The sequence below is a fragment of the Paenibacillus sp. O199 genome (assembly GCF_001636635.1).
Classification (GTDB): Bacteria; Bacillota; Bacilli; order Paenibacillales; family Paenibacillaceae; genus Paenibacillus; species Paenibacillus marchantiae.
On the sequence record NZ_LGRP01000008.1, the window covers coordinates 207,062 to 258,745 of the forward strand.

Sequence of the window (51,684 nt, forward strand, 5' to 3'; positions counted from 1 at the left end):
GAGAATCAACGAGTGAACCCTCTCTCAGCCAGTTGGAGAATGGCAGCACCTACCTGACCTTTAACCTGAACAAAGCAGGGATTCAGCAGAATATTTTATTTCGTCAGGCCATGGATCTGGGATTGGATCGGGAACGAATGATTAAGGAACTGGGTGGTCTCAGGCAGTGTGCATCGGAGGGGTTTGTACTCAGTGGAGCGCAGCAGGATTACGCAGGGAGTTCTGATCTGGATGAAGCAAAAAAACGGATTCAGGGATCCGAATATGGCGGTCAGCCTCTAAACCTTTACACGTATGAATGGTTGGAGAATGAAAAAACGGCTGTGTGGATTAGCAGACGATGCAAGGAGATGGGGGTACAACTGAATGTGGTGAAGCTCCCGATTGAGCATCTGGCTGACCCCCAAGTGCTGGCACAGGCCGATCTGGTCATGGCTGGAGAAGTACTTGGTGAGCAGGCAGACCTTACCCTGCTGGAGCTGTATCAATCCCGTTTCAGTTTCCTGCGTAATCACCTCAGCCCGGAATTGACCGCATATGTGGATGACAAGTTAACAGTATGCATGAGAGAACCGAGCCCGGACGAGCGAATGAAGCAGCTTTTGGACATTCAGGAAAAGCTCAAAAGTTCATCGAATGTCATCTTTCTGTATCACAGTCTTCAGAGAGCTCAGCATCACCCCATGCTTGAAGGCATTGCCTTAAATGCATGGGGAAAAATTGACTACAAACATATATGGGTGAAGCATGTGGAGGAAGTGTGAAGTCGAGAAATCCAGGATGATTCTATCCTTCGTTCGGTCCTTTCATGCAGAAGGTTATAATGTTCATTTATAAACCACACAACCTCTTTGCTCGAGGATAGTTAAGCAGGAAGTAGATCTCAGATTACTATTCCACCTGAGATCAAGCTTCTCCAGATGCTCCAGCTCCAGGATGGATTCCGGAATCTCCGACATATCGTTATCTCTCAGATCGAGCTCAATCAGGCTGCTAAGTGCACCGATTTCTGAAGGCAAATGGGTTATTCTATTTGTTCTGAGGCTTAGCTTTCTCAATTTTTTCATGTCCTGAATAGAGTGAGGCAATTCATTAATCCGATTGTTGTTACAATCCAATATGCGAAGTTCAGTAAGGTGGCCTATTCCCTGAGGCAGGTGAGTAAGCAGATTACCGTATACGTGAAGTTCTCTCAATTGGCTGAGCTCGGTAAGCGATTCGGGAAGTGATTCCAGTTTGTTATAATATGAACGAAGTTCAATGAGGTTCTTCAGATTGCCTAATTCTGCTGGGAGCTCCCGAAGCTGATTATCTGTAACATTCAGATATCGAAGTGACTTGAGGTTACACAGCTCTGCAGGAAGACTTGTAAATCGATTGTTGCTCAGGTAGAGGAACGTATCCAGCGAGCTTAATTGTCCAATTTCTTTGGGCAACTGTTCGAGACGATTATGTCCAAGATCCAGCATTCTCAAATGAGCAAGGCGGCCGATAAGGCTTGGCAAAGTCTCAATTTCATTTCCTGCATAATTCAAAACTTCAATTTCAGTATGTTGGAACAGCTGATCGGGAATTGTGTTGATTCGGTTGTTATAGAGGCTTAGTTCAAGCAAATTTTCAGCATCCCATACATGTTCCGGTGTCTCGGTTAAACCCAGCCCATCCAGATTAATTCTCATGATAATCTCTCCTCGTTATACAAAATAGTGGACATACTGGTTGTGGGAAATAGGTGGTTTGATTGTGGCATCGTGTGCTGTAACCTACTATAACAGTGCTGGTGAAGAGGTGCTGTATGCCAGCATACGATCATCCGAGGTACAGAAAGGAAGCTTATGGACAACATGACATTATGGCAAGATATTCCGTTGTTTAGAGACTTGTATCCGGAAGAACTTGAAGGAATCCGTCCTTTATTCCGAACGATATCTTACCCCAAAGGCAAGCGGATTTTTGATGAAGGTGAACCGAGCCATCATGCTTATATTGTGTTATCGGGAGTCATCAAAGTGTATAGAACGACACAGGGGAGAGAGCATACAGTCGATTTGCTGGGACAGGGCGATGTCTTTGGAGATATGGAACTTGTCGATCCCATCAAGGAAAGGATGTTATCCGTGGTTTCCCATCGTGACAGTGTGGTCTGTACCATTGACGGTAAGGTATTCAAACAGTTGATTGCCCAATATCCAGGTGTTAAAGACCGTTTGCTACAGCTTCAGATTGATCGTCTGATTCTGGCTAATGAGAAGTTGCATGAGATGAAAATCAATGATGCCAAGACACGATTAATGCTGACGCTGCAAAAACTGTATACCAAATTCGGTGCACTGGAAGAGGAAAGGACCATCATTAATTTGAGACTGACTCATCAGGATCTGGCAGATATGGTTGGAACTCTGAGGGAAACGGTAAGCATATTGTTAAAGGATTTGCAGCAGCAGGATGTCGTCCAAATGCAAAATCAAAAAATAGTTATTATGAACCCTGAAGCGTTGAGGGGCTTCGCCAAGTCGGAATAAACACGATCAGCTATTGGAAATGAACGATATGTAATGTTAAAGGTTGGAGAGGGGCGAGTGATCATGCATAAACTATCTGCAAACGAATTAGTGGATCGGGAACATCACGCTTGGGAGGAACTCAAGGAGCTGTTGGACCATGGACAAAATAAATACACCTATATTCCTGCACAGCGGGAGGTCGGAGAGGATGCGCTCTATCGCCTCCAAGTAAGCACCAAATCCTATTTGGGAGCCGTTGCCTATGAGACCGAGGGAATCCTGTTGGATGATGGCTGGATTACGTTACTTGGATCGGGTGGTGACCGCATCTTTGGGAGTCTGACCAGTTGGAATGGTTTGGGAGACAAGCTGTGTGTACCCGCATTGGAAGGCATGATGATCGTCGCCTACGATGCCGCGGGTGGATTTTTCGGAATGGATATGGGCAAGTATGGCCGTACGGGACATGTATACTATTTTGCCCCTGACACGCTGGAATGGGAATCGACAGAACTGGCTTATTCAGGCTTCATCAACTGGTTGGCTAACGGTGATCTGGAGCAGTACTATCAGACCTTTCGCTGGAAGGGTTGGCAAAACGACATGGGGCAGCTTCAGACAGGACAAGTATTTGCATATTATCCACCGCTTTGGACGGAGGAGGGCGGCGGCGAGAGTAGCAGCAAAGCTCCTGTAGCGGTGGAGGAGGCCTGGAAGGCAGCATTGGCTGGGAAATGATGTGGTACGACAGGGCTGTACGGAGGGAGAGTTTGAATAACTTGAATATCGATAACATTCAGAAGCATTACGGTATTGTGTTTCCCCACGAATATCTGGAGTTTCAGCAGGAGTCTGGCGTTCAAGCATTTGATATGATTGAAAATGGAGAGGTTGTCGATTGGGAAATTCGTTTCTCCGCTCTCGATCATCAGTTCATTGCAAATAACAACAATCTGGTAGATGATGTGAATCCCGATCCACGCCGGATTATTCCGTTTGCTTGGAGTGTCAGCAGCGGCAACAACTATTTATTGGATTACCGAAAGAATTCAGAATCTCCTGCCGTACTGGTTATGGATCATGAAGAGGCGATAGTGCGTGAAGATGCTGAGAGTGAATCAGAGACCCCGGAGGAAGCCCAGCAACTGCTGGAGGAAAATGTACGTGAGATCGCTGCCAACTTCAATGCATTCATAGCTTGTTTAAAAACCAGACCGAGTGATCCAGTTGAGTGATTCACCGTTTGAATAATGGGGTGAACAACAAAAGGCTCGCGCTATGCGCGAGCCTTTTACTCAATTGAATAAATAATGTTGTGATTGAATGATATAGAATACATCCTAGTTTACAACCTATCCAGTCTCAGTCATTGTAGCCGTAGAGTTCGATCGTGCAGCTTTGTTATGCCAGACCACGATGACAAGCGAGATCAGACAGACTAAAAGCAGACACCCATATACATAATGATAGGCTTCCTCTACCGGAACACCCGGAATGCCGTGCAGCATAAGCCCGCAGACAGCTACGGATACCGAACCGCCAAAAAACTGGATCAACTGCAGCAAGCCCATACCGGAACCGATTTGCGCTTTGGGCAGCACCCGAGACGCTTCGTTATTCAGTGAAGCTATGGAGGCGGAGAGTGCCGGGGAGAAGAAGAGATATCCTCCGGTGATGATCAGGGCAGACTGATTCAGTCCCAGCATAAACAGAGCAAGCACTGCGGCAAGCAAAATGTGTCCGATCATCAGAAAACGTATATTGCCATAACGATCGATCCAGCGACCTACAAAACGGGTACAGAATGCCGAGACGATGGCTCCAGGAGCAATCAGCAGACCAATAGCCAGTGACGAGCGTCCAAACAGATCAGCGAGCACTAGCGGCATCAGGAATAGATTCCCCAGATTTACGACCAGAACACAGAAGCCGATGATCAGTAGCCGGGTAAACCCGGGTGTTCGGAATACATGTGGATTCACAAAAGGAAGGCTCGCCCTGCGAATATACACGATGTGCACAACAAGTGAAATGACACCGATGGCCAGCCATAACCAAGACTGCTGAGTAATGGCAACCAGAAGGGTGGTTGCATTAATCACGGTTAATGCAGCACCGATCATATCAAAAGGATTCTCCAGTTTGGCCGTTTCACGCGGGAGAAAATAGAGCAGTACGGGCAGTGCAAGCAGGACAAGCACCGTAATGGCGAAAAGTCCATTCCAGCCCCAGTACTCACTAATGAGTCCGCCGACAATGGGACCAAGCCCAAACGCCATGGCACTTCCTGATGAGATCAGTGCGATGGCAGCTCCGCGTCGTTCCACTGGGATATAACGGCTCGCGATGACAAGTCCAAGCCCGGCCATGACTCCTGCACCCGCAGATTGCAAAATACGTGTCAGCAAAAGGATCGCAAAGCTGTGCGCAAATAATCCCAGCAATGAAGATAAGCCCAGAATAAGCAATCCCACCGTCAACAATTTGCGTACCGGAATACGGTCAGACAATCGACTGTAAATCACCGTCGACAAGGCATAACCAATGGAGTAGCTTGAAATGACCCAGGACCCCAGGTCTGATGTAATCTGAAGATCATGAATAATAACGGGTAAAGAGACGTTAAACATGGTGGTATTCATCACAACGATGAATAGGCAGCAAGTCCAGAGAGGCATTACAATTTTATCTTTCACGTAACCATTCCTGTCTATGAATTCAATAAACCATTTTACGCTCAATCTATGTATATGGCAATAATGTCATACGAATTCATTGGGTGGTTAAACAAAAACGGCGTCCTGACCCAGGACGTCGTTTTTGCACATGAGCATTTTCATCTGATTATTTTTAGGACGTAGTAGCTGGTGTGCCACGATTGCGAATCCACTTGATGACATCCATCAGAATGACCGCTGCGAGAGCAAGTCCCCCTGCGATAAGGAACTCATTCCAGCCAAAGGCTGCCGGGATGGCGAAGATGCTGCGAACCCCTGGAATCAGCGTGATTCCATACAGGCAGAGACAAACCAAGATGGAGCCGAGGACATATTTGTTAGTGGTGAAGCCGACCTGGAAAATCGTCTGTGTGTTGGAGCGCGCTGCAAAAGTTTGCAGACTCCGTGCCAGAATCAGGGTCGTGAAGGCCATTGCCACACTCATTTCCTCCGAGATCCCAAGTCCAATATATTGGGACACGATAACAGCCACCCCGATCAGAACACCACGTGTAATGACAGCCTGCAATGTTCCGCCGGCAAAGATACCTTCGTTGATATCCCGCGGTTTCCGCCGCATGACATCCGGTTCAGCTTTTTCCGTACCCAGTGCAATAGCAGGCAGGGAATCATTTACCAGATTGATGAAGAGCAGCTGGAGGGCCGTAAATGGGTTCACCCAGCCGACTACAAGTGCAAACAAAATGGCGATAATCGCCCCAAGATTTCCTGCAAACAGGTACGCAATGGCTTTTTTGATATTATCGAATACCATACGCCCTACACTGACTGCATTCACGATGGAGACAAAGTTATCATCCGTCAAAATCATGGCTGCCGCGTCTTTCGCGACATCCGTCCCGCTGCCCATCGCTACGCCGATGTCTGCCTGTTTCAGTGCAGGTGCGTCGTTGACGCCATCTCCGGTCATCGCTGCAATCTTGCCTTTGCGTTGCCACGCACGCACGATGCGGATTTTATTTTCAGGAGATACACGTGCATACACCGAGATATGTTCGAGCTGCTGATCGAGTTCTTCATCCGACAGTTTGTCCAGCTCTGCTCCGGTAAGGGCCAGATCATCCGGGCCTGCAAGTCCGATATCAATACCGATCGCTTGGGCTGTTGTTTTGTGGTCGCCAGTGATCATGATCGTGCGAATGCCTGCCTTCTTGGATTCTTCGATGGAACCATATACCGCTTCACGCGGTGGATCAATCATGGCTGTCAGACCAACAAGTGTTAGATCATATTCGTCCTCTACCGTGACCTGATTTTTGTCATCAAACTTTTTGTAGGCGTAGGCTAGCACACGGAAGGCCCGTTTGGAGAAAGCTTCATTCTTTTCTTCAAACTGCGTGCGAATCTCAGATGTCAATGGCTGAACTTCACCGTTCATAAATACATGACTACAGCGACTGAACAGCACATCCGGTCCACCTTTGGTCAGCAAAGCCGTCTGTCCTTCAAATGTGTGCACAGTGCTCATCAATTTCCGATCCGAGTCAAAAGGAAGCTCGGCTTCACGCGGAAACTGGTCACGAATTTCATTGTAATCCTTGTTCACCCGGTTACTGAAGGCGATGAGCGCTACCTCGGTGGGATCACCAAGTTCCTTGCCTTCTTGGTTAATATTCGAATCATTGCAGAGTACTGCAATATGTAACAAACGCCGTTCCTCTGCAGACCACTGTTTGGGATCATCGGGGAATTGATCTTTTGTGCCATGGGGAATGTAATAGTCCACCACGGTCATTTTGTTTTGAGTGAGCGTTCCTGTTTTGTCAGTACAGATAATACTGGCAGAACCCAAGGCTTCCACGGCAGGAAGACGTCTGATGATGGCGTGCTGCTTGGCCATTTTATTCGTTCCCAGAGACAATACAATCGTCACGATGGAGGAAAGAGCTTCTGGAATGGCAGCGACAGCAACGGCAACTGCGAACATTAGGGCATTCACAATGGATGGTCCGATATTTTCCGTTCCTTCAGTTAGCCAGACACGTCCTGCTTCGATGGCGAAAATAAGAATCGACAAGCCTAGGATAAAGAAGCCAAGCTTCTTACTAAAGGATTCCAATTTCCGTTGCAACGGAGTTTCCTTCGCCTCTGCATTTTCAATTAATTCGGCAATCTTGCCGATTTCCGTTTTCAGCGCTGTACCCGTAATGACGAGCGTACCCCGACCATACACCACCAGTGATCCACTGAATGCCATATTGCGACGGTCACCGATCGGAGCTTCTTCTGGGATGGCATCTGTGTGTTTCTCCGCTGCTTCGGATTCTCCTGTCAGCATACCTTCATTGATGCGCAAGCTGCCTGATTCCAAAATACGGCCGTCTGCCGGGACATAATCCCCTGCATCCAGCAAGACAATATCGCCGGGAACAAGTTCCCGCGCGGGAATCGTTTTTTTCTGCCCGTCACGAATGACTTTGGCTTCGGGAGCAGACATTTGCCGGAGTGCATCCAGAGAACTTTCGGCCTTTTTGGTCTGCACAACGCTGATTACCGCATTTAACAGAATGACGAGAAAAATGATTAGCGATTCGATCAGGTGTCCAAGGACGATCTGAACAGCGGCCGCGATCAGCAGCACGATAACCATAGGATCTTTAAAATTTTCAATAAATAGCTTCCAGATGGGGGTTGCAGCTTTTCCCTTTAACTCGTTATAGCCTTCCGTCTGCAGTCTCTTCTCAGCCTCAGAGGTTGTGAGCCCATTAGTGGAACTCTGAACGTCCTGAAGTGTCTCCTCTGCACTATGTCTGTAATATTGCAAATGACCAGCTCCTTGGATCATAGATTTCAGATATTAGATTTCTTTGTGTATATAACCTTGCAGGCGTCTAAGAATCAGTGAAACTTTATCAAATTTATGAACTCCATAGGTAGAATCTCCGCGTCTGGTGAATCTCATTCGTTTGCTATGCGGTGTGTTGGATATACTTTTGCTGTTTATTTTGATTAGGTCATTGTACCTTGCGCAAAAACCATGAAATAAAAGGGGAATTAGTTTTTTTATCCTATTGAAGTTTTTTCATGGAAATGTGTATATAGATAAGGGCATATCATAAAACTCGGGTTTACCGCAGCATAAGGAGAAGGTACATATGAATGACAAGCAAATCGAAGCACTATTGAAACTCGCAGGGGGAAAGGAAAATATTCGTCATGTGCAGCATGACATGGATACCACAACGCTGACATTGCGTGACCGTACTCGAATGGATCTATCAGTATCTGATGTATTGGATCTTGGCGCCGATATTCGTATAACAGGCGATTATTGCTCCATAGCATATGAGGACGAGTCCTCCCAACTAAATAATACGCTACAGGGCATGGGAGTGGGGAAAGCAGAAGGGGACGCACTGCCTGAAACAAGGCGTACCCGTAAAAAATCATTGTTATATTTTATTTCCGATGTGTTCAGGCCTCTGATGCCCGCCATCCTGGGAGCTGCAGTGCTCAAGATTGTTCTAGCCGTCATTACGTTATTTAACGAATCCTCACTGATGGATAGTCAGACATTCCTGATATTTAAATCCATTGGAGATAGTGTATATTATCTGTTGCCAATCCTGGTAGCCATCAGTACAGCCTATCGGTTAAAAAGCAATATTTATGTTGCCGCAGCGATTGGCGGACTAATGTTCTACCCGCAAATGACCGCTTTATTGTCAGGTGAAGAGGATGTTCATTTTATGGGTGTACCCATTGTGTCACAAGCGATCTTTTTTTCAGCTTCAATTTGGGTGATTTTGACGATATATGCGGCGTCCTATCTGGATAAAGTCGTTGAGCAAAAAAGCCCAAGAGTTTTTAAAGGAATTCTTGCTCCATTGTTGACGTTTCTGATTCTAGTTCCACTGGTTCTAATGATACTCGGTCCAATTGGTACTTGGATTGATCAGCATTTACCGGATGTGGTAGATTCACTACTGAATGATGCCCCGATTGTAGCAATTATGCTGCTGGGAGCGGTTTATTCCCTAATGATGATCGCTGGATTACATTACTGGCTTTTACCTATCATAATCAATGAATTGATGGTTAATGGTTTCTCCCTCATTCTCCCTGTCATGTTAGTTGCCTTCGTTGCACAAGCAGGAGCTTCACTCGCTACTGGGCTAAGAAGCAAACAGCGGGAATTCAGGAAGCTGGCTTTCTGGGCAACAGGAACTGCTTTATTAGGTACCCCAGAGCCTGCGATGTATGCGGTCAATATGAGAAAGAGGGCCTCTTTTTATTCGGCATTGCTGGGCGGTGCTGCAGGAGGACTGTATTTCGGGCTGATGTCCGTCAAAGCAGTTGCATTGGGTGGGTCCGGAAGTCTGCTGGAAATTCCGCTATTTATGGAGGAAGGGAGCCTGAATCTGTTACATGCCTGCGTTGGTTTGATTATTTCCTTCTGTGTGTCAGGTGTGCTCACCTATTGGATGATAGGAAAGGAACGGAAACACGTATAAATTAAGAAAAGCCCGTACCTGATGGTGCGGGCTTTCGTGTATTGTAGAGTTAATAATAGGACAGCCACAGAAAGGATAACAAAAATGCTCAACAACATAGAGTGGATGGCTCAATGGAAGTCAACTAAGCCACTGACAGACCAATGGATGACGGCGGGCAAGCTGCATCACTTTCCTAGTCATGCTTTACTACTCATCCTCGATGGGAGAGCGATCTGGAATATTAATGGACATAGGGTTCAGGTATCTTATGGGGAGTTAGTTGCAGTGCAAGAAAACACCGTGATTGAAGTGATTGAGGGTGGCAATCTGGATCTGGCCGGATGGCATGTTCAGTTCGATACATACGCGATGTTCCCAGACCGAGGTGAAGTAGTGAAATATGAATGGCATGTACCGTCAGGGGACACGTATCAAAAAGTAAAATTAACCGGTGGCACACTGGCGAGTCTTAGCCAACATTGGAATGGAGATGGTTCTCCTAATCCCAATGTAATCCGTGTAGGAAATCAGCTTTTGGTGTATGAACTGTTGCAACATGTATACCGGGAGCTGTTAGAAGAGGAACCGACCGTGGAACAAAGCATTCTCCGCACTGTGGATTACATGCAGCAGCATTATGAACAGGTCATCACACGCAAGCAATTGGCTGAGATCGCAGGCATCAGTCCCTGGCATTATTCCCGCAAATTCAGTGAGCGCTTTGGAAAGCCGCCTCTGGATTATCTGGCTCATTACCGGATCTATCGTGCTCAAGAGGAGCTGTTGTTATCAACGGCAACATCTCAGGACATTGCGAAGAAGACCGGATTCGAGGATGCTCATTATTTCAGTCGTCGTTTCAAACAGTTAACGGGTGTGTCCCCGAGAAATTATGCACAAACGCTACCCCAGCGTAAAATCGTATGTCTTTCCCCGCTTTGTGCGGAAGTGTTGATTCACTTGGGGGTTATTCCACATGCGGTTGTAGTAACTCCCTTGCTTTTGCCTGAACATCTACGTGAACTATTTGACATGCATCAGGTGAAGATGATGGAAGTGTCGCAATATGAGCTGGATGTGGAACAGATTCGGCAAGTTCAGCCCGAATGGATTGTGGGAAATTTTTGGACAGAAGAGATCAAGCAAAAGCTGCGCACAATTGCACCCATTATAACCGGTTTAAATAACGATGTGGAGGCTCTGCTCCATCAACTGGCAAGCGTGTTTCATCGAGAAGATACAGCCCATAAACTGCATATGCAGATGAAATTGGAAGTGAACGCAGCACAGCAGCAACTACAGCATCTTGTCCAATCTTCCTCTACCGTGATGGTGCTGAGGGTAGAACCGTTCGGTTATCGATATTTGGGTGGTCATTCTAATGGGGTGTCCCATTTACTGTACGAACAGCTCCGTTTAACTCTGCCACAGCCGCTGCAGTCAGGGGAGGCGTGGTTTAATCCTTGCTCACTCGACTTGTTGGCCAAAGCTAATCCCGATTACCTGTTTGTGGAGAAACGAGTTATGCAGCACTTTAGTGCTCAAGAAAATATGAAGAAGTTAGTGGAGAGCTCTCAATGGAATGACTTGAAGGCTGTAAAAAACAACAGGGTATTTCTCGTGGATACTCGCCTGTGGGTGGATGGCCGTGGAATTATTGGACAGCAAATGATTTTGAATGAAATTGTGAATAGTCTGGTCACCAATGTATGGTAGAGCACAATAATCCAACTAAATACGCACCATCTCCTATGGAAGGATCTCTTCCTATTTGCTAGTATTTGATAATAATTATCATTATCAATATTACATAAGGGGCGAGTAGATCATGTCACGAAGGTTTAAGGGTTTGGGAATGGTGCTGTTGGCACTAAGTTTGGTGCTTTCCGCCTGTTCCGGTTCTTCTGATAAAGAAGTGGAAGCTTCAGCAAAAACGGCAGAGAAAAATGAGACGAAAGTTGTTCGGGATCAGTTTGGAGAGGTGACGATTCCTACGAATCCTCAAAATATGCTTGTACTAGATTCCATCTATGCCGAGTACTTGATCGAGATGGGCGTTACACCGCAGATGGTTATATTTGTTCCGGAGATTGAACCGGACTATCGTGCGTCTTATTTTGAGGAACACGGGGTCCAAATGATTGAAGCGGAACAATATCAATATAATTATGAACAATTGCTGACGTTGTCACCAGATATAATTGTTACCGCAGGCGTAGGTATGGAGCAAGGCGTATATGATGAACTATCCAAGATTGCTCCAACGGTGGCTCTGGATTCCAACAGTGAAATGCAGATTGCCATGCCGAAGTTGGCTGCTGTCTTTGACAAGACAGAGGAATCTGCCAAAGTGCTGGCTGAATTTGATGAGAAGGCGAAGCAGGCACAGGAGAAAATTTCTCAAGCCATCGGCGGCAAAACCGTGCTGGTTCTTCGAGTAGAGCACAATCGTTACCGTTTCATGGGTCCCAAAGGAGGAAGCAGCAGTGTCTTTTTCTATGATACTTTGGGTCTGAACAGCCCTGAAGTCATCAAAGACTCTACCGATTGGTTTAGCCAGTTTTCCCTGGAATTTTTGCCGGAAATGAACCCGGATTATATATTTCTAGAAGACAGGACGCTGAAAGGCTATGATACGAAGCAATCCATGGATAACCTGAAAGAAAGCAAAGTGTGGGCGAGCTTGAACGCCGTGAAAGACAATCATGTCTTTCCGCTGAAAACGAGTGATTTTGTAACAGGTGTGGGCCCTATTGGGTCGGCCAAGTTGTTGGATTATGTCGTTGAAAAGTTGGTGCCCTAGATGAATACTGAAGCAGAGCAGCAATTGGACATTTACGATATAACGATTGTTGGTGGCGGACCGGCAGGAATGTATGCTGCATTTTACAGCGGGATGAGAGCCATGCGTACCAAAATCATTGAAGCCAAAGAGGAATTGGGCGGATTTATGCGCACGTACCCGGAGAAACTGGTCTGGGATGTAGGTGGAGTTGATCCGATTCGTTGTGAGAAATTGATTGATTCCCTGGAAAGACAGGCAAGAACCTTCGATCCAACCATTGTATTCGGCCAGGAAATTGCTCAGATGGAACGACGCGATGATCAAGTATTTGTACTCACCTCAAAGACAGGAGAGCGTCATTACACGCGTACGATTTTGTTATGTGCAGGCAGAGGCATGACGCAGGTTCAGAAGCTGGATATTGAAGGCGCAAATCGGTATGAGCTGACGAATCTACACTATACCATTACGGATCTGTCCAGATTCAAGGATAAACGTGTGCTGATCTCGGGAGGCGGGGATTCCGCAATAGATTGGGCGAATGAAATGGAGGGATTGGCGCGGGAGGTTATTGTGGTGCACAGACGCCAGGAGTTTACGGCACATGAGCTGCCTGTTGCCCAGATGAAAGCTTTTGCCCAAGTCTTGACTCCTTACAGCATCTCGCGCTTATATGGTACAGGAGACAAAATAGGCCGCGTCGAACTTGCCCATGTAGACAATGGGGAGATCATGCCAATTGAAGTGGATGAAGTGGTTGTAAGTCATGGATACGATCGTGATTTCGGTAACCTGGTCCATTGGGGACTGGAACGTGAAGATTACGGTATCTCGGTTGATCCGCGAATGTGCACAAGTCAGCCGGGAATCTTCGGAGCAGGTGATTTCATTACCTATGGAAGCAAAGTCCGTCTGATTGCTGGTGCATTTAATGATGCCGTACTCGCAGTGAATAGTGCCAAGCTCTATCTGGAGCCGACCGCTTCCGATATGGCAGGAGTATCGTCCCATAATGCAAGGTTCTTTGAGAAAAACAAAGCCATTTCTACCCTGTAAATCAGCATGTTAGAACGTGAAGTAACAGTAAGAAGCCCGACCGGTATTGAGAATAATTTCTCGAACATGTGTCGGGCTTTTTTTATTAAAACATCCAATCTCAACTAACCAATAAGTTACCCCTGTGGTTCCTGAAATAATTCAATATATGTCATAAGTTCCTTCACGCCTGCAAATTGCAGGGACAGTTGGCTGTTAAGCTTTTGCAGAGCCAGTTGGAAGGCATTATTAATCTGTGTATAATCCTGCGTGCCGACAGTGTTCAGAAGCTCTTTCATATGTTCAATGTAGTAGACGGATTTTCTTAAACTGCTAATGACCAATATCTTTCTTAATTCGGCTCGGGTATACATTCGATAACCGTTGTTAGGGTCTCTTTCGGAGCAAATCAAGCCTTCTGTTTCCCAATGCCTGATAGCAGAAGTGTTGACCCCGGCTGCTTCGGCAGCTTTTCCAATCGTCACCGCCTCCGTCGTTCCAACCTTTCGATCGTTAGCAAAATCCACCTGTTGCACCATCTTCCATATGTCTTCCATATGTCTTCCATTCGTTGCTTCTCCAGTTGGCTGTTGTACAGCTGTTGGTTTATAAGTCAGAGGGCATCGATTGTATCACCCTGTTTTACTTTTCTCATAACCTCATATGCAACGGGAATCTCATACCCTTTCAATAATAAACGAATGGCGACAAACGCCTGAAGATGAACAGGGGTATAGTACCTGTGATTGCTGGCGGTCCGTGGAACGTCAGGAATCAGGTTCTCCTTTTCATACCGTCGCAGTGTAGTTGTACTTACATCCAGCCTTGTGGCAATCTGCCCAGGTGTATATGTTCGGTTCATGTTTCTTCTCCTCATGCTTCAAGTAAAACCTTCAAGTGCTACACTAACATACAACGCGCCAAAGTCCATATTTTATCAACACTTTATAATGAAAACCGAAAGATTGCATCTATGTTATACACTGAGGATATCAACAGTAAAGGACTGGTTCAATTGCAGAAAATGATTACATTGTTAAATGGCTCGCAGCTTGAAGTGGGTCTGACGGGAGCGCAAGATCGTAGTGTCATAATGCTGCCCATATCCAAAAAGTCCGTAACTGGACAAGAAGCTGAAACCCTAAAGTTATGGGGGGTTGATCCTGAATTGGGTGCAAAGTTTATCGACGGACTTTCCGATGAATTTCAGATCCTGCATTTTGATTATGAAGGCCACTATATGGCACATCCCCATCCGGAACATTTTACGCCCGAATATATCGCTCAGGATTTGTTACGAATTGCGGATCAGATGAATGTGAATCGATTTAGTTATTATGGATACTCCTGGCTGGCTCTCGCCGGGCTGCAGTTAGCCCTGCGGACTGACCGAATGGAAAGTCTCATTATGGGAGGATTCCCGCCATACGAGGGGCCGTATGAGGAAATGAGAGTAGTGACCATCAAGACATATGAGGGAGCATTGAAGCAGTATGAAGAAACGGGAGAAATACACTCAGCAGAAACCCTAATGAAAGCTGAAGAATTGAGTCCGGATCAATTGGATTGGGACAACTTGGAGTTAAAGATCGATCCGGCTCAAACGAAACAATTTGCGACCTTGTATCAAGGTTTAATTGATTTCGATGACCAACGTATTCAAACTCAGTTGAATATCCCCAGATTGGCTTTTGCAGGAGAGAAAGATACGATTGTGTACGGTGAGAAATTTGGGAATGTGACGGTGGATATCGCTGGACGATTGCAAAAGCATAAATCCGTTCTTGAAAACCTCGGCTGGACCGTCGAAATCATCAAGGGAGCGGATATGGATCACACCAAAGCCATGCAGCCCAGCACCGTTCTCCCTATTATCCATCCCTGGTTAAAAAGTCATTTAAGCTCAGGATCGGCAAAAACAAGTTGATATTACTGTGTGATATCGTCTAAAGCTCTTTGTTTGCGCTGCTGATAATCCAGAATGGATTCGTATAACAATTGCTCATTGAAATCCGGCCACATCACATCCGTGAACCAGAGCTCGGAATAAGCGGCTTGCCATAATAGAAAATTGCTTAACCGTTTCTCCCCACTGGTTCGGATCAGCAGATCGGGGGCAGGATTGAGTCCGGTATACAAAAACTTTTCAAAATCCGCCTCGGAGATTTCCGAGGTTTCTTTGTTTTCTTCATTATTTTCTACGATGTACGTTTTGATCGCTTGTACAATATCGTTTTTACCCCCATAATTCATCGCAAAATACACAGCCATCCCGCTGTTCGTTTGGGTTAGTTCCACCACTTTGCGCATCGCTTCCTGTGTTTCTTCTGGGAATTTTGAGATATCACCGATAAAATTAACTTTGATATTATTCTGATTCAGTTCCTGAACAGTTGTATCCTGTACAAATTCGACCACCAAACTAATGATGTAATCAACCTCTTCCTTGGGTCTTTTCCAGTTTTCCGTAGAGAAGGCGTACAGAGTGAGCGAAGCAATCCCGTTTTTGTGGCACATGCTTATCGTTTCCCGCATCGTCTGCATTCCTGCATAGTGCCCGGCACTTCGGGGCAGCCCTCTTCTTGTCGCCCATCTTCCATTTCCGTCCATCATAATAGCGATATGCTTCGGTATTAATCCGTTCCAGTCGATAGAATAGGGTGTATTCGGTTTTTCTTTATGTACACGGTACCACTTCATTGGAAATTCCTCCTGATCCTCAAGCTAGAATAAGTTAGACACGTATAATGGATTCAAATGTTCGAAATGATTTCCATAATTTATGGTTATTATATAGGATTGCACAGGGACAAGCCATGATAGGTTACTACATTAGTATCGTGCAGAACATGAGTCGACCATCGTATTCCAGGATTTTTTATATCAAAACCTTTACATTCCAGCTGTATGCGTTTATTCACTTAAATGTTGGTGTATTTTCCCTTATAATGAAATAAGAAGGATAAGGAGATGAGGACTTAATGAAAAAAGCCATTTGGATTATTGTCAGTTTTGTTGCTGTGATTGTACTGGGAACGTTCCTTATTGCAAACAATGTGGGGACAGAAGAGGCAGGTAACGCGGAAGCACCCAATATTAAGAAATTAGTAGAAGATATCAGTACAGGCAAGGAGACACCGGAATCGGCTTCCATTAATGCCACCCAGTTAATCGTCACGGATAAAGGTAACCAAACGACAACCTACGACTTGCCTGAAAAGGAGTTTTTCCTTTCCATTGCACCCTATGTGGATCAGACTCATCCTTGTGCAATTCATAGCCTGACCGGATGTCAGGGCGAAATGAAGAATAAGAAGTTCATTGTGACGATTCATGACTCTGAAGGAAATACGCTTATGAAGGATGCTGAGATGAAGGCCGGCTCCAACGGTTTTATGGATTTTTGGTTAGCCAGAGATAAGTCATACCTCATTCGTGTGGTGCATGATGGAAAGGTTGCAGAGACACAGTTATCTACATATGAAGAAGATAATACGTGCATCACAACGATGCAGTTGAGTTAAATCGTCGTACGGTGCATTCTAACATCATTTCAAAAGACTCGATGTGATCCAGGCCCGCCTTGAATGCGGGTTCTTTCATTTTTTTCTGTTTATGCTGTGACAGTGAAGATTTTGCAAAATGAAAATAATAACTCTTTTGAATTGACAAAATCGCAATCCTACGGGATAATCCATTAGTGATAATGATAATTGTTATCATATAAATACATATAAATAGGGGAGAAGTAGGATATGAAAAAAAGCTTAAACGGATTTTTATTGCTGACGGTTTTGGCGCTTGCTCTGACAGGTTGCGGTAAAGCCAGCAGCACAACAGATACAAATGAAAATGCCTCTTCCGGCAGCACGCCGACTGAAGAGACAGCAGGTCCTGTTACAGTTAAACATAGTGGTGGAGAGCTCAAACTGGACAAACCAGCTAAGAGAGTTGTTACACTGGAATGGACATATACGGAAGATGTAGTAGCACTGGGTGTTCAGCCAGTAGGTAGTGCAGATAACGCCAACTATAAAGTCTATGTGACTTCCGAAGCAGCTTTGGATGACACGGTGACGGATGTTGGAACACGTGACGAGCCAAATCTGGAGGCGATTGCAGCTTTGAAGCCGGATTTGATTATCGCCAATTCCAATTCGAATATCTATGATCAGCTCAATGCCATTGCACCAACGCTTGAATATGACCTGTATACGGGTGATGGCTATAATTATGACAAAATGACGGAAACGTTCAACAATATCGCGGTTGCTCTTGGAAAAGAAGACCAAGCGAAGAAGGTACTCGATGAACTCGATCAGCACTATACAGAAGCCAAAGATAAACTTGCTGCTGCCGACAAATCGGAATTCCATTATGTACTGACACAAGCATTTACGTATCAAAATGCAGCAAGTCTTCGCATGTTTACCGATAACGCTGTCGTAATTGGCACGTTGGCGAAGGTTGGACTGGTTAACGACTGGCAGCCGGACAAGATTGAAGGATATGGCTTCTCAACGGTAGGTATTGAATCCTTGCCTGCTGTTCAGGACAGCAACTTCATCTACATCACACAACCGGATGATGACGTTTTTGGCACAGCAATGAAAGACAATTCAGTATGGAAAGGTCTGAATTTTGTCAAAGATAAACGCACTTATCAACTGGATAGCACAACATGGACGTTTGGTGGACCTATCTCGTCCAAAGCTCTGGTTGACGGGGTTGTTGGAGCGATTACCCAATGAGTTCGGTCCAACATTCCCGACCAGTGTTTAACTGGCGTACATTAAGCATTTATGGGGGCGGTCTAACCGCTCTCATCGTGCTTTTTTTTGTAAGCCTGTGTTATGGAGAAGCTTCAATTCCACTCCATACGGTTGTAGATTCACTTATGGGCAGGCAGGACACACTGGAACATAATATGATCTGGGATCTGCGCATGCCGCGAACAGTAATCGGTATACTCGCTGGAGGGGCGCTTGCTGTTGCTGGTTCGTTGTTACAGACCATTACACGCAATCCGCTCGCGGCATCGGACACACTCGGCATCAATGCGGGGGCCTATTTTGTCGTGGTGTTGGGAACGATTTTTTTCCCAGGCTTGATGCAGCAATCGCCTTTCCTTTTCGCCGTACTCGGTGGATTACTGGCAGCTGCCGCAGCCTACTTCATGGGCGGGGGGAGAACGTCAAGTCCGGTGCGACTTGCGCTGTCCGGCATGATTGTATCGATGGTACTTGGTTCTTTTACAAGCGCGCTGCATATTTTCTTCTCTCAGGAGACTCAGGCATTATTTCTATGGGGATCAGGAACGCTTGTTCAGAATGACTGGAGCGGTGTAATTTACGCATGGCCTTGGGTCATTGGAATTACGATCGTTGCCCTGGTTTTATCCCGGCAGTGGGATATGTTGGAACTGGATGAATCAACTGCTTCCTCACTCGGGCAAAAAGTAGGCATGGCCCGTGCCACGGGGTTAATTATTGCTGTGTTGCTGGCTGCGGTCATTGTCAGTGTAATTGGGCCAATTGGCTTTGTGGGTTTGGTGGCACCTCATCTGGTTCGATTGAGTGGAATTCGTTCAAATCGATTGTTATTGCCTGGTGTTTTCTTGTGGGGCGCAGCACTGCTAGTCGGTGCAGACGTACTTGCCAAGATGGTTCATAACTCCAGTCTGGAGTTGCCGACAGGGGCCGTGATGGCAATCATTGGTGCACCATGGCTAATCTGGCTTGTACTTACACGCATGAAGGCAGCAAATGGATCAGGCATGTCTACCTCAATGAGCACAGGAGCACGTTCGCGTCGCTGGGCATTCGGCCCTATTGCTATTATCTTTACGGTACTAACGTTAGCATTGGTTCTCCTTAGTACGATGTTTGGCGGGATGCGCATTCCAATGGCTGATCTTCTGCCAAGCCTGTTTCAATCGGATGGGCTATACTCGGCCATTGTGCAGCTTCGCATTCCGCGAACTCTTGTCGCCGCAGGTGCAGGTGCTGCGCTGGCGATCAGCGGTGTGCTTATTCAGATGGCCGTTCGCAACCCGCTTGCTGACGCGTCCATCGTGGGCGTATCGTCAGGTGCAGGCTTGGGTGCGATGATGGTCATCATCCTATGGCCTGGTCTTCCGGTGTTCTTGCTGCCTATAGCGGCGATTGTTGGGGCAGGGCTCGCTGCAGCAGTCGTATTCTCTTTGTCCTGGAAGAAGGGTCTCAATCCTTCCGCAGTTGTATTGCTGGGTATCGCCATGTCTGCAATTGCAGGCGCAGGCATTCAGGTTCTGATTGTTCGCGGCGCTGTATATGGCAGTAGCGGTTTTATCTGGCTAACAGGCAGTACTTATGCACGTACGTGGGATCAAGTGAAGATCATTGGGGTGTTCCTGTTGATTTTGATCCCGCTTGCGTGGTGGCTGGCGCGAAGATTCGAACTGTTGGTATTCGACGATAATAGTGCTTCCGGTCTTGGCTTGAGTGTTCGTCGGACGCGTCTGCTGGCTATGACCGTTGGTGTTTTGCTTGCCGCAGGTGCAGTCGCCTGTGTGGGAACGGTTGGGTTTATCGGGCTAATTGCCCCACATATGGTCCGTCTGTTGACGGGAAACAAGTTAAGACGGTCGATGTTTCTGTCGGCTTTGGTCGGTGCAGTGATGCTGGTGCTGGCGGATACAATCGGAAGGACCATTATGGCACCAACCGAGATTCCATCCGGATTGTTAATTGCAATCATTGGAACGCCGTATTTCCTTTATTTAATGTATCGTTCCAACTGGCGCAAATCAGCTTAAACATTCGATCCTTAAATAAAAAATCCCCTCTGGTTTTCAGTGTTGAGTTCATGTAGACATGTTCTCTTTTCTCACTGCTTACCTAGAGGGGATATTTTATTATGATAGTTTTTTTTCATTTGTGTTATAACTTCGTTGTTTTTTCTCTTAGCATTCCACTGTTATCTACCGATAGGATCGCTTGCTGCAACGTCTCTTTATCCTGAACCAAAGCGAATCTCACATATCCTTCACCCGAAGGTCCGAATGCACTCCCAGGCGTTACGATTACACCCGCTTGTGTAACCAGATCCATGGCAAACTGCTCTGAGGTATCGTAGTGGTCTGGAATCCGACTCCAGATGAACATGCTGGCTTCGGGTTTGGCAATATGCCAACCGAGGTTGCTGAATCCTTCGCAAAGAATATCTCTGCGCTCCTCGTAGATATCTCTGACCCGCTCAACTTCACTCTGATCCCCTGTGATTGCAGCAATGGCTGCCTTCTGAATCGGAAGAAACATGCCGTAATCCATGTTGGATTTCAACTTTTTAAGCACAGATACCACATCCGGGTTCCCCACACAAAAGCCGATTCGTGCCCCAGCCAATCCATAGGTTTTGGATAACGAGTTGAATTCAATGCCGACATCCATCGCCCCGGGATAAGCAAGGAAACTACCGCACGTTTTCCCATTGAACACTAGCTCGCTGTATGCATTGTCATGAAGAACGATAATGTCATATTTCTTGGCAAAATCAATTAGATCCAGATAGAACTGATCGGGTGCCATTGCTGTCGTCGGATTGTTGGGATAGGATACAAGCATGAATTTTGCTTTGCGCGCAACAGCTTCAGGAATGTCCTGAAGTTGAATAACATATCCATGTTCTTCTTTTTGGGGCATATAATACAGCTCGGCTCCTGCAAGTAGAGGTCCATCAGCAAAGACCGGATAACAAGGATCGGGTACAAGAACCAGATCTCCTTCATCAACGATCGCCAAAGAGATGTGGGCGAGACCTTCCTGTGATCCAAGCAAGGAGCAAATTTGGGTTTTCGGATTCAGTTCAACATGGTAACGGCGCTTGTACCATTCACTGACTGCTTGCAGCAATTCGCTTTGATCATTTACAGCATATGTATAGTTTGAAGCATCTGCTGCTGCCTCGCATAAAGCTGTCATGATATGTTGGGCCGGGGGAATATTGGGTGTGCCTACACTTAAATCGATGACAGGTTCTCCATTCTTCAGTCGTTGCCTCTTGATTTCCAGCAAACGTGTGAATATCCCCTCACTGAAATGTTCCATACGTTTAGCAAACTTCATGATGATTATCCTCCATCCTGATCTCCCCTTGGGGAATAACACTTGGAGGTATTATAGCAGAGTTTTCAGGTGATAAGTAACCACGAAATGAGCTTTCAAGCTTCTAACAGGTATTAGATAATTCCGATCGCAGCTAGACCAATCAGAATCAAACCGAACCCTGCGACGCGATTCGCCAGTATTGATGTTCTGCGAGCTTTATCTTCGTAGCCTGGTTTAAAGCCGTGTTTGTAGATGAAGCTGTTTTCTATCCGCTTTTCGTTTTTGGAAGTAGCAATCATCATTACACCCGCAGCAATGGCAATAAGTCCTGTTCCAGGACCTATTAATGAACTATTCATCAGATTTCACCCCTCTTTCAAATAGATATCTCTTTATATTGGATAAATGTTCTTTAGATGTAACATTATGGATTTTAAAAGATTATCTCTTTCCCATTTTCATGAATACACCAGTTGTTACCGAGTACAGAGTGCAGAATACAGTATTGCAATCGAATATCCGACTTCTCAATGTACTCTTCTTGATTTACAATTAAAGGAAAGCTAGACATGGATAAGTATCAGAGAATTGGAGGGTGACCAGTAATGAACGAACCGTGGGCCGCTTCGATGAGTGGAGTTCCCTGGAACGAGGATAAAATGGACAAGGCTATCGTACAACTGCGGAACAGGGCTACGATTAGCTTTGTTGTCGGGCTGGACGAGATGCATGATCTGCGAACACTGGATGAACATGTGTTTGCCAAACGACCCGATTTGATTTTAAATGTGTCCAATACAGATGTGAAGGGGCGGTATTCAGAAGAGTTTCTGGAGGCACTTGCTGGTTTAAAACATGTCACCGCTTTGCAGCTGGATCTCAAGCAAACACAAGATTTGAGTATATTGAGTGCGCTGCAAAAGATGGAGTTTCTGAACATTCGCTCACCCAAAAAGCAAAACCTAAACTTCATCCGGAATTACAAATACTTGAATTACCTCGCACTTAGCGGGAAATTTCCCGATATCTCGCCGATTGAGGACTGCATTCGGTTGAGCACCCTCGTCCTGAACTGTGACATTGATCAGCTTGATTTTGTTGTAGACTTACCATTTATCGAGTATTTGGCTCTCGATCACTGTACATTGGCTGGTTCACTCGAAGTACTGGCTGAATCGAATATCCGTATGCTGAGGTTATCGTCCGTAAAGAATCTGACCGAGATCGATGCAGTAGGAGCATTACATCATCTGGTCTTTCTGCACCTTTCGCTACCCAAGATTGAGCGGTTGTGCGACTTCTCGCACATGAAAAATCTGCGGCAGCTTGAACTGGATTTCATGAAGTCTCTGCAAGAGATTGAGAACCTGTGGACTGCGGATCAATTGGAGGTGCTGGAACTGAAAGAGATACATAAGGGGATAAAGGCAGAAACTTTTGAGTGTATGACCGAAATGCAAAATTTGAAACAGGTGGATTTTCGTTTTATTGATCATAGTAAAGGTCGTATTGCTACTATGCGCAAACAAATGATTGAAGCGGGAAAAGGGCATCTGCTCTATGAACAAATTCCTGAAGAACAACGAATTCCTTCGATGGCTCTTATGCACCTGTCCAAAATTCTAATGTAAACTGACAGTACACCAGCGCCTGCTTCCGAGCGGACGCTGGTGTATTTACAATCTTCGGTTCTTGCCCGCTCACATCTGGTTAGCCATGGCTGGAGGAGATGAATGGCTCATCACCCGCATGACGCTTGCGGTATTCTCCGGGGGTCAGCCCGTATCGACGCTTGAACATGCGGATGAACGAATTCACATTTTGATAGCCGACCTGTGTCGCAATGTCCTGAATTCGCAGATCTACATTCACAAGCAGTTCTTTGGCCCGCTCAACCCGCAGATTGTTCAGATATTCGCTGAAGTTGATGTTAGTCTTTTCCTTGAAAATACTGGAGAGGTACCCCGATGTTAAATTCAACTTGTCGGCGACGATATTCAAATTAATGTCTTCCCCATAATGATGATCCAGGTAGTCCAGCACAAAGGTGATAACCGGATCACGCGTTTCCAGCTGGCTGCGTACTGCCGCAAGTACCGGTTGAGCCAACGCCTGAAGCCATTCTCTGTATTGCTGCATGGAATGGAAACCAGCAAATGCCTCTCCCGGAGGAGAAGAGCGAAGCTCAGATTCGATGTGCGTCAAATTCAGCTTCATCACTGTCTTGCCAATTTGTTCGACTGCGCCGATGGCAAATGTGCGGAAGTCTTCTGCGGCTGCATCCTTGTGCTGCAGTTGCTCCAGCTGGCGATCCAGCCAAGCGAATACGGCCTCTTCATTGCCGGATTGCAGCAGGTTGTGCAGTTCCTCCCCATAAGTGACCTTTACATGGAAGGCATTTGACGAAGAAGCGCGCGGCTCCACAATAACTTGTGTCTCCCCATTCAGCCTGCGCTCTTTTAACAACATGGACAGATTGCTGTACGCATCGGTAAATGGAATTTCTCCTGAATACACCGGACTTACCGCGATGGTCAGGTAAAGGGTTTCCTCGACAGCCAGCAACTCCTTCAGTGTATCGAACGCTTGAAGAATACCACTCTGTGGACCTGGATCGAACAGTAGCAAGAGCAGTTGGTCCTGCTCGGGCTGAATGGCAACGCTATTGGTTTTGCTGTTAGTGAACAGGCTCTGAATTAGCTTCCATAATAACAGGGTATGCTGCCCGAATTCATCCGGCTGGGATTTGAAGCCCACCTTGAACAGAATGGAGACATAAGGCTGCTCGGAATGCTGGGCATCCTCAAGCTCCGCCAGATAGGAGCTGAGCGGTATATTTTTTACTTTATGGATATAAGCGTACTGGCGTACGAGAGAGTTCTTCTGCGCAAGGTCGCTTTGAATATAACGGTTATTCTCCAGAATAGAGCTCAGGCGGTCGCCGATCATGGCGAATTCTTTTACACTGCTCCATTTGTCTGGTCCGCTGTCCGAATTTCGGTCCAGAGCGGCAATAAGGCGCTGGAGCGGCTGGTTTAATCTTATGCTGAAAAACAGGGAGGAGATCACGCTAATCAGCACAGCAGCGCCAAGTAGGAAAGCCAGCAGCAGCTGCATGCCCCTCATTTCCGCGGCGATTACTGCGGCCTGGGTGACCCGGACATAGGTAAATCCGGTTTGCTTACCTTTTTCATAGAAGTAATACTGATCCCCAATACGTTCATGTTTGCTTCCGTCTGCAGGTAGCTGCGGATTCTGCAGTTCCCCCTCCATCGTGGTAAAAAGCAGGCGTCCCTCGTTGTCCAGAATGTAGAACGGATTATTAGCGGCATCGCCATATGTGTCCTGCATACGCTGTGGATCCAGCATAACAATGCCGTACACATCTTCGTAGGGAATGGCTTTCATCATGACCGGCATCAGTTGACCGAGAGAACGGGATGAGTGAACGGTATTTTCCGTAAAAGCTGCCGCAGGCATTACTTTCAGGAACTGTTTGTTCATCGTTTGAGTTTTCCAGTAATCCGGAGGATATTCTTTACTATAATAATATTTACCGAACATATCGCTGGCACTGCTAAGACCCTCCTTCTCCAGTACATAGTCTTCTTGCTTGAAATAGAGAATGAAATTGTCGATATGCAGAAAAGGATTGGCGTACAGCGTGGAGAGGTCCGACTTCACCTCTGCGGGAATATCGTAACGGCGGTTCTCCTTAATATGGCTCAAAATGCCCAGGTTGGCTGTCCAGGTATCCGATTGAGTGAGGGCCAGAATCATGTTCTGGGTCAGTCGGAAATGATTCTCATACCCTTCAACGGTCTGCGCAAGGCTGAGTTCATTTTGTCTGACCATCTCCTGATAGACCTTGTTGCTTAAGTACAGATGGGAGAACAGATTAAATGAAGCCAAAATCAGGATGACACTGAGGAAGCTCAGCATTAGCTTGACAAACAGTCCATTCAGCGCAAATTTGCTTGTAAGCAGTCCCTTCATTATGACATTCCCCCTTGAGTACAGCCCCGGATCGAGTGGTTTAATCCTATCATAGCGGCATAAAGCTGACACAAACAATATACACTTTTACTGAATTATACGCGGATATCTGGAAAAAAGGAGTAAAGGCGAAAAGTTATATAACATGTAGATAGCGCTTTCTAAAGGTTTATAGCTATAATTCGAATACGAACCCCGGAATTCCAGGGTAAGTTAGCTGACATACAAGTCGAATTAACTCATCTGAGCAAGAGGGGGCATGCCGATGGCTGATGCTAGCGTAATGCAAAGCAAACCGCAAAAAGAAGCGCACCGGCCGCCTCGGCGGAAGTCGCGTTTGATCAGAACCTGGAACAGGAACAAGGCGCTATGGCTGCTATTCCTGCCATGCCTCCTGTATTATTTGATCTTCCGCTATGCGCCGATGTTTGGTCTGGTCATCACGTTCAAGGATTACAATCTGTTTAAAGGAATTTGGGCCAGTGATTGGGTGGGATTCAAATATTACCGGATGTTTCTGGAGAATCCTGATTTTTGGCCGCTGATGAAGAATACGTTTCTGCTGGGACTGTATAAGCTGGTGTTCGGCTTTCCAGCCCCAATCTTGCTGGCCATTCTGCTGAATGAGGTGCGAAGGGCAGCATTCAAGCGTTTTGTACAGACGGTCAGCTATCTGCCGCATTTCATCTCGAATGTAATCGTGGCGAGTATGGTGATTATGTTCCTGTCCCCAACCGGAGGGCTCATTAACAATTTGCTGGCAGGTATCGGCATTGGACCGATCAATTTCATGAATGAGCCCGGGCTGTTCAGGGGCATCTACGTCCTGTCGGAAATCTGGCAACATATCGGCTGGGAGACCATTATTTATCTGGCCGCGCTAACGGCCATCGATCCGCAGTTGTATGAAGCCGCAGATATGGACGGGGCAAGCCGATTGCGCAAAATCTGGCATGTCACACTACCCGGTATATCTCCCGCGATCGTCATTACACTGATTCTAAATATCGGCAAAGTGCTGGAAATCGGATTCGAGAAAGTCTTCCTGATGCAGAATCCGGCGATCTACGATACAGCGGATATTATCAGCACGTATGTTTACAGGGTGGGCATGGTACAGGGGAATTTCAGCTATGGTGCGTCCATTGATTTGTTCATGGGTGTCATCAGTCTGATTTTCATCTATACGGCCAACTGGCTCAGCCGCCGATTAAGTGAGACCAGTCTATGGTAGAAAGAGGTGTGGCGTGAACTCACTCCGATTTTCCTGGTTTAACGTTGTGGCATCGCTGATCCTGCTGTTCGTTGTGGTGGTTACACTCTATCCGTTCCTTCATATGCTGGCGGTTTCCTTCAGCAGCAACGTAAACGTCATCCAAAACAATATTTCCTTCTGGCCCAAGGGCTTTAATCTGAGCATGTACAAATTGGTGCTGGGCGATCCGCAAATCTGGACGGCTTACCGAAATACGATCATTTACACCGTGCTTGGCACACTGATCTCACTGGTGGTCACCTCCACCGGAGCCTACGCTTTGTCCAGAAAAGACATGGCACTGCGTAATAGCTTCACGGTCTTGATTGTAATTACGATGTTCTTCAGCGGCGGGATGATCCCGACCTTCCTGGTGGTCCGTTCTCTGAATCTGGTGGACACGGTATGGGGCATGGTTCTCCCGGGGGCAGTCAGCACCTGGAACCTCATTCTGATGCGCACATTCTTCTCAGGCATCCCCAAAGAGCTGGAGGAATCGGGCCGAATGGACGGTTTGAACGATATTGGAATCTTCATTCGTATTATTGTGCCGCTGTCCAAGGCATCCTTTGCCACGATTGCCCTGTTCTATGCCGTGGGTATGTGGAACAACTTTATCTTTCCGCTGCTCTATCTACGGTCTCCCGATTTGTTTCCGCTCCAGGTGCTGCTGCGTAATCTCGTGTTGGCCGGCAGCGCAAGCTCAGGCGACGTAACGTCCATTGGGGGAGATAATCTGGTGGTGGAGGAATCGCTCAAGTATGCGACCATTATGGTCTCAACCCTGCCGATTCTGGTCATCTATCCGTTCGTACAGAAGTATTTCGTCAAAGGAGCCATGGTTGGTGCTGTCAAAGGTTAAGTGAGGCAAGAAGTGCACCGCGAATTCAGATTAAGGGAGAGAAGCTTATGGGCAAATGGAAATCGGTAATACTTCCCCTGCTGATTGCAGTAACGATGGTGGCAGGGTGCAGTGGCGGCAAGGGTGCCGACCCGCAAACAGATACCAAAGGAAACGGTACCGGAATAACCGATAACTCCACCGGGGCGGGAAAGACCTTCACGGCCCTGCTGGACAACAATGCCACTTTTCCTTATTCCAAGAGCTGGCCCATTTGGAGCTGGTTGAAGGAAAAGACGGGCGTCACGCTGGAAGTGCAGACACCTTCCGGCAAGCTGGATGAGAGCCTGAACCTGGCGATTGCCTCCAAAACGCTGCCTGATCTGATGTATATGCCCAATCGCAAGGATTCGAATAAGTTTGGTCAACAGGGCGCACTAGTGGATCTGATGCAGTATATGGACAGTATGCCGAATCTGAAGGCATGGATGAAGCAATATCCCGAGGAAGCGAAGGCTGCCCTGTCCGCCGACGGTAAAATGTATATGTTCCCCAATCAGGGCTTCGGCGAGACGAATCGTATGATCTGGATGTACCGCAAGGATGTTTTTGACAAGGAAGGCATTCAGGTTCCAACAACTTATGAAGAGTTGCATGCGGCGCTTAAGACGCTGAAGGAGAAATACCCGGACAGTTACCCGCTCTCGATTCGCTACGGTCAGATCCCGGATGAGATGAATGCCAATATGACGGTGAACTACGGAACGGGTGAGGGTGCCTACTATGATTTTGACCAGAAGCAATGGCGTTATGGACCGACTGAAGATAACTACAAGGCTATGGTAGGGATGTGGAAAAGCTTTTACGATGAAGGGTTGGTCCCACCCGATTTCTTATCATTGCAAACCAAGCAGTGGCAGGATATGGTCTCTACCGGTAAATCATTCGTGACCATTGATTATATTAGCCGGATTGATTTCTTTAACAATGCCATGCAGCAGGAGAATCCGGAGTTCAACATGCAGTTTCTGGCCCCTCCAGCAGGCATTTCAGGGGGCACACAGCTGAATCCATATTTTCATTATATGGAAGGCGGATTGACGGTGGCCTCGACCTCCAAGAACATTGATGATGTGATGAAGTACATGGACTTTTTCTATTCCGAGGAAGGACGTACACTCAGTAGCTGGGGGGTAGAGGGCGAGACCTTTATAAAGGAAGGCGATACGATCAAGTTCAAGCCGGAGTATAACGATGTCATTGAAATGCGCAAGCAGACAGGGCTTCAGACCAGCGGGACCTATACCTGGATTGATTTCAACGCGCATTTGTCACTGTTCTCGGACGATCTGAAGCATGCCTATGAAGAAGCGGTCAAATATGATCCTCCCGCAATGCAGCCAAGACCCGCTTTTACAGAAGTGGAAAATGAGGTCATATCCATTACCGGTCAAGCGATCAAGAAGCACCGTGACGAGAGCTTTGCCAAATTTGTTACGGGTTCCCGGAGTCTGGCGGATTGGGAGAAGTATGTAGAGGAAATCAACAATCTTGGGGTAGATAAGCTGCTGAACGCCTATAAGGAAGCGTATGACCGTGTTCAGAATGTTCAGCTGAGCGCGAAATGAGCGAATGTACGGCACAGGAATCCTAGACCATTACAGAATGGCAAAAGGAGGCTTCGCTTATGAAAAAGCAGCATCTGCGTGTGTACTCCGGATTCAAACTGGGATTGTTTCTGTTGATCTGTATGGTGACGATTGGAATAGCTGTCCCTGGCAAGGCAGAAGCGGCGGGTTCAATTTCAATAGATGCGCCTGCGGGTGGTTATGTGTCGGATGGAGGGCTGGTGGAAATTGGGGGCAGTTATACCGACCTGTATGACATTCGACTGTTTGTGGACGGAACGGCTCAATTCGAAGTGGTATTAAATGATCCAGATGGGGATGACAGCGGCACATGGTCTTATATGCTGGATACCTCAGCCTATAACGGGGCTGTGGAACTGGTGGTTCGTGGACTGGATACGTCCACCCGTTACGGGGTGTGGGGAGCGCCTGCCACCCTTACCGTTAATAACCCGGCAGGTGCTGTTCCTGTAGTAACCATCACGGGACCATCTGAGGGCGTTTCTCTTAGCGGCCAGGTGGAGATCTCTGTCGAGACCAGCTCTCCACTTCCGATCATGCTGGTAGAGGTTCGGGTGAACCGCGGGCCATGGGAGGAAGCTGTTCAGCAAGGCCCTGCATATGTATACACCTGGGACACGGCGGGTCTTGGCGATCGCACGGTCAGTCTGGAGGCCAGAGCGGCCAGCACACCGGAGCGTTACGGTTATAGCCCGACGGTGTATGCTCAGGTTGGAACCGGGACGCATGAGTCTGCCGTTCCTCTTCCTGTACAGGAGCGGGCCATGTGGATCTGGGAACCGGAGAGTTATAAGCTGCTGCTGAACCCTGGATCGCGCCAGGTGCTGGAGTCATTCATCACCGATACGCAGACATTTGGCCAAACACCAGTCCAGACGCTTTATCTTGCAGTAGGCGGTTATGCCGGATACGATGCACTGGAAGCCCAGGAAGTGGAGTTGCGCTCTTTCGTGAGTTGGGCGCACAGCAAAAATTTGCAGGTGCATGCGTTAATTGCAGGCGGCACTACACCGGCCTATATGGGCGCTTACGAGAAATATCACCATCATGCTGTGCAGGAAATGGAGCAGGTGATTAATTACAATCTTGCAGCGGGGGATACGGAGAAGTTTGACGGCATCAATGTGGATATTGAGCCTTATATCTCTCCCGACTTTAAAGACCCAAGTCATTTCCTGCAGAAGGAATACCTGGATGGCCTGCAAAAGATGATTGATCGCCGGGATACCGCAGGTATTTGGCTTCCGTTCGGTCCTGCTGTGCCCAAGTGGTATGACACTTCGGATCAAGCAGCGAATATTTCATGGAATGGCTCCAGCAAATGGCTTTCTGAGCATGTTCAGGATATATCAGACTATATCTCCATTATGGATTACCGGGATACGGCGGATGGCTCCGCTGGCATTATTGCCGGGGCTGCTGGAGAGCTGGCTTACGCGAATCAGATCGGCAAGCCGAATTCCGTGGTGATTGGTGTGGAAACGCTGGATATCGCCAATAGCGGAGACCCGGAGACCATTACCTTCTGGGAGGAGGGGCGTATCCACATGGAAGCCGAGCTGGATAAGGTATATGCAGCTTACGGGCAGAGCAGCGCCTTTGGCGGTATTGCCGTCCATCACTATGATTCCTACCGGGCACTTCCTTCTTATTGGGGGCCGGGCGGTGTAGTTTGGACAGCGCCGGATGATCAGGAAGCTCCTTCCGCCCTTTCAGGGGTTCCTTCCATTGAGGCGACTGATTATCAGACTGTACATCTGAATTATGGAATGGCTTCGGATAACATGGAAGTGGAACGCTATGTGATATACCGAAGTACCGTGCAGGGGTTCACGCCTGTCGCTGCGGATATCGTTGGACTCGCCCGCGCCCTGAATTACCAGGACAAGGGACTGCTACCGGATACGACATACTATTATCGTATTGCGGCGCGTGATCTACGTGGCAATATCGGGCCTCTCACCGATGAAGTGTCGGCGACCACTGGTAGCACCCCATTGAAGCCACTGATTGTAACGGACATGAATCTGGTCTATGGGGGATCAGGGGTATCTGTCACTCTGAAGGTCAGAGATTATGATACAGGCGCGGTACTTGCGGGGGCGAAAGTCGAGGGGAGATTTACTTATTCTGCGGGGCGTTACACCAGCGGGACAACCGGAGTGGATGGGAGCGTGACGCTTGTCTCGGAAGCGGTGGGACCGGGCAGACAGGTTGGTTTTGAACCTCGCAGAATCCGTTACAACGGCTATTACTACGCAGTAGGTCATGATTCGCCGCATACAACGCTGCTGATGTTGAATGTCAGCCACTGAACAAGTAGACGAGAAATGGCTTGAAGGAGGAGGAAGCACATGAATGTGAATGACTTGGTGGAACCGCTCAAGACTCATATCGTTGAGCATATGTCTGTGCAGGTTTATGCTGATCGGAATCAGATGGGGGCAGCGGCTGCAGCTGCGGTTGGGGCCAGATTAAGACAGCTGCTTCAGGATTCGGAGCGTCAGGTACGCATGGTGTTCGCTGCTGCTCCTTCGCAAAACGAATTGTATGAAGGTCTGGTACGGGAGCAAGGTATTGATTGGTCAAGGGTCTGTGCCTTTCATATGGATGAATATATGGGGCTGGCGGATACGGCTTCCCAGCGGTTTGGCCAATATTTAACGGATCGGCTGTTCAATCGGGTGCAGCCTGGGCGGGTGGAGCTGTTGGATGGGCTACAAGATGTGGAGCAGGAGTGTCAGAGATATGGGGAACTGCTGCGTGCGGCTCCTATTGATATCGTCTGCCTCGGGATCGGAGAAAATGGGCATATCGCCTTCAATGATCCGCCTGTTGCCGATTTTAAAGACTCGAGGATCGTCAAAGCGGTAAAACTGGACGAAGCTTGTCGCCGTCAGCAGGTGAACGATGGCTGCTTTGCCCATCTGGATGATGTGCCTGCGGAGGCGTTGACCCTGACTGTGCCAACGTTGATGGCTGGAAGGGATCTGTTCGCAATTGTGCCAGGGGGATCCAAACGGCGTGCACTTGCGGCAGCTTTACATGATCCGATCAGCACGGCGTGTCCTGCCACCATCCTGCGTACCCATCCCGGAATCACGATGTTCACAGACCGGGAAGCCTACGGCCTGTGAGCGTGTCAATAATCGGGAAGCACTACAGAACAGGGTTGCCCATTGAGGTCGGGATCAGAGAGGGACGTATCACTGCTGTTACTGAACTTGAAATGTCGCCTCCCGGAGATTGCCTGCCCTGGCTTGCGCCTGGACTGGTGGATTTACAGGTGAACGGCGGATGGGGGCTGGCTCTGAACACAGCCCCGCTATGTCCAGATACGGTAGTGCAGCTGACCCGGAAGCTGAAAAGTCAAGGTGTTACAAGCTTTTGCCCGACGTTGATTACGAACAGTTCCGTAAGGTTGGCTGAGGCGGCTTCCATCATTGCAAAAGCCGTTCGGCTGAACCGGGATGCGGCCGAGGGAATTGTGGGCATTCATCTGGAAGGTCCATTCCTCTCGCCGGAGGATGGCCCACGCGGCGCCCACCCAAAGCAGCATATTGTTCCCCCTGATTGGGAGGCGCTCAGCCGTTGGCAGGATGCCGCCGATGGATTAATTCGCATTATTACCCTTTCACCCGAGTGGCCTGGTTCAGCTTCATTTATTGCCCGGTGCTGCGAATCCGGCATTCTTGTCTCGATTGGACATACGGCAGCAACGCCAGAGCAGATCAGGGAAGCGGTCTCCGCAGGAGCGGTGATGTCTACACATCTTGGTAATGGTGCACACCTGATGCTTCCGCGTCATCCGAACTACCTGTGGGAACAGCTGGCGGCCGATGAGCTGTATGGGTGCATGATAGCGGATGGTCATCATCTTCCGCTGTCCGTGCTAGCAGTAATTCTCCGGATGAAACGGAACCGCGCCATACTGGTCAGTGATGCCGTCTCGCTGAGCGGTATGCCACCAGGTTCCTACCACCTGCATATTGGTGGTGATGTGGTATTGACGGCGGAAGGTCGGCTGCACCTCGCCGGCCAGCCTGAGCTGTTGGCTGGCTCGGCGATGATGCTGCCTAATCAGGTGGGATATCTTGTGGAAGCGGGGTTGTGCGGGCTTCCCGATGCCTGGGACTGTGCATCGGTGCATCCGGCCCGGCTGCTTGGGCTTGAACAGGCTGCCGGACTTGAGGTCGGAGCACCTGCGGATATCGTTAGCTTCAACATTGATGGTGGAAAGTTAAGTGTCTTGCAGTGCTGGAAGAATGGCCGGATCAGTCCACAGAGCCAAGAATAGGAGGAGAGCGATGCCAAGCTTGATACCACAACCGAAGCAAATTGCATCGAGCGAAGGAGAAGCCTTGCGACTGAATGGCGAGGAAAGATGGGGTCTTTTCATGGAACAGGATGATCCCAGATTGGAAATTCATTGTCGCCGGGCATTTCCGGGGATGGAATATACATGCTCCAGAATAGAAAAGGGTTATTTGTTAATAATCGAAAGTCTCTCAGGGCAGGAAACGCAGCAGGTAGTCGATGAGGAACATGGAGCCCCCGCCATTCATGAAGTCCTGGGAACACAACAGAAGAGCCCGACCATCCCTAGTTTCAGTTCGTTTACTCAACAAGACAGAACGGATCTGACTGGGTTGGACGGACGTCCACAAGGGTATAAGCTGGAGGTGTCGGCCGGAAGGGCTGAAGTCTACGCACTGGATGCGGCGGGTCTATTTTATGGATTGCAGACATTGGTACAACTGAATGGACCCGATGGGGTTATCCCGGCGGTGTCCATAACCGACTGGCCGGATACACCTATGCGGGCAATGAACTTTGACCTGCGTCAGACGTTCTCGAAGCCGGAACTGTTGACGGATTATTTAGCTGAATTCGCCTGTTATAAGACGAACGCAATTTTGATTGAATACGAGGATAAGTTCCCATTTCAGTCGCATCCCGAGTTCGCACATCCACAGCATGCGTTAAGTCGTTCACAGCTGGAAGAACTAAAGCTGAACGCCCACGAGCACTTTATAGAGATTATTCCGCTCCAGCAGAGCTTTGGACATCTGGAATATGTATTACGCCACGAAGGTTGGCGGCATCTTCGCGAGACAGAGCAGTCTACTGGGGAGATCTGCCCATCGCATCCGGAAACCTTTGGATTGATAACCACCTTACTTGAGGAGATGATCGAGGCTCATCCAGATTCGCGTTATATCCATCTCGGGTGTGACGAGGTCTACAGCCTATGCGAGTGCGAACGCTGCAAAATTGAGTTTGGAGGCGTGCGTGAACGAGCTTTTATCGCCTTTGTGAACCGTCTGATTGCATTTACGGCAGAACGGGGAAAACAGCCGATTTTCTGGCATGACATGCTGGATAAATGCCCGCCAGAGGAACTGGCTAAGCTGGATCAGCGAAGTGTCGCCATGATCTGGATCTACAACGGGCGCAATATCGAAGCGGAAGTTACTTCGCATGCCAATAAATTCAGGGCGCTCGGCATTGAAGTTATGGGGGCGCCAGCAGTCCGCAGCTTTGATTGGGCTGAGCATCAGAATTATCCGGTACTGCTGAACCGGACAGACAACTTGCTTCAGTGGGCAGAGACGGGCGACAAGCTGGATATTGGCTGTGTTGTGGCTACCAACTGGACGGGGCCTTTCAGCCTCGGTGTTCCGTATGGTATTTTCGAAACCACCTGGTACCCCATGCTGCTGCATGCGGATTTGGCCTGGAACCGCAAGGCAGATACCGCAACCTTTATCGACCGATTTCTGGAACGGTTTCATGGCATTGATCCTGTTACCGGACATAACCTTCTCGGCAATTACAGGATGGAGGATTATTATGATGTGATCTGGAAGCTGATGGACGAAGTGCGCGAGCACAAGGAAGAAGCGGAACTGATTGCGATCATGCATAATTTTGAGGTGGCGACAGATCGTTCGCGGGCGATCCATAAGTATGCCTACCGCTGGGAGCTGTATCCCGGAGACGATGCGGAGTGGCGCTCACTCCATAACAATTATACGAGAAACCGCCGTGGACGTGAGGGTGTCCTGCCTCGGATGAAGGCTGCGCTGGAGCGTTACCAGCCCTCTGATATGGCGGAGCATTTTGTGAAATCGAGGTTCTATCTGCATGATTATCTGGAGCGCACGCTCTATCAAGAACTGGGTCTGAACGCAATCCATACACAAACTGATCTGACGGCATTGAGTCTGGAAGACAAAATAGCCCTGATGTGCGTAGTAGGCACACCATCGACTGGGGCCGAGCCGGAGTTTCGCGGCAGAATGGCACAGCACCGATTCGGGGGTATCGGCATCTTCCCCCATAATATTGAGAGCGAGCAGCAGACACATGCGCTACTTGCTGAAGTAAAGAACATAGCTAGAGAGAGTGGTAGTCCTCTGCCTTATTACGTTTCAGTAGATGAAGAGGGTGGAACCCTATCCAAGTTTAAGTCCTTTTTTCCCTACGTCCCTGGCAACAGGGCAGCGGGGTTAAGTGAAGATCCGGAAGCCGCCCGTTTGCTCGGTAAAATCATCGGCAGTGAGCTGCACTCCCTTGGTATTCCCATGAACTGGGCACCAGTGCTAGATGTGAACACGAATATAGATAATCCGGTTGTGGGTGTTCGCTCCTTCGGAGAGGACCCGCAGCTGGTGGCCCAATTCGGCCGCGCCTATATTCAGGGGATGCATGAAGCAGGTGTAGCCGTGACGGCAAAGCATTTTCCCGGCCACGGGCAAGTGAGCGGAGACTCGCATATTGTCCTGCCCGAGTGTGAGCTGACGATTGAACAGTTGATGGAGGGTCCGTTGCTTCCCTTTGTTGAAGCAATTCAAGCCGGTGTGGATTCAATCATGATGGGTCATCTGGTGTTTCCTAACATTCCGGAATCGGGCGGACTTCCGGCCTCACTCAGTCCTTTTTTTGCCACGGAACTGCTGCGGAAGCAGTTGGGCTTTACGGGGGTGATCTGCACGGATGATATCGAAATGGGGGCAATTCGCAAAAATTTCAGCCCGGAAGAGGTAGGGGTTCTGGCCGTTCAGGCGGGGAACGATATGATTCTGATGTGCCATACGCCGGAGTTTCAGAGCCAGGTCATCGCGGGTATTCTGTCAGCTGTACGGGATGGGAGAATCAATGAGGAGCAAATCGACGAGTCGGTTCTTCGTATTCGGCAGCTGTATGACCAATTCCGGCAGTACCAGGCGGCTGCACAGCCGATTCCTAGAGAGCAGTGGGAAGAGGCGGCACTGAAGCTGGCTCGTATGACCGTGAAAGTTAGCCGGGACCCACAGGGCCTGGTGCCACTCAAGGATTCGCTGAAATATTTGCTTATATTGCCGCTGCAGGAGCAGCTGACCCAGGCCGATAATAGTGGTTCTGCGCAGATCAGGTTAGCCTCCCTATTGAGGGATGAAGGCTTGGCTGTGCAAACGCGCTACTGCGCAATGAAGCCGGATGCCGAGCAGATAAAGTCCCTGGTACTGCAAGCTTCTAATGCGGATGTCGTTATCCAGGGCACCCTTAATGCCCATCTATTCACAGGCCAGCTGGATCTGGCTGAGGCTTTGGCTGCGGTTAAGCCACTGCTAAATCTGGTGCTGCGCAATCCCTATGATGACACCGCACTGCCACAGACAGCCGCATGCATTCTGCTGTGTTCCACCTCCGATTACTCACTGCGGGCACTGGTGGAGTGCATGACAGCATCAAAGTGACTTTTCAATGATGAGCTGTTCAATAGGGTAATGAAACATATCCAAAAGCACAAAAACTCAAACTGTTAAAAGCACAAAAGCACAAAAGCTTGCATGTATTTGCCAGCCTTTATTCTTACAAGCGACCTAGTCTGAAAGCCAGGATCCAATGACGGAAAATCGAAAAGCCCGCTACTTTGCGGGCTTTTGTCAATTTTAAGACTTTGATGTTCTTCTCTAGACAACACGTTCACTTAGCTTCGAATTCCGTCACTCGCTTCTTGTGCAAAGACGTTATTAGGATAATGGGCCATAACCCGTTGGCTAACTAGACTACAACAACGTCGTCTTCTCAAAAAGTTTTATATATCCTCACCTATAGCAATAGTTTATAGCTGCCTTATGACAAGAGGCTTTCTCGACATCAACCATGCTGCAATCAGCAAGGCGAGAGCCACTAATATTCCGGATTCTCCAGTCCATAGCAGAACGTTCTTGCCACTGGAAGATATATCAAAGGCATCCTGAATCACGGCATTCCAACATGCATGGAGGAGAATCGCAGGCCATATGCTGCCCGTTGTTAAGCGCAAGCGGCTGATCAGATAACTGAAAGAGGTCACTGAAATCATAAACAGGATAACCGATAAGGCAGGATATGGACCGGAATAATAATTTGCAAAAAGCATTACGGGAAGGTGCCATACCCCCCAAATAATTCCGCTCGTCAGCACGGGTCTAGGTACACGGGCGTTGATTAGACGAGTGAGCATATAGCCTCTCCAGCCGAGCTCCTCTCCTGAACTGCTGATTATACCGATTGCAGTACCCGCAAACATTTGAAAAAGTATCGTTCCTGCAAGGATAACACCAGATGGGCCTTCAATGAATGAGTCCGGTGTAACATACTGAACTAGCCCCGTAATCCATGCGATTCCATAAGCAAATAAACCAATAACAACTGGAAAAAGCAAGATGAAAGGCAATGACTTCACTGTCTGCTTCCCACCAATCCGCAAGGAAATATCCGAGATGCCTTCACGCAGTACGATACGGGCGAAGATGGAGGACAAGCCAGGTGTCCACATGAGGAGCAGACCGAAAATCGGTGCTTTCATGATCAATACATAACTAAGGATGGAGAGCGGGATGAGCATGGCAAAGAAAACGAGCAGTCCTCGCCTGGCTTTTTGGACTTTTTCCTCCTCTGAACTCGTGCTGGGCATGGTGCTGAAATTTGTTCTCATTGTGATAGCTCCTTTTATCATAATATGTATATCGCTTTGCAGTATAGCAGTGGATTTACCATAATCAGAACAAACTCAAGCCCAGTCTTTGTCCAAGACCCTAGCCCAGTAAGGACAGGACTAAAGTATAGTGACGTTTTTTTAAAATGAAGTGAATTTAAGCATCTTTTAGTCCATTTTATAAAATGTTAACTACCTTATTGCAGCACAAAGAGCACGTTTCAAACGCGCTCTTAATGTTTGTTTGTCTCTGGTTCTCACGGAGATTTAATAATCCGTTTTGAATTTTAATTAAGCGTTCAAATCCGTAATTGCCGGAATGTTAATTTCTTTTACACAGGCTGCATTGGACAGGCTGACGATGCATTTTACGATAGAAACCATATCCTGAAGAGGGATGCGTGTACCATTATATTCGGAAAGAGCGCGGTCAATGCCATCTTTATATGGAACTTCGGCTGCGAGTTCCCCCGGGTTGATACACGTAACCGCGATCCGGTCTTTTCTTGTATGTTCTCTCAAGGCTTCTGTAACCCCACGAATGGCAAATTTGGAGGCCACAAAAGATACCTGAGTGCTGTTCGCATTGCTCAGACCCGCAGTCGAGCCAATAAGAATGATTTTGCCTGCTGTTGATTTCCTGAGGTGGGGTAATAAGGCCTGAATGCACACAATAGTGGATGTTACATTCACATGAATCAGATTACTGATGTCGGCGGGGGTGTCCTTATCGAACGTATAGTGGTCCTCGAACCCCTCTTTTTCCCAAATGCCCACATTGTAAATGAGAACATCCAAAGTCTCGTTCTGAAGCGCATCGCAGATCTGTTTGGATGCATGGAGATCAGACAGATCTGCCTGTATCCATATGCGTTCTACGCCATCGTCCAGCTTCAAGTTGTCGGGTTTCGTGCGAGACACGACCCAGACTTTATCGCCTTGCTCGGGCACACCCCTGACAAATGCATCTCCTAATCCTTTGCTAGCACCAAATACAAGATAGTTTTTCAATTCTAGTCACCTTCTTTTCAAAGTGTCGTTCTATGGTTACCAGCTCAAAGAGCAGGCTCTTTATTTTCCAATAGTATAATTTCTTCTCCTTGTTGTTGCCTTAATGCTATATTTTCCCGCCCCCATGTGCACATCACATCCACAATCTTGTTGGCGGTAACTCCATACTCTGTAAGGCTGTATTCGACTTTGGGCGGCATCTGTTGGTAAACATGTCTTCTGACAAGGCCGTCCTTCTCAAGCTCACGTAATTGCTGGATCAGGACCTTTTGCGAGATACCGTCTATACTGCGCTGTAATTCGCCTGTCCTTTTCACGCCAGACATTAATAAACATATGATTAGCGCTTTCCATTTGCCGCCAATAATTTCGAGTGTCGCTTCGATTCCCAGGTTATATTGCTTCATGACATATCACCTCGTTCATGTTACATCTTGTTGATGTGCTATAACTATTTATTCTCTCACAATATGGCTGATGAAGTCCATACACACTTTGAAGTAACCATCTTACTTTCGGGTGTGTATTTTCTTTTTTTCAGGCTTATATGATAATGGCCATATTCGAAAAAGAAGTCTGAAACTGAACCGAGAAAGGAATGTAAATATGAGAACACTCGTCATTCTGGCGCATCCCAATATAGAGGTTTCAAGAGTAAATCAACGCTGGAAAGAGGAGCTGCTGCAACACTCGAGCGAGATTACAATCCATGAGATTTATAAAGCATATCCTGATTGGAACATCGATGTGTCCAGAGAACAGAAGTTACTCGAAGCATATGATCATATTATTTTGCAGTTTCCGTTATATTGGTACAGCTATCCGCCTTTGCTAAAAAAGTGGCTAGATGATGTTTTTACTTATGGATGGGCGTATGGATCAACAGGTAACAAACTGCATGGGAAAAAGATGGGCTTGGCCATGTCCATTGGCGATAAGAAGGAAAATTACACGAGGGAGGGTTCAGTATCTTTTACCTTAGATGAGGTAGTCACGCCTTTCAAAGCCAGCATAAATCATGTTGGCGCCGTAGCCTTACCGTATTTTGCAGTCTTCGGTGCCTCATTCCAAGCAACCGATGAAGAAATTAACCAAAGTGCACAAGATTATATCCGATATGTCTATGAGCAAGGTAGACCTTAACTGCTGTAACCCCAAATATCAATCCAGTTCGCTTGCAGATTTAGCGCCTTGACGGTCAAGCCACTGAATTAGTTCATGAGAAAAACTACGTTTTGCTGTGTCCAGTGGTGTTAACCCATCCCAGGTGGATATCCAGTTCAGTTCGGCACCTTGTTCAAGGAGATATTGTGCTGATTGTCGTTGTCCTCCGTGGCAAGCGCACCAGAAGGCGATGGTAACCTTGTCGGGAGGAAAAGAGCTGCTTGCTCCCCAAGGATAGCGCTCAGGAAGCTTGTCCCCTTTAAAATGGGCCTTTATTGCGTCGATCTGTCCAAGCGCAGCCGCATGCCAAAGTGCAATAATCGCTCCCCGTTCAACCAATCGACGTGCTGCACGCCACTGAGCGAATGCTACTGCGTCGTCCAGTGGCGTGCCACCGGCGATCACTGCACCGGACGCTTCGATATCGGCGCCAACATCAAGAAGCGCGTCAAGCACGTTAATGTCATCTGAGCTCGCAGCCCAATGAAGTGGTGTCTCGTTGTTCGAACCCATGAAGCGACTGTTCACTTCTGCACCGAACTCAACTAATAACTTTACGGTATCCGATCCATGTGGGAAGTGACCTGGCCAGTCTGTCACCACATGCAACAGCGTTCGAGATATGCTAGAACTCTCACCTTCGTTGCTAGAATCTCTTTCAATAATTCTTGTCATGGCCAACCCTGAATTTTCTGCGAGTAGTCTCCTTAGCGATGGAATATCCCCAGTGTGAATCGCTTGGACAACGATCACTGCAAGTCGTTCATCTTCGTAAATAAATTCCATACTCAACTCCCCTTCCGAATAAATACTCAGATTAAACCAAAACGATTCATTTTAGCTATTTGTAAATTTTCGCTGTACTTTACATATTCGTGGAATGATTATAATGTCCTGGGGAGAGGTGTACCTACCCAACTACATCAAGGTTTATTTTTCGACCTCATACTACGATCGTTGAGAGTTATAGTTATAATAATAATAATAATATACTTACTGCATTTGAGGAGCTGAAAAGCCATCTTACATTTAAATGAACATCTTTTACTATGGAACAAGGCATCTATTAAAATAATGGATATTCGCCATATCACGATGCAAATGAAGGAGGACCTTCACGCCTACCGGTTCCCTGCTAGCTGCTTCTTATACACGGTGCGTGGCAATGCAGTTATGCAGCTGGATGGAAATGATCATCAAGTCACACGATTCCATATTTTGCATGGTGGAAAGGGCTGTTGCCTGAATATTTTGCCTGTTGAAGAAGTCCTTGATTATTATATGATTTATTACAAAGCCAGCATCCCACTTCCTGAACGTCAAGACATTCTGGACATGATGGAACACCGTAATCCCTTCCGGCTTCAATATGGCTTTGCACCAGATCATCCTGTTTCCTTGTCGGACAAAGTACAATACATGATGACAGCATGGGAAGAGCAAGGACCATTGGAACAGTTCCATGTAAAGTCATTATTTTATCAATTTGTATACGAGTTGCTATGGCAAATCCACAATCGACGCGTACCTACAATAAAGCCAGACCTGATTGCACAAATGAAATACTATATGCAGGAACACTATGCTGAACCCATTACAATGGACCTGTTAGCAGAGCTCATGGACACCAGTCCAAGACATTTATCAAGACTATTCAAACGCCAGACAGGTCATAGTCCAATTGATTTTGTCATTCAAATCCGTATGAACAAAGCGAAGGAACTGCTGCTTGCTACAAATGCTACTTTACAAGAAATTGCCAAGGCTGTTGGTTATCCGGATGGATATTATCTAGCTAAAATGTTCAAAAAATATATGGGTATTGCACCCATTCGTTATCGAAAGCAGCATGCAAGTCCTAATGTACCATCCACAGTGGCACGATTAGGTATTGTAGAGGATGAGACTTCCTTATATATTGATAATGATTATCATAATCAGCATATGTTTGAGGAGGAATTATTGATGTACAGAAGTAGAAAGACACCCTTAGCTATCACATTATTACTTTGTTTAACCCTATTGCTCAGCGCGTGTTCAACTGGTGGGGCAGGGAGTCCTTCAGCAAATGAAGGCACCGGAAAGTCAACGAACCAGGTAGAGGCCAACAGCTCCAATCCTACAGCTACAACATCTCAAACGAAGACCGTAACCACCATAAAAGGGGATATTGAAGTGCCGGTTAATCCACAACGAATAGTTGTCCTGTATTTAATGGGTGATTTACTTGCATTAGGTGTAAATCCTGTTGGGATCTCTTCTGTAGAAGAAGGAGCAGCTTTTGCGAGCGAACTGGATGGTGTTACCTCCTTGGGTGCATTCAAACCAGACCCGGAAGCAGTAACTGCGCTTAATCCCGATCTCATTATCGTTACCAATGAAGAAATATATGAGGGGCTCAAAAAAATTGCCCCTACAGTATACATTCCTTATGATCTGCCAGTAGAAGAACGTATGAAATTGCTTGGTGAAATTCTAGGTAAAGAGGGACAAGCTCAGGAAATGCTGGATAACTTTCGCAAAAAGGTTGAGCAAAGTAAGGAAAAACTTAAACAAGCAGGTATTTTGGATAAAACCGCGACTATTATGGAAAGCAACAAAGGTTCTATGGCTGTAATGACAGGCTTGGGTTATGGACGGGGTTCGCAGATTATTTATCAATATTTAGGGATGAAAGCACCTGAAGTTTTGCAACGCGAAATTGAAAACGCAAGGAACGATGCGACTAGCAAGGACGTTTCTTATGAAGTATTACATGAATATGTAGGTGATTATATATTCCGTTCTAGCTTTGAAGGAATGATAGATCTTTCTAACAATACCATTTGGAACAACCTCCCAGCAGTCAAAGAAGGACGTCTGATTGATATGAGCTTTGGTTTATTTTTCTACAATGATATATATTCGCTAGACAAACAGCTTGACTTTATTGTGGATAGCTTGCTTAAAACCGTGGATTAATTGGAGAATCATCTTTCTGTTGGATAAGGTGAATAGAGCCTGAACTCATTAACGCCTATGTTACAATAGGGTGAAAAAGGAGGAGTCATTATTGAATAAACAAAAAATCGTGATTATTGGCGCAGGGATTGTTGGGGCATCCATGGCCTATCATCTGGCCAAACGAAATCAAGATGTAACCGTTATTGAACGACATCCTGCAGCGGCGCGTGAAGTCACGGAAAAATCGTTTGCCTGGATACATACTACTCATAGGGTGGCTCCCGATTACTGGCATTTGTACGATGCATCTTTGGAAGAATATCATACGCTTCAGCAAGAGTTACCCGAGCTGAAAATTCATTGGCATGGAGCGCTAACTTGGGACACTCCACCCCTAAGGGAGCAACCCCACTTTCAAAAATTAAACCGGGAGCAGCTTGAGGCATTGGAGCCGAATCTGCTGGACTATCCGGACGAAGCGATGTATGTCAGCGAAGAAGGTGCGGTAGACCCCATAGGGGTAACCGAGCTGTTGTTGAACAAAGCGAGGGAGTACGGAGCAAAGGTTCAGTTCGATACCAACGTTACACAGCTTCAGCAAGAAGGTTCCCGCTTGGTCGGCGTGCATACGTCCAACGGTTTTCTGGAGTCGGATGTCGTGGTATTGGCCGCAGGTGCAGGCGTCCCCGAACTTTGCAACCCGTTAGGTTGTCTGGTGCCAGTAACGTCGTCGCCTTCCATTCTGATTCGGATGAAAACTACAAATAGACTGATACGTACATTAATCTCAAATGCACAATTTGAAGCGCGTCAACTGACCGATTATACGCTGCTGGCTGCTGAAGATTATATCGACGAGTCGCAGGAAAACGGACCAGAGGCAGTTGGTAAGCGAGCGTTCGACACGTTGCGTCGCAGTCTGAAAGATGGGAATCAACTGGAACTGGAAAGCATAAAGGTCGGGTTGAGACCAATGCCTGAAGACGGCTATCCGATTGTGGGTTTCCAAGATCACGTAAAGGGACTTTATCTAACCGTGATGCATTCTGCAATTACGCTGGCGCCACTGATTGCACGTCTGGCTGCAAGTGAAATCATCGATCGGGAATCAAGAAGTGAATTAGACCCTTGTCGACTCTCCCGATTTTAGGACTATACGAAAAATAAAAGAGTACATCGCCACATGACAGATGTACTCTATATTACATAGTGCATAGCTGCTTAATTCTTTTGACCCGTATAATTGATTGAAAAGCACTTAATTCGGAAAGGAGATATCATTCTATGAACTATTATTTTCTGGAATCTCAATATCCACGTCGAGGGTTTTTTAGTGGCGGAACGACCTTCACTCCCGAATTAGATATGAATTATTTGGCGATAGAGAATCCGCTGCCAGAGGGGACAACGGCAGATGTTGAGTTACTGTCTACGGTGCGCAACCTGAATGTAGATTATTTTGAGACGATCACAGGAACGAGACACGTATCAGATCGTTTTAAAACGCTGTTGGAGGAAACTAAAACAAATACACAGTTTATTCCGACAACGGTGTGTTACCACGACGGTCGTTCGGTTGAAAAAACCTATTGGACTGCACATCAGCTTGATCGTTTGGATGTTTTCGATTATGAACGTTCGGAATATGGACGCAAAACGGTCATTGCTGCATCTGTACAACAGCCTCCACGTAAGATCGTCAAAGTTGTAGCTCGAATCTGCCTTCATGAAGAGCGAATTGGCGAGCATGAATTTTTTATGCTGGATTTTATAAATATCTTCAAACCCATTGTTTCAAAAGATTTTTACGAAGTATGCCGAAAACATAAGCTGAATCTGAACGTTACAGAAGTCGGAAATTTAAGCATCTAAAATTCTACATGGATATAATGACAGCATAAAGAAGCCCACGTTGTCCTGCCTTGGCATCAATCGGTTCCTCCAGACCGGGCTATCGAAGAGCGTCGCGGGAGTCAAAATTGACACTTCAATATATCTATAAATTTTGTCCCATATAATCAGCTTGAAAATATACCCTAGTTAATGAGTGTGATATTATGATGAGATTTCTATATCCACGGATGAATCTTTTTGTACCTGATTATGATCGAGATAATCACTCATCACGAATGATGCAAAGATTTTGCAATCCATAATGGATACTTCATGATAGAATAAGACGAAATATAGAATCATGGAATGATTCAGTAGTTTTAAAAATCAGATGGGGGAATTGAAGACTTGGTGCAGGCAGACAGAATGACCCTAAAGGAATGGCTCGATGAGACCCCAGTACTCGTTCAGACGTTTTTACATATGGCTATATCTATTACGGAACAGGTTCATGCGGCACATAAGCGAGGCTCTGACCTGGGGAATTTGAATCCCGCTCATATACGGATTGATTTGGAAACCCTCTCAGCTGTGGTTCAAGAAAATCATGAGACGGATTATGTCTATATCTCACCAGAGCAAACGGGGAGACTGCACCGTTTGCCGGATGAGCGAAGTGATTTATATGTGTTGGGCATGATCTATTATGAAATGCTCACAGGGAAAGTACCGTTTCAGGCCGAGAGTGTTGAAGATTACATATATGCCCATCTAGCTATTGTTCCCACAGCGCTGAGAGAGCTGCGTCCAGAGCTTTCAGAATCGCTGGAAGCGATCATTATGAAGCTGTTGTCAAAGTCGACAGAGGCGAGGTATCAGAGCACGTATAGTCTGTTGGTGGATCTGAAAACATGTCTTTCTTTACTAATGAAAGAAGGTCATATCTCATCTTTTGACATTTCGCGTGCAGATGAAGCAAGCCGTTTTCGGCTGCCCAGAACACTTTTTGGTCGTGAGAGGGAAGAAGAGAAGCTTCGCGAGGCACATGATCAGGTTCGTTCTGGAGAATCGGTGTTGATGTTGGTTAGCGGTCAAGCGGGAAATGGGAAAACGGCACTCATCCGACAATTTCAAATGCAACATATACAAGAATGTGGTCTGTTCATGGAGGCGAAATGTGAACCGAAGAATCACGATGTTCCCTTCTCACCCATGCTTCAGGTTCTTCAAAAGTTGATTAAGCACACGTTGGGTGAAACACCTGAGCGACTGAATATGGTGAAGACCAGATTAGCAAAAGTACTAGGGCAGGGCGCAGGTGTTCTTGCAGCACTCCTTCCGGAAGTACAAACCCTACTTGGCGAGACTCCTGCTGTGGAATCCCTCCCACCTGCTGAGGCAACGATTCGACTCCACCGTCTGCTTCCTATATTTATAAAAGCATTTATAGACAGAGAACATTCACTTGTTCTATTTCTGGATGATCTCCAATGGGCCGATTCAGCTACTTTGGAAGTCCTTCGTACCATTGTACATGATAAGGTATTGCAGGGTTTATTCATCATAGGGACTTTCCGTGAGGAAGCCATGCCAGAAGGAATAAGTAGCGTAGATCCCGAAGCTGCAGCAACCGTATGGATTGAAAACGTTCTTGCCTTGAAAGGAAGTTATACTCCGATTTCGTTCCAGCATATTGCATTATCCCCCCTGTCTTATAATGAAGTTAGACGATTTGTATCACAGATCTTGAATGAAAACACGGTTAGGATTCGCTTGCTTGCGGAGTCGTTATATCATCGAACGGGTGGGAACCCTTTATTTTTACACCGTCTACTAGATAGCCTGTATAGGGAAAGAAAGATCTATTTCGATGAGGAATCATCCATGTGGACTTGGGAAGAAGCTATAGTATCACAGATACCTTCAGACCCGGGTGTTCTTCATTTCATTGGTGAACGTATACGGAAGCTACCGACAGACCAGATGGAGTTGCTTGTTATTGCAGCGGCTATTGGTCATCGCTTTCCTCCTTCAACGCTCGCTCTGGTAAGTGGCCGTTCCGTTACCTATACACGACAGTGTTTACAATTTTTCGAGGAAGAGGGTTTATTGTACCGAGAGTATGATGCCCATGAAACGGAAGAGAGTTATTATAGGTTTCTACATGACAGGGTACAGCAGGCTGCTTATATGTCTGTTCCAAAATCAGCGAAAGCAGCCCTGCATCTGAAGATTGGACGCGTGCTGCGTACTAATTCATCGGCCCAACAGGAAGATGCTATTTTCGATATGGTGTACCATTTAAATCTAGGTATGGACGATATGGTGGAGGAGTCAGAGAGAAACGAATTGGCTGAATACAATCTTCAGGCAGGTCTGAAATCGAAAGCTGCGACTGCATATGCAGCCGCCCTGCACTATTTCGAAGTGGGATTACGACTTGTGAAGGATGACGAGAAGAGAACAGATTCACTGGTCTATCGTTTGCTGCTAGAGATGCCAGAATGTGAATATATGTGCGGTCGCCAGGCTGCTGCGGAAGAATTGCTCAACCGGTTAATGCACTGTACAACAGACTTGGTTGAACGCTCGCAGATCTATCTGATACGGATTGGTATGTATAGTTATCTTAAGAAAAATGATATGGCCGTACAGATCGGGCGGCAAGCGCTGGAGGAATTCGGTTGGAAACTACCGCTCAAACCTCATAAAGCAGTAATCGTCAAAGAAGTGATGCTGACGCAAATAGCGTTGCATAACAACCGTAAAAATCTCGCTCACTTACCCATAAATCGTAACCCACATTATAAAGCGTTATCTGATCTTATCATGGCGATATCAACGTCCGTCTTTACTATAAGTCTGGAGTTAACTGCCATGTTATTCTCAAGATTTATTCGGTATGGTCTGAGGCATGGGAACAACGAAGCTTTTGCGTTTATACTGGCTGGGTATGGCTTGGTTATTCTTAGAAATAAAATCTCTCTGTCTCGTACCGGACTTCATTATATTGACACAGCTATCCTTTTATCTGCCTCATTCGATAGTATGGACTTGCAGTGTCGGCTGAACTACATCGGAGGGCTTGCGAGGCTTCAACAGAATCCGAATGAAGGCTTTAAGCATTTAGAGAAATCGATGCACTATGGGATGGAATCTGCCAATCTGACTTATGTAAGTATTTCGATGTTGACGAGTGTGACAACGCATATCGGTGATTTGTATGCATTGACTGCACGTATTTCGATGTATGAAGAAATTTCTCAGATGCTTGTAGATGAGGAAACTCACAGCATATTCCGGATCGCAAGGTGGTATATCGCGAAATTACAGGGGGAGGTTGAAGAAAGCGATAAAGTCGTTCTGCCTTTAAAGAATAGCCGTTCAGAGGAGACACTGAATAATGACGTGTATTATCTCTGTACCTGCCAGATTGAAATTGCTTATCTGGAAGGACGGTATCATGACGCGATTGACTGGGTAGAGGAAGGGCGGTTCAACACGTTTAGGCAGACACGGATGCAAGTTCGCAAGCAGCACATCTATCACTCGTTAACTCTTGCTGCTATGTATGATGATTCGCTGGAAGAGGAGCGTGAACATATCCGTTCCAAGCTTACTAAACTGTTGCATTCAATGAAGAATTGGACAGGGTATTATGGGAATCAATCTTCAGCTTATCTACTCGTCACTGCCGAACTCAAGCGGATTAATGGGCATCGGGCAGCTGCGACGAAAGGCTATGATGAAGCGATTCGTACTGCGCGATTAGAGAGTCATTCTTTAATGGAGGGTATCTCGTTAGAACGGGCTGCGATTTTCTATAGAGAAGCGGGCAGTTCAATTGGAGCAAATACCCTCATGGCAGATGCTTGTGCTGCTTATTCAAGCTGGGGGGCTATTGCCAAGGTCAGAGAACTGAAAGAGACTTACCGCGAGTTGGGTTCAGTATCAAGTGTACCGGTAACTCCGTACAGGATGATGGTGAAAGAGGTTGGCGTTACATTGAAGATGGAAAGGACACCCATTATCGCAAGCGAGAGGACGCTATTGCAGCAAATCTCCGAATGGTCCAGTACAGAGATCAACGAAACGGTACTCTGTCGTTTCCTCGAAACCGTAATTAGACATTCAGGCGCGGTGAAAGGGTATATACTGAACAGCAATGAAGGACGCTTTTCCATTACGGATCAGGCAGGTGGATCGCTGCATGCTCAAGAAGCTATTGTCTACGCGGAGTCTATTGCTCGATATGTGATCAAAACGGGCGAAGCGGTTATGCTTGCAGATGCTTCGCGCAGCTTCTATGCAGCGGATTCTTATATTCGTCGGGTTGAGTCAAAATCGGCTCTATGTATGCCCATTCTTGTTCCAGGTAAACCATTGCTATCGGTTCTTTATTTGGAAAATAACTTCATTTCCGGTGTGTTTACCAAGGAGGTAATGGACATGCTGGATCTGATGATCACTCGGATGGTATACCTCAAATCACTGGAGGAATCCCATATACTTACAATCGCTTCCAGTGATGTAGATCCTCCTCTTGCAGCCATATTGACGGAGGATCGGACGGAGTTGCTTGAGCAACTTACGAAACGAGAAAAAGAGATTTTGCACGTTCTGATGGATGGTTTTTCTAACAAGGAAATTGCTAATCATCTGGGATTAACTGAAGGAACCGTTAAAAGTTATGTTTATCGTATATATGGAAAATTAGGAGTGAACCGTCGTGCTCATGCGATTGCACGAGCAAGAGAACTTATTTAAGAAGATGTACCGTATGGAATAGATCGATGTAGAAGCCAATACTAACGTCATAAGGGGCGTTAATATTAGCTTTTTCGACTTTTTTTTGCATCATACTAACTTTAGTGAGTATTCCTTTTCAAACCCTAATATTATGATAGGCCTTTACAAAGTGCTATGACAAATATCATGAAATGGGAGTGAAAGAAATTCTATGGTACAGAGGGCAGGAACAGGTAGAGCAAGGAGCAAGACTGGTTTAATTGGAATGCTGTGTTTGGTCATGATGATTTCATTATTTGGACCTATGGTGAATCCTTCGCAGGTATTTGCGGCGACAGGCTTTAGTGGCGGAACGGGAACGGCAGGTGATTCCTATATCATTACAACACCTGAGCAGTTAAATAGCATTCGCAGTTATGGTAGGAGCTACTTTAAGCTCGGGGATAATATTGATTTAACGGACTACCTTTCTCCAACGGGTGAAGGATATAATGGTGGTCAATATTGGACACCTATTTCTTATTTTTCAGGCACTTTGGATGGTGATGGTTACACGATCAAGGGACTGAAAATAAAAAATAACAATAATTTTATCGGTCTCTTTGGAGACTTGGCTTCGGGTTCTTCTATAAAAAATATTGGATTAGAAAATGTGGAGATCATTGGTAGCGGGATGTTTGTAGGAGGTATAGCAGGTGCCCAAAGGAGTCAGTCAACAATATCAAACAGTTATGTGACTGGTGAAGTTAAAGGAGCTAACTATGTAGGGGGCCTGATCGGGTATCAAGATACAGGTGTGGTTGTAAACAGCTATTCTACAGCTAAAGTTCATGCTTCATCTCAACAAGCAGGTGGTTTAATAGGGCTTGAATATCAAAGTTCGACCAAAAATAGTTATGCTGCAGGTAGCATTACTGGCAGCAACACTACCGGTGGGTTGGTGGGCGGTACTTATCCAGCTCCTAACGCTAGCGTACACGTGGATACCTATTATGATCGAGAAGTTTCAGGGCAATGGGATAATTCAGGGAAGGGTGTACCTAAGACAACTGCGGAGATGAAAACGATTTCCACATTTTCGACTTGGGATTTTGACAATGAGTGGTTTATCAAAGAGGGGCATTATCCTCAACTGCAAGTGTTCCTGGCTGACACGCCTAGAGCAGATATTGAAGGTGGGCTTGTTGCGTGGAAATCACAAATCGCGCTTAGCAGCGGGACAACGAATGCATCTATCTATTATACAACGAACGGCGATGAACCGACGCTGAACAGTACACTATACGTCTCTCCGATCGTGGTGCCGGAAGATATGACCATTAAGGCGATTGCCGTTAAAGGAACGACATATAATGAAGTGATGACCGAGAGCTATACAGTTATAGGGAAAGCAGCAGCACCCACAACGGGAAGTTTGTTGCCAGGGACAGACGTCGACACTACGCAATTGAATGGTGTTACGGATGTAATGGAGTACAAAGTAAATAACGGGAATTACAATGCAGTTACAGCGGATGATAGTTCAGTTGATAACATTAGTGTACATGCAGGAGATACAATCTCTGTCCGTATAGCGGCAGAACCAAGTGTTCCAGCATCCGAAGCTCAAGTATTGACGGTTGGTATCGCAGATATTCATACCAGAAGCACAGAGTCCGCGTTAACCTCAACCATTGGAACGGTGAGCACA

39 protein-coding genes (1 of these 39 running past the window's edge) are annotated in these 51,684 nt (G+C 46.8%); 26 read left to right on the forward strand and 13 right to left on the reverse strand.

Features of this window, described 5'->3' with window-relative positions:
- Positions 1-764, forward strand: the 3' end of a protein-coding gene (locus A6049_RS14895) for an SgrR family transcriptional regulator (RefSeq protein WP_063565406.1). 1,036 nt of this gene lie to the left of the window's left edge; the window shows 764 of its 1,800 coding nt (coding positions 1,037-1,800); its start codon lies beyond the left edge, outside the window; the stop codon is at positions 762-764.
- 63 nt (positions 765-827) lie between these two features.
- On the opposite strand, the gene A6049_RS14900 is transcribed toward A6049_RS14895, so the two are convergent.
- Positions 828-1,679, reverse strand: coding sequence for a leucine-rich repeat domain-containing protein (locus tag A6049_RS14900; RefSeq protein WP_063565407.1), 852 nt, complete (start codon positions 1,677-1,679; stop codon positions 828-830).
- Between the two features lie 165 nt (positions 1,680-1,844).
- Here A6049_RS14900 and A6049_RS14905 point away from each other — a divergent pair, with 165 nt between their 5' ends.
- The 3 genes from A6049_RS14905 to A6049_RS14915 all read left to right on the forward strand — a co-directional run bounded on the left by A6049_RS14905 (position 1,845) and on the right by A6049_RS14915 (position 3,739).
- Complete coding sequence (locus A6049_RS14905) at positions 1,845-2,522, forward strand: Crp/Fnr family transcriptional regulator (protein ID WP_063565408.1); 678 nt, start codon at positions 1,845-1,847, stop codon at positions 2,520-2,522.
- Between the two features lie 63 nt (positions 2,523-2,585).
- The gene (locus A6049_RS14910; RefSeq protein ID WP_063565521.1) at positions 2,586-3,242 is read left to right on the forward strand and encodes a DUF2625 family protein; all 657 of its coding nucleotides are present in this window, start codon (positions 2,586-2,588) and stop codon (positions 3,240-3,242) included.
- Positions 3,243-3,274: 32 nt separating this feature from the next.
- Positions 3,275-3,739: an SMI1/KNR4 family protein gene (locus tag A6049_RS14915; RefSeq protein WP_240321418.1), complete on the forward strand. Its 465-nt coding sequence runs from the start codon at positions 3,275-3,277 to the stop codon at positions 3,737-3,739.
- Between the two features lie 117 nt (positions 3,740-3,856).
- Here the strand turns inward: A6049_RS14915 and A6049_RS14920 are convergent, their stop codons facing one another.
- Both A6049_RS14920 and A6049_RS14925 read right to left on the reverse strand, forming a co-directional pair.
- The gene (locus A6049_RS14920; RefSeq protein WP_063565409.1) at positions 3,857-5,200 is read right to left on the reverse strand and encodes an MFS transporter; all 1,344 of its coding nucleotides are present in this window, start codon (positions 5,198-5,200) and stop codon (positions 3,857-3,859) included.
- Between the two features lie 154 nt (positions 5,201-5,354).
- Positions 5,355-8,006, reverse strand: coding sequence for a cation-translocating P-type ATPase (locus tag A6049_RS14925; protein ID WP_063565410.1), 2,652 nt, complete (start codon positions 8,004-8,006; stop codon positions 5,355-5,357).
- 331 nt (positions 8,007-8,337) lie between these two features.
- Here A6049_RS14925 and A6049_RS14930 point away from each other — a divergent pair, with 331 nt between their 5' ends.
- From A6049_RS14930 to A6049_RS14945, 4 genes are all read left to right on the forward strand, one after another.
- Positions 8,338-9,696 carry a PTS transporter subunit EIIC gene (locus A6049_RS14930; RefSeq protein WP_063565411.1) on the forward strand — a complete coding sequence of 453 codons (1,359 nt, stop codon included), beginning with the start codon at positions 8,338-8,340 and terminating at the stop codon, positions 9,694-9,696.
- An 84-nt stretch (positions 9,697-9,780) separates the two neighbouring features.
- Positions 9,781-11,394 carry a helix-turn-helix domain-containing protein gene (locus tag A6049_RS14935; protein ID WP_240321426.1) on the forward strand — a complete coding sequence of 538 codons (1,614 nt, stop codon included), beginning with the start codon at positions 9,781-9,783 and terminating at the stop codon, positions 11,392-11,394.
- A 112-nt stretch (positions 11,395-11,506) separates the two neighbouring features.
- Entirely contained in the window at positions 11,507-12,481 is a 975-nt protein-coding gene (locus tag A6049_RS14940) for an ABC transporter substrate-binding protein (protein WP_063565412.1), read from the forward strand.
- Positions 12,482-13,519: an NAD(P)/FAD-dependent oxidoreductase gene (locus A6049_RS14945; RefSeq protein ID WP_063565413.1), complete on the forward strand. Its 1,038-nt coding sequence runs from the start codon at positions 12,482-12,484 to the stop codon at positions 13,517-13,519. It begins immediately after the preceding gene.
- 116 nt (positions 13,520-13,635) lie between these two features.
- Here the strand turns inward: A6049_RS14945 and A6049_RS34505 are convergent, their stop codons facing one another.
- Both A6049_RS34505 and A6049_RS34510 read right to left on the reverse strand, forming a co-directional pair.
- Entirely contained in the window at positions 13,636-14,055 is a 420-nt protein-coding gene (locus A6049_RS34505; protein WP_342671825.1) for a MerR family transcriptional regulator, read from the reverse strand.
- Between the two features lie 56 nt (positions 14,056-14,111).
- Positions 14,112-14,360 (reverse strand): MerR family DNA-binding transcriptional regulator, encoded by a 249-nt coding sequence (locus tag A6049_RS34510; protein WP_342671826.1) that lies wholly within the window; start codon positions 14,358-14,360, stop codon positions 14,112-14,114.
- Positions 14,361-14,471: 111 nt separating this feature from the next.
- Here A6049_RS34510 and A6049_RS14955 point away from each other — a divergent pair, with 111 nt between their 5' ends.
- Positions 14,472-15,425 (forward strand): alpha/beta fold hydrolase, encoded by a 954-nt coding sequence (locus A6049_RS14955; RefSeq protein ID WP_240321428.1) that lies wholly within the window; start codon positions 14,472-14,474, stop codon positions 15,423-15,425.
- 2 nt (positions 15,426-15,427) lie between these two features.
- Here A6049_RS14955 and A6049_RS14960 read toward each other — a convergent pair whose 3' ends face one another.
- Positions 15,428-16,198 carry an isoprenyl transferase gene (locus A6049_RS14960; protein WP_063565414.1) on the reverse strand — a complete coding sequence of 257 codons (771 nt, stop codon included), beginning with the start codon at positions 16,196-16,198 and terminating at the stop codon, positions 15,428-15,430.
- Between the two features lie 281 nt (positions 16,199-16,479).
- Between A6049_RS14960 and A6049_RS14965 the strand changes: the two genes are divergently transcribed.
- From A6049_RS14965 to A6049_RS14975, 3 genes are all read left to right on the forward strand, one after another.
- Positions 16,480-17,022 carry a CueP family metal-binding protein gene (locus tag A6049_RS14965; RefSeq protein WP_063565415.1) on the forward strand — a complete coding sequence of 181 codons (543 nt, stop codon included), beginning with the start codon at positions 16,480-16,482 and terminating at the stop codon, positions 17,020-17,022.
- Between the two features lie 231 nt (positions 17,023-17,253).
- Positions 17,254-18,249, forward strand: a complete 996-nt coding sequence (locus A6049_RS14970) for an ABC transporter substrate-binding protein (protein WP_063565416.1) — start codon at positions 17,254-17,256, stop codon at positions 18,247-18,249.
- Positions 18,246-20,294: an iron ABC transporter permease gene (locus A6049_RS14975; protein WP_063565417.1), complete on the forward strand. Its 2,049-nt coding sequence runs from the start codon at positions 18,246-18,248 to the stop codon at positions 20,292-20,294. Before A6049_RS14970 ends, A6049_RS14975 begins: the two co-directional genes overlap by 4 nt.
- Positions 20,295-20,418: 124 nt before the next feature.
- On the opposite strand, the gene A6049_RS14980 is transcribed toward A6049_RS14975, so the two are convergent.
- Both A6049_RS14980 and A6049_RS14985 read right to left on the reverse strand, forming a co-directional pair.
- A complete protein-coding gene (locus A6049_RS14980) occupies positions 20,419-21,603 on the reverse strand; it encodes an aminotransferase class I/II-fold pyridoxal phosphate-dependent enzyme (RefSeq protein WP_063565418.1) in 1,185 nt (394 codons plus the stop codon).
- Positions 21,604-21,716: 113 nt separating this feature from the next.
- A complete protein-coding gene (locus tag A6049_RS14985; protein ID WP_063565419.1) occupies positions 21,717-21,944 on the reverse strand; it encodes a hypothetical protein in 228 nt (75 codons plus the stop codon).
- Between the two features lie 246 nt (positions 21,945-22,190).
- Here A6049_RS14985 and A6049_RS14990 point away from each other — a divergent pair, with 246 nt between their 5' ends.
- Positions 22,191-23,216, forward strand: a complete 1,026-nt coding sequence (locus A6049_RS14990; RefSeq protein ID WP_063565420.1) for a hypothetical protein — start codon at positions 22,191-22,193, stop codon at positions 23,214-23,216.
- A 79-nt stretch (positions 23,217-23,295) separates the two neighbouring features.
- Here A6049_RS14990 and A6049_RS14995 read toward each other — a convergent pair whose 3' ends face one another.
- Positions 23,296-25,581: a helix-turn-helix domain-containing protein gene (locus A6049_RS14995; protein ID WP_063565421.1), complete on the reverse strand. Its 2,286-nt coding sequence runs from the start codon at positions 25,579-25,581 to the stop codon at positions 23,296-23,298.
- Positions 25,582-25,846: 265 nt separating this feature from the next.
- On the opposite strand from A6049_RS14995, the gene A6049_RS15000 reads away from it, so the two are divergent.
- The 7 genes from A6049_RS15000 to nagZ are packed head-to-tail and all read left to right on the forward strand — an operon-like array spanning position 25,847 to position 37,068.
- Entirely contained in the window at positions 25,847-26,815 is a 969-nt protein-coding gene (locus A6049_RS15000; RefSeq protein WP_079696277.1) for an ABC transporter permease, read from the forward strand.
- Positions 26,816-26,828: 13 nt separating this feature from the next.
- A complete protein-coding gene (locus tag A6049_RS15005; protein ID WP_063565422.1) occupies positions 26,829-27,698 on the forward strand; it encodes a carbohydrate ABC transporter permease in 870 nt (289 codons plus the stop codon).
- A gap of 47 nt (positions 27,699-27,745) precedes the next feature.
- The gene (locus tag A6049_RS15010; RefSeq protein WP_063565423.1) at positions 27,746-29,305 is read left to right on the forward strand and encodes an extracellular solute-binding protein; all 1,560 of its coding nucleotides are present in this window, start codon (positions 27,746-27,748) and stop codon (positions 29,303-29,305) included.
- Between the two features lie 59 nt (positions 29,306-29,364).
- Positions 29,365-31,641, forward strand: a complete 2,277-nt coding sequence (locus A6049_RS15015) for an Ig-like domain-containing protein (RefSeq protein ID WP_063565424.1) — start codon at positions 29,365-29,367, stop codon at positions 31,639-31,641.
- Positions 31,642-31,680: 39 nt separating this feature from the next.
- Positions 31,681-32,463, forward strand: a complete 783-nt coding sequence (locus A6049_RS15020) for a glucosamine-6-phosphate deaminase (protein WP_063565425.1) — start codon at positions 31,681-31,683, stop codon at positions 32,461-32,463.
- A complete protein-coding gene (locus A6049_RS15025) occupies positions 32,460-33,623 on the forward strand; it encodes an N-acetylglucosamine-6-phosphate deacetylase (protein WP_063565426.1) in 1,164 nt (387 codons plus the stop codon). Before A6049_RS15020 ends, A6049_RS15025 begins: the two co-directional genes overlap by 4 nt.
- A gap of 10 nt (positions 33,624-33,633) precedes the next feature.
- Positions 33,634-37,068, forward strand: coding sequence for a beta-N-acetylhexosaminidase (gene nagZ / locus A6049_RS34080; RefSeq protein WP_240321429.1), 3,435 nt, complete (start codon positions 33,634-33,636; stop codon positions 37,066-37,068).
- A gap of 368 nt (positions 37,069-37,436) precedes the next feature.
- Here nagZ and A6049_RS15035 read toward each other — a convergent pair whose 3' ends face one another.
- The 3 genes from A6049_RS15035 to A6049_RS15045 form a co-directional block, all read right to left on the reverse strand.
- Entirely contained in the window at positions 37,437-38,294 is an 858-nt protein-coding gene (locus A6049_RS15035) for a type II CAAX endopeptidase family protein (RefSeq protein ID WP_063565427.1), read from the reverse strand.
- A 291-nt stretch (positions 38,295-38,585) separates the two neighbouring features.
- Entirely contained in the window at positions 38,586-39,305 is a 720-nt protein-coding gene (locus tag A6049_RS15040; protein ID WP_063565428.1) for an SDR family NAD(P)-dependent oxidoreductase, read from the reverse strand.
- Between the two features lie 44 nt (positions 39,306-39,349).
- Positions 39,350-39,712, reverse strand: coding sequence for a winged helix-turn-helix transcriptional regulator (locus A6049_RS15045; protein ID WP_063565429.1), 363 nt, complete (start codon positions 39,710-39,712; stop codon positions 39,350-39,352).
- Between the two features lie 199 nt (positions 39,713-39,911).
- Here A6049_RS15045 and A6049_RS15050 point away from each other — a divergent pair, with 199 nt between their 5' ends.
- Positions 39,912-40,448 (forward strand): NAD(P)H-dependent oxidoreductase, encoded by a 537-nt coding sequence (locus tag A6049_RS15050; RefSeq protein WP_063565430.1) that lies wholly within the window; start codon positions 39,912-39,914, stop codon positions 40,446-40,448.
- 18 nt (positions 40,449-40,466) lie between these two features.
- Here A6049_RS15050 and A6049_RS15055 read toward each other — a convergent pair whose 3' ends face one another.
- Positions 40,467-41,255 (reverse strand): ankyrin repeat domain-containing protein, encoded by a 789-nt coding sequence (locus A6049_RS15055; protein WP_063565431.1) that lies wholly within the window; start codon positions 41,253-41,255, stop codon positions 40,467-40,469.
- Between the two features lie 387 nt (positions 41,256-41,642).
- Between A6049_RS15055 and A6049_RS15060 the strand changes: the two genes are divergently transcribed.
- From A6049_RS15060 to A6049_RS33745, 5 genes are all read left to right on the forward strand, one after another.
- A complete protein-coding gene (locus tag A6049_RS15060) occupies positions 41,643-43,430 on the forward strand; it encodes an AraC family transcriptional regulator (RefSeq protein WP_162842443.1) in 1,788 nt (595 codons plus the stop codon).
- Positions 43,431-43,500: 70 nt separating this feature from the next.
- Positions 43,501-44,562, forward strand: coding sequence for an NAD(P)/FAD-dependent oxidoreductase (locus A6049_RS15065; RefSeq protein ID WP_275078637.1), 1,062 nt, complete (start codon positions 43,501-43,503; stop codon positions 44,560-44,562).
- Between the two features lie 134 nt (positions 44,563-44,696).
- Complete coding sequence (locus A6049_RS15070) at positions 44,697-45,284, forward strand: imm11 family protein (protein WP_063565434.1); 588 nt, start codon at positions 44,697-44,699, stop codon at positions 45,282-45,284.
- Positions 45,285-45,656: 372 nt separating this feature from the next.
- Positions 45,657-50,012, forward strand: coding sequence for an AAA family ATPase (locus tag A6049_RS15075; RefSeq protein ID WP_240321447.1), 4,356 nt, complete (start codon positions 45,657-45,659; stop codon positions 50,010-50,012).
- Between the two features lie 193 nt (positions 50,013-50,205).
- A partial coding sequence (locus A6049_RS33745; RefSeq protein WP_205412017.1) for a chitobiase/beta-hexosaminidase C-terminal domain-containing protein occupies positions 50,206-51,684 on the forward strand: 1,479 nt, incomplete at its 3' end.

Excerpts from the sequence above, each read along its gene's own strand:
- A6049_RS14930 (WP_063565411.1), top strand. The coding sequence starts at position 8,338 with ATGAATGACAAGCAAATCGAAGCACTATTGAAACTCGCAGGGGGAAAG.
- A6049_RS14990 (WP_063565420.1), top strand. The coding sequence starts at position 22,191 with ATGAACGAACCGTGGGCCGCTTCGATGAGTGGAGTTCCCTGGAACGAG.
- A6049_RS15045 (WP_063565429.1), bottom strand. The coding sequence starts at position 39,712 with ATGAAGCAATATAACCTGGGAATCGAAGCGACACTCGAAATTATTGGC.
- A6049_RS14945 (WP_063565413.1), top strand. The coding sequence starts at position 12,482 with ATGAATACTGAAGCAGAGCAGCAATTGGACATTTACGATATAACGATT.
- A6049_RS15000 (WP_079696277.1), top strand. The coding sequence starts at position 25,847 with ATGGCTGATGCTAGCGTAATGCAAAGCAAACCGCAAAAAGAAGCGCAC.
- A6049_RS14995 (WP_063565421.1), bottom strand. The coding sequence starts at position 25,581 with ATGAAGGGACTGCTTACAAGCAAATTTGCGCTGAATGGACTGTTTGTC.
- A6049_RS14970 (WP_063565416.1), top strand. The coding sequence starts at position 17,254 with ATGAAAAAAAGCTTAAACGGATTTTTATTGCTGACGGTTTTGGCGCTT.
- A6049_RS15015 (WP_063565424.1), top strand. The coding sequence starts at position 29,365 with ATGAAAAAGCAGCATCTGCGTGTGTACTCCGGATTCAAACTGGGATTG.
- A6049_RS34505 (WP_342671825.1), bottom strand. The coding sequence starts at position 14,055 with ATGGAAGACATATGGAAGATGGTGCAACAGGTGGATTTTGCTAACGAT.
- A6049_RS14980 (WP_063565418.1), bottom strand. The coding sequence starts at position 21,603 with ATGAAGTTTGCTAAACGTATGGAACATTTCAGTGAGGGGATATTCACA.
- A6049_RS14985 (WP_063565419.1), bottom strand. The coding sequence starts at position 21,944 with ATGAATAGTTCATTAATAGGTCCTGGAACAGGACTTATTGCCATTGCT.
- A6049_RS14975 (WP_063565417.1), top strand. The coding sequence starts at position 18,246 with ATGAGTTCGGTCCAACATTCCCGACCAGTGTTTAACTGGCGTACATTA.
- A6049_RS14940 (WP_063565412.1), top strand. The coding sequence starts at position 11,507 with ATGTCACGAAGGTTTAAGGGTTTGGGAATGGTGCTGTTGGCACTAAGT.
- A6049_RS15060 (WP_162842443.1), top strand. The coding sequence starts at position 41,643 with ATGCAGCTGGATGGAAATGATCATCAAGTCACACGATTCCATATTTTG.
- A6049_RS15070 (WP_063565434.1), top strand. The coding sequence starts at position 44,697 with ATGAACTATTATTTTCTGGAATCTCAATATCCACGTCGAGGGTTTTTT.
- A6049_RS14910 (WP_063565521.1), top strand. The coding sequence starts at position 2,586 with ATGCATAAACTATCTGCAAACGAATTAGTGGATCGGGAACATCACGCT.
- A6049_RS15050 (WP_063565430.1), top strand. The coding sequence starts at position 39,912 with ATGAGAACACTCGTCATTCTGGCGCATCCCAATATAGAGGTTTCAAGA.
- A6049_RS15010 (WP_063565423.1), top strand. The coding sequence starts at position 27,746 with ATGGGCAAATGGAAATCGGTAATACTTCCCCTGCTGATTGCAGTAACG.
- nagZ (WP_240321429.1), top strand. The coding sequence starts at position 33,634 with ATGCCAAGCTTGATACCACAACCGAAGCAAATTGCATCGAGCGAAGGA.
- A6049_RS14905 (WP_063565408.1), top strand. The coding sequence starts at position 1,845 with ATGACATTATGGCAAGATATTCCGTTGTTTAGAGACTTGTATCCGGAA.
- A6049_RS14955 (WP_240321428.1), top strand. The coding sequence starts at position 14,472 with ATGTTATACACTGAGGATATCAACAGTAAAGGACTGGTTCAATTGCAG.
- A6049_RS15055 (WP_063565431.1), bottom strand. The coding sequence starts at position 41,255 with ATGGAATTTATTTACGAAGATGAACGACTTGCAGTGATCGTTGTCCAA.
- A6049_RS14960 (WP_063565414.1), bottom strand. The coding sequence starts at position 16,198 with ATGAAGTGGTACCGTGTACATAAAGAAAAACCGAATACACCCTATTCT.
- A6049_RS14900 (WP_063565407.1), bottom strand. The coding sequence starts at position 1,679 with ATGAGAATTAATCTGGATGGGCTGGGTTTAACCGAGACACCGGAACAT.
- A6049_RS34510 (WP_342671826.1), bottom strand. The coding sequence starts at position 14,360 with ATGAACCGAACATATACACCTGGGCAGATTGCCACAAGGCTGGATGTA.
- A6049_RS15020 (WP_063565425.1), top strand. The coding sequence starts at position 31,681 with ATGAATGTGAATGACTTGGTGGAACCGCTCAAGACTCATATCGTTGAG.
- A6049_RS14935 (WP_240321426.1), top strand. The coding sequence starts at position 9,781 with ATGCTCAACAACATAGAGTGGATGGCTCAATGGAAGTCAACTAAGCCA.
- A6049_RS14965 (WP_063565415.1), top strand. The coding sequence starts at position 16,480 with ATGAAAAAAGCCATTTGGATTATTGTCAGTTTTGTTGCTGTGATTGTA.
- A6049_RS15035 (WP_063565427.1), bottom strand. The coding sequence starts at position 38,294 with ATGAGAACAAATTTCAGCACCATGCCCAGCACGAGTTCAGAGGAGGAA.